Source organism: Pseudomonas sp. GW821-FHT01D09 (assembly GCF_059422465.1).
In genome coordinates this window covers 1-54,502 of sequence record NZ_JBWKWY010000033.1, presented here as the reverse complement: position 1 = coordinate 54,502, position 54,502 = coordinate 1, and the positions used below count along the sequence as shown (strand labels likewise).

General features: G+C 60.6%; 59 protein-coding genes and 1 pseudogene (1 of these 60 cut by a window edge). 23 read left to right on the top strand and 37 right to left on the bottom strand.

The features are described from left to right. A protein-coding gene (locus AC07W7_RS22750) for a uracil-xanthine permease family protein (protein WP_169900986.1) crosses the window boundary here: on the top strand, window positions 1–549 show its end. It extends 726 nt beyond the left edge of the window; the window shows 549 of its 1,275 coding nt (coding positions 727–1,275); its start codon lies off the left edge, out of view; it ends in the stop codon at window positions 547–549. Window positions 550–678: 129 nt separating this feature from the next. Here AC07W7_RS22750 and hisC read toward each other — a convergent pair whose 3' ends face one another. The 10 genes from hisC to AC07W7_RS22700 form a co-directional block, all read right to left on the bottom strand. Further along, window positions 679–1,731: a histidinol-phosphate transaminase gene (gene hisC, locus AC07W7_RS22745; RefSeq protein WP_236309035.1), complete on the bottom strand. Its 1,053-nt coding sequence runs from the start codon at window positions 1,729–1,731 to the stop codon at window positions 679–681. 3 nt (window positions 1,732–1,734) lie between these two features. Next, entirely contained in the window at window positions 1,735–3,051 is a 1,317-nt protein-coding gene (gene hisD / locus AC07W7_RS22740; RefSeq protein WP_099167601.1) for a histidinol dehydrogenase, read from the bottom strand. A 127-nt stretch (window positions 3,052–3,178) separates the two neighbouring features. Further along, window positions 3,179–3,814: an ATP phosphoribosyltransferase gene (gene hisG, locus AC07W7_RS22735; protein WP_003188599.1), complete on the bottom strand. Its 636-nt coding sequence runs from the start codon at window positions 3,812–3,814 to the stop codon at window positions 3,179–3,181. 156 nt (window positions 3,815–3,970) lie between these two features. Continuing rightward, window positions 3,971–5,236 (bottom strand): UDP-N-acetylglucosamine 1-carboxyvinyltransferase, encoded by a 1,266-nt coding sequence (murA, locus tag AC07W7_RS22730; protein WP_076963538.1) that lies wholly within the window; start codon window positions 5,234–5,236, stop codon window positions 3,971–3,973. 23 nt (window positions 5,237–5,259) lie between these two features. Continuing rightward, window positions 5,260–5,499: a BolA family protein gene (locus tag AC07W7_RS22725; protein WP_010567702.1), complete on the bottom strand. Its 240-nt coding sequence runs from the start codon at window positions 5,497–5,499 to the stop codon at window positions 5,260–5,262. A 114-nt stretch (window positions 5,500–5,613) separates the two neighbouring features. Next, window positions 5,614–5,919 carry an STAS domain-containing protein gene (locus AC07W7_RS22720; protein WP_076963539.1) on the bottom strand — a complete coding sequence of 102 codons (306 nt, stop codon included), beginning with the start codon at window positions 5,917–5,919 and terminating at the stop codon, window positions 5,614–5,616. Then, window positions 5,916–6,569: an MlaC/ttg2D family ABC transporter substrate-binding protein gene (locus tag AC07W7_RS22715; protein ID WP_099167599.1), complete on the bottom strand. Its 654-nt coding sequence runs from the start codon at window positions 6,567–6,569 to the stop codon at window positions 5,916–5,918. The genes AC07W7_RS22720 and AC07W7_RS22715 overlap by 4 nt, the downstream gene beginning before the upstream one ends. An 11-nt stretch (window positions 6,570–6,580) precedes the next feature. Beyond that, window positions 6,581–7,048 (bottom strand): outer membrane lipid asymmetry maintenance protein MlaD, encoded by a 468-nt coding sequence (gene mlaD / locus AC07W7_RS22710; protein WP_076963541.1) that lies wholly within the window; start codon window positions 7,046–7,048, stop codon window positions 6,581–6,583. After that, window positions 7,048–7,845: a lipid asymmetry maintenance ABC transporter permease subunit MlaE gene (gene mlaE, locus AC07W7_RS22705; protein ID WP_495040172.1), complete on the bottom strand. Its 798-nt coding sequence runs from the start codon at window positions 7,843–7,845 to the stop codon at window positions 7,048–7,050. The genes mlaD and mlaE overlap by 1 nt, the downstream gene beginning before the upstream one ends. Then, window positions 7,845–8,654: an ATP-binding cassette domain-containing protein gene (locus AC07W7_RS22700; RefSeq protein ID WP_038443322.1), complete on the bottom strand. Its 810-nt coding sequence runs from the start codon at window positions 8,652–8,654 to the stop codon at window positions 7,845–7,847. Before AC07W7_RS22700 ends, mlaE begins: the two co-directional genes overlap by 1 nt. A gap of 286 nt (window positions 8,655–8,940) precedes the next feature. Between AC07W7_RS22700 and AC07W7_RS22695 the strand changes: the two genes are divergently transcribed. The 10 genes from AC07W7_RS22695 to AC07W7_RS22650 all read left to right on the top strand — a co-directional run bounded on the left by AC07W7_RS22695 (window position 8,941) and on the right by AC07W7_RS22650 (window position 15,951). After that, window positions 8,941–9,915 carry a KpsF/GutQ family sugar-phosphate isomerase gene (locus AC07W7_RS22695; RefSeq protein WP_076963543.1) on the top strand — a complete coding sequence of 325 codons (975 nt, stop codon included), beginning with the start codon at window positions 8,941–8,943 and terminating at the stop codon, window positions 9,913–9,915. After that, window positions 9,916–10,440 carry a KdsC family phosphatase gene (locus AC07W7_RS22690; RefSeq protein WP_099167595.1) on the top strand — a complete coding sequence of 175 codons (525 nt, stop codon included), beginning with the start codon at window positions 9,916–9,918 and terminating at the stop codon, window positions 10,438–10,440. Between the two features lie 8 nt (window positions 10,441–10,448). Beyond that, window positions 10,449–11,021 (top strand): LPS export ABC transporter periplasmic protein LptC, encoded by a 573-nt coding sequence (gene lptC, locus AC07W7_RS22685; protein ID WP_099167593.1) that lies wholly within the window; start codon window positions 10,449–10,451, stop codon window positions 11,019–11,021. Then, entirely contained in the window at window positions 11,008–11,541 is a 534-nt protein-coding gene (gene lptA / locus AC07W7_RS22680) for a lipopolysaccharide transport periplasmic protein LptA (RefSeq protein ID WP_076963546.1), read from the top strand. Before lptC ends, lptA begins: the two co-directional genes overlap by 14 nt. Continuing rightward, entirely contained in the window at window positions 11,541–12,266 is a 726-nt protein-coding gene (gene lptB / locus AC07W7_RS22675; RefSeq protein WP_029291791.1) for an LPS export ABC transporter ATP-binding protein, read from the top strand. Before lptA ends, lptB begins: the two co-directional genes overlap by 1 nt. A gap of 184 nt (window positions 12,267–12,450) precedes the next feature. Continuing rightward, window positions 12,451–13,944, top strand: coding sequence for an RNA polymerase factor sigma-54 (locus AC07W7_RS22670; protein ID WP_076963547.1), 1,494 nt, complete (start codon window positions 12,451–12,453; stop codon window positions 13,942–13,944). Window positions 13,945–14,019: 75 nt separating this feature from the next. Continuing rightward, the gene (gene hpf, locus AC07W7_RS22665; RefSeq protein WP_032860085.1) at window positions 14,020–14,325 is read left to right on the top strand and encodes a ribosome hibernation-promoting factor, HPF/YfiA family; all 306 of its coding nucleotides are present in this window, start codon (window positions 14,020–14,022) and stop codon (window positions 14,323–14,325) included. A 12-nt stretch (window positions 14,326–14,337) separates the two neighbouring features. After that, window positions 14,338–14,802 (top strand): PTS IIA-like nitrogen regulatory protein PtsN, encoded by a 465-nt coding sequence (gene ptsN, locus AC07W7_RS22660; RefSeq protein ID WP_076963548.1) that lies wholly within the window; start codon window positions 14,338–14,340, stop codon window positions 14,800–14,802. A gap of 2 nt (window positions 14,803–14,804) precedes the next feature. Beyond that, window positions 14,805–15,662, top strand: a complete 858-nt coding sequence (rapZ, locus tag AC07W7_RS22655; protein WP_076963549.1) for an RNase adapter RapZ — start codon at window positions 14,805–14,807, stop codon at window positions 15,660–15,662. Between the two features lie 16 nt (window positions 15,663–15,678). Next, on the top strand, window positions 15,679–15,951 hold the full coding sequence (locus AC07W7_RS22650; RefSeq protein WP_495040171.1) for an HPr family phosphocarrier protein: 273 nt from the start codon (window positions 15,679–15,681) through the stop codon (window positions 15,949–15,951). Window positions 15,952–16,092: 141 nt separating this feature from the next. On the opposite strand, the gene AC07W7_RS22645 is transcribed toward AC07W7_RS22650, so the two are convergent. The 6 genes from AC07W7_RS22645 to pmbA all read right to left on the bottom strand — a co-directional run bounded on the left by AC07W7_RS22645 (window position 16,093) and on the right by pmbA (window position 21,365). After that, window positions 16,093–16,986, bottom strand: coding sequence for a ZIP family metal transporter (locus AC07W7_RS22645; protein ID WP_076963551.1), 894 nt, complete (start codon window positions 16,984–16,986; stop codon window positions 16,093–16,095). 31 nt (window positions 16,987–17,017) lie between these two features. Beyond that, window positions 17,018–17,629, bottom strand: coding sequence for a superoxide dismutase (locus AC07W7_RS22640; protein WP_076963552.1), 612 nt, complete (start codon window positions 17,627–17,629; stop codon window positions 17,018–17,020). 1 nt (window position 17,630) lies between these two features. Beyond that, a complete protein-coding gene (locus AC07W7_RS22635) occupies window positions 17,631–18,074 on the bottom strand; it encodes a DUF2753 family protein (RefSeq protein ID WP_099167587.1) in 444 nt (147 codons plus the stop codon). A 27-nt stretch (window positions 18,075–18,101) separates the two neighbouring features. Next, window positions 18,102–19,478, bottom strand: a complete 1,377-nt coding sequence (locus tag AC07W7_RS22630; RefSeq protein WP_169866082.1) for a class II fumarate hydratase — start codon at window positions 19,476–19,478, stop codon at window positions 18,102–18,104. Next, complete coding sequence (locus AC07W7_RS22625; RefSeq protein ID WP_076963555.1) at window positions 19,471–19,866, bottom strand: FagA protein; 396 nt, start codon at window positions 19,864–19,866, stop codon at window positions 19,471–19,473. The genes AC07W7_RS22630 and AC07W7_RS22625 overlap by 8 nt, the downstream gene beginning before the upstream one ends. Window positions 19,867–20,018: 152 nt before the next feature. Further along, window positions 20,019–21,365: a metalloprotease PmbA gene (gene pmbA / locus AC07W7_RS22620; RefSeq protein ID WP_197882036.1), complete on the bottom strand. Its 1,347-nt coding sequence runs from the start codon at window positions 21,363–21,365 to the stop codon at window positions 20,019–20,021. Between the two features lie 108 nt (window positions 21,366–21,473). On the opposite strand from pmbA, the gene yjgA reads away from it, so the two are divergent. After that, complete coding sequence (gene yjgA, locus AC07W7_RS22615) at window positions 21,474–21,995, top strand: ribosome biogenesis factor YjgA (protein ID WP_029291815.1); 522 nt, start codon at window positions 21,474–21,476, stop codon at window positions 21,993–21,995. A 45-nt stretch (window positions 21,996–22,040) separates the two neighbouring features. Here yjgA and tldD read toward each other — a convergent pair whose 3' ends face one another. The 8 genes from tldD to mreB all read right to left on the bottom strand — a co-directional run bounded on the left by tldD (window position 22,041) and on the right by mreB (window position 33,200). Then, entirely contained in the window at window positions 22,041–23,483 is a 1,443-nt protein-coding gene (tldD, locus tag AC07W7_RS22610; RefSeq protein ID WP_076964012.1) for a metalloprotease TldD, read from the bottom strand. A gap of 16 nt (window positions 23,484–23,499) precedes the next feature. After that, complete coding sequence (locus tag AC07W7_RS22605; protein ID WP_495040170.1) at window positions 23,500–24,348, bottom strand: carbon-nitrogen hydrolase family protein; 849 nt, start codon at window positions 24,346–24,348, stop codon at window positions 23,500–23,502. Between the two features lie 48 nt (window positions 24,349–24,396). Then, window positions 24,397–28,212, bottom strand: coding sequence for a YhdP family protein (locus AC07W7_RS22600; protein ID WP_495040169.1), 3,816 nt, complete (start codon window positions 28,210–28,212; stop codon window positions 24,397–24,399). Window positions 28,213–28,287: 75 nt separating this feature from the next. After that, window positions 28,288–29,745 carry a ribonuclease G gene (gene rng, locus AC07W7_RS22595; protein ID WP_076964015.1) on the bottom strand — a complete coding sequence of 486 codons (1,458 nt, stop codon included), beginning with the start codon at window positions 29,743–29,745 and terminating at the stop codon, window positions 28,288–28,290. A gap of 69 nt (window positions 29,746–29,814) precedes the next feature. Next, the gene (locus AC07W7_RS22590) at window positions 29,815–30,411 is read right to left on the bottom strand and encodes a Maf family protein (RefSeq protein ID WP_495040168.1); all 597 of its coding nucleotides are present in this window, start codon (window positions 30,409–30,411) and stop codon (window positions 29,815–29,817) included. Window positions 30,412–30,461: 50 nt separating this feature from the next. Beyond that, window positions 30,462–30,950 (bottom strand): rod shape-determining protein MreD, encoded by a 489-nt coding sequence (gene mreD / locus AC07W7_RS22585; RefSeq protein WP_029291827.1) that lies wholly within the window; start codon window positions 30,948–30,950, stop codon window positions 30,462–30,464. Beyond that, window positions 30,950–32,023, bottom strand: a complete 1,074-nt coding sequence (mreC, locus tag AC07W7_RS22580) for a rod shape-determining protein MreC (RefSeq protein WP_197882073.1) — start codon at window positions 32,021–32,023, stop codon at window positions 30,950–30,952. Before mreC ends, mreD begins: the two co-directional genes overlap by 1 nt. Before the next feature lie 139 nt (window positions 32,024–32,162). Further along, on the bottom strand, window positions 32,163–33,200 hold the full coding sequence (gene mreB, locus AC07W7_RS22575; RefSeq protein WP_002555108.1) for a rod shape-determining protein MreB: 1,038 nt from the start codon (window positions 33,198–33,200) through the stop codon (window positions 32,163–32,165). Between the two features lie 210 nt (window positions 33,201–33,410). Between mreB and gatC the strand changes: the two genes are divergently transcribed. The 6 genes from gatC (at window position 33,411) to AC07W7_RS22545 (ending at window position 38,643) form a co-directional block, all read left to right on the top strand. Beyond that, the gene (gatC, locus tag AC07W7_RS22570; RefSeq protein ID WP_003216077.1) at window positions 33,411–33,698 is read left to right on the top strand and encodes an Asp-tRNA(Asn)/Glu-tRNA(Gln) amidotransferase subunit GatC; all 288 of its coding nucleotides are present in this window, start codon (window positions 33,411–33,413) and stop codon (window positions 33,696–33,698) included. A gap of 16 nt (window positions 33,699–33,714) precedes the next feature. Beyond that, window positions 33,715–35,166, top strand: a complete 1,452-nt coding sequence (gene gatA, locus AC07W7_RS22565) for an Asp-tRNA(Asn)/Glu-tRNA(Gln) amidotransferase subunit GatA (protein ID WP_076964018.1) — start codon at window positions 33,715–33,717, stop codon at window positions 35,164–35,166. Between the two features lie 10 nt (window positions 35,167–35,176). Continuing rightward, entirely contained in the window at window positions 35,177–36,622 is a 1,446-nt protein-coding gene (gene gatB / locus AC07W7_RS22560) for an Asp-tRNA(Asn)/Glu-tRNA(Gln) amidotransferase subunit GatB (RefSeq protein WP_495040167.1), read from the top strand. 160 nt (window positions 36,623–36,782) lie between these two features. After that, the gene (locus tag AC07W7_RS22555; protein WP_076964020.1) at window positions 36,783–37,154 is read left to right on the top strand and encodes a septal ring lytic transglycosylase RlpA family protein; all 372 of its coding nucleotides are present in this window, start codon (window positions 36,783–36,785) and stop codon (window positions 37,152–37,154) included. 59 nt (window positions 37,155–37,213) lie between these two features. Next, complete coding sequence (locus AC07W7_RS22550) at window positions 37,214–38,263, top strand: calcium/sodium antiporter (protein WP_495040173.1); 1,050 nt, start codon at window positions 37,214–37,216, stop codon at window positions 38,261–38,263. After that, complete coding sequence (locus AC07W7_RS22545) at window positions 38,260–38,643, top strand: carboxymuconolactone decarboxylase family protein (protein ID WP_495040166.1); 384 nt, start codon at window positions 38,260–38,262, stop codon at window positions 38,641–38,643. Before AC07W7_RS22550 ends, AC07W7_RS22545 begins: the two co-directional genes overlap by 4 nt. Window positions 38,644–38,752: 109 nt before the next feature. On the opposite strand, the gene AC07W7_RS22540 is transcribed toward AC07W7_RS22545, so the two are convergent. Next, a complete protein-coding gene (locus AC07W7_RS22540) occupies window positions 38,753–39,694 on the bottom strand; it encodes an AEC family transporter (protein WP_076964023.1) in 942 nt (313 codons plus the stop codon). Between the two features lie 263 nt (window positions 39,695–39,957). Between AC07W7_RS22540 and AC07W7_RS22535 the strand changes: the two genes are divergently transcribed. Continuing rightward, window positions 39,958–41,115: a phospholipase gene (locus AC07W7_RS22535; RefSeq protein ID WP_495040165.1), complete on the top strand. Its 1,158-nt coding sequence runs from the start codon at window positions 39,958–39,960 to the stop codon at window positions 41,113–41,115. Between the two features lie 179 nt (window positions 41,116–41,294). Continuing rightward, window positions 41,295–41,483, top strand: coding sequence for a hypothetical protein (locus tag AC07W7_RS22530; protein ID WP_495040164.1), 189 nt, complete (start codon window positions 41,295–41,297; stop codon window positions 41,481–41,483). Here AC07W7_RS22530 and AC07W7_RS22525 read toward each other — a convergent pair. From AC07W7_RS22525 to rplM, 8 genes and pseudogenes are all read right to left on the bottom strand, one after another. Then, window positions 41,461–41,676: pseudogene (locus tag AC07W7_RS22525) on the bottom strand (hypothetical protein); the annotation flags it as partial. The gene AC07W7_RS22530 and the pseudogene AC07W7_RS22525 sit on opposite strands and share 23 nt — an antisense overlap. Before the next feature lie 105 nt (window positions 41,677–41,781). After that, a complete protein-coding gene (locus AC07W7_RS22520) occupies window positions 41,782–42,195 on the bottom strand; it encodes a ClpXP protease specificity-enhancing factor (RefSeq protein ID WP_057438071.1) in 414 nt (137 codons plus the stop codon). 17 nt (window positions 42,196–42,212) lie between these two features. Continuing rightward, a complete protein-coding gene (locus AC07W7_RS22515; RefSeq protein WP_027604841.1) occupies window positions 42,213–42,830 on the bottom strand; it encodes a glutathione S-transferase N-terminal domain-containing protein in 618 nt (205 codons plus the stop codon). Between the two features lie 150 nt (window positions 42,831–42,980). Then, entirely contained in the window at window positions 42,981–43,760 is a 780-nt protein-coding gene (locus tag AC07W7_RS22510) for a cytochrome c1 (RefSeq protein WP_076964027.1), read from the bottom strand. Continuing rightward, the gene (locus AC07W7_RS22505) at window positions 43,760–44,971 is read right to left on the bottom strand and encodes a cytochrome b (protein ID WP_076964028.1); all 1,212 of its coding nucleotides are present in this window, start codon (window positions 44,969–44,971) and stop codon (window positions 43,760–43,762) included. Before AC07W7_RS22505 ends, AC07W7_RS22510 begins: the two co-directional genes overlap by 1 nt. After that, window positions 44,971–45,564: a ubiquinol-cytochrome c reductase iron-sulfur subunit gene (gene petA / locus AC07W7_RS22500; RefSeq protein WP_076964029.1), complete on the bottom strand. Its 594-nt coding sequence runs from the start codon at window positions 45,562–45,564 to the stop codon at window positions 44,971–44,973. Before petA ends, AC07W7_RS22505 begins: the two co-directional genes overlap by 1 nt. Window positions 45,565–45,831: 267 nt before the next feature. Beyond that, on the bottom strand, window positions 45,832–46,224 hold the full coding sequence (rpsI, locus tag AC07W7_RS22495) for a 30S ribosomal protein S9 (protein ID WP_003171743.1): 393 nt from the start codon (window positions 46,222–46,224) through the stop codon (window positions 45,832–45,834). A gap of 14 nt (window positions 46,225–46,238) precedes the next feature. Beyond that, the gene (rplM, locus tag AC07W7_RS22490) at window positions 46,239–46,667 is read right to left on the bottom strand and encodes a 50S ribosomal protein L13 (protein ID WP_029291908.1); all 429 of its coding nucleotides are present in this window, start codon (window positions 46,665–46,667) and stop codon (window positions 46,239–46,241) included. 248 nt (window positions 46,668–46,915) lie between these two features. Here rplM and AC07W7_RS22485 point away from each other — a divergent pair, with 248 nt between their 5' ends. Further along, a complete protein-coding gene (locus tag AC07W7_RS22485; RefSeq protein WP_099167569.1) occupies window positions 46,916–47,956 on the top strand; it encodes an NADP(H)-dependent aldo-keto reductase in 1,041 nt (346 codons plus the stop codon). 112 nt (window positions 47,957–48,068) lie between these two features. Here AC07W7_RS22485 and AC07W7_RS22480 read toward each other — a convergent pair whose 3' ends face one another. After that, entirely contained in the window at window positions 48,069–49,205 is a 1,137-nt protein-coding gene (locus AC07W7_RS22480) for an acyl-CoA dehydrogenase family protein (protein WP_076964031.1), read from the bottom strand. Window positions 49,206–49,425: 220 nt separating this feature from the next. Here AC07W7_RS22480 and AC07W7_RS22475 point away from each other — a divergent pair, with 220 nt between their 5' ends. Beyond that, window positions 49,426–50,346, top strand: a complete 921-nt coding sequence (locus tag AC07W7_RS22475; RefSeq protein WP_169866093.1) for a GlxA family transcriptional regulator — start codon at window positions 49,426–49,428, stop codon at window positions 50,344–50,346. A gap of 172 nt (window positions 50,347–50,518) precedes the next feature. Here AC07W7_RS22475 and zapE read toward each other — a convergent pair whose 3' ends face one another. The 3 genes from zapE to AC07W7_RS22460 form a co-directional block, all read right to left on the bottom strand. After that, window positions 50,519–51,613 (bottom strand): cell division protein ZapE, encoded by a 1,095-nt coding sequence (gene zapE / locus AC07W7_RS22470; protein WP_495040163.1) that lies wholly within the window; start codon window positions 51,611–51,613, stop codon window positions 50,519–50,521. A 79-nt stretch (window positions 51,614–51,692) separates the two neighbouring features. Then, window positions 51,693–53,048 carry a tryptophan--tRNA ligase gene (locus AC07W7_RS22465; protein ID WP_099167565.1) on the bottom strand — a complete coding sequence of 452 codons (1,356 nt, stop codon included), beginning with the start codon at window positions 53,046–53,048 and terminating at the stop codon, window positions 51,693–51,695. 24 nt (window positions 53,049–53,072) lie between these two features. Then, a complete protein-coding gene (locus tag AC07W7_RS22460) occupies window positions 53,073–53,702 on the bottom strand; it encodes an alpha/beta hydrolase (protein ID WP_076964035.1) in 630 nt (209 codons plus the stop codon). 147 nt (window positions 53,703–53,849) lie between these two features. On the opposite strand from AC07W7_RS22460, the gene AC07W7_RS22455 reads away from it, so the two are divergent. Continuing rightward, window positions 53,850–54,287: a Z-ring associated ZapG family protein gene (locus tag AC07W7_RS22455; RefSeq protein ID WP_076964036.1), complete on the top strand. Its 438-nt coding sequence runs from the start codon at window positions 53,850–53,852 to the stop codon at window positions 54,285–54,287. The last annotated feature ends 215 nt before the right edge of the window (window positions 54,288–54,502 follow it).

Sequence of the window (54,502 nt, the reverse complement as noted above, 5' to 3'; positions counted from 1 at the left end):
GGCGTGATTGCGGTCGGCAGCGTGACCGGTCGCGACTACCTGAAAAAGCCCGGCCTACATCGCACGCTGCTGGGCGACGGGATTGCCACCACCACGGCGGGCCTGTTCGGTGGCCCGCCCAACACCACTTACGCCGAAGTGACCGGCGCGGTGATGCTGACCAAGAACTACAACCCGAAGATCATGACCTGGGCGGCGGTATTTGCCATCACCCTGGCCTTCGTGGGTAAGTTCGGCGCGCTGTTACAGAGCATTCCGGTGCCGGTGATGGGCGGGATTCTATGCCTGTTGTTCGGCTCGATTGCCGCAGTGGGGATGAATACCCTGATCCGTCACAAGATCGACCTCGGGGAGGCGCGCAATCTGGTGATTGTCTCGGTGACCCTGGTCTTCGGGATTGGCGGTGTGCTGATCGGCACCGGCACCGGTCCCGACGATTTCGGCCTGAAGGGCATCGCCCTGTGCGCCGTGGTCGCGATTGGCTTGAACCTGCTGCTGCCGGGCAATGATGGCTGGAAGCACAAGAAGCCGGACGAGCCGTTGCTCTAAGGCTACGGATTGTCGGTGCTGCTGATGGCCCCATCGCGGGCAAGCCCGGCTCCCACAGAGGAATGCATTCCAATGTGGGAGCCGGGCTTGCCCGCGATGAGGCCAATCCAGCCACTATGGATTTAAGCCTTAAAGATCGCCCAAGCCATCGATCAACGCCTGGTTCTGCTCTGGCGTACCGATGCTGATCCGCAGGAACTGGGCAATCCGCTCCTGCTTGAAGTGCCGCACGATCACCCCTTGCTCCCGCAGCTTGGCCGCCAGGCCCGCCGCGTCGTGCCGTGGGTGGCGGGCAAAGATGAAGTTGGCCGCTGACGGCAACACCTCAAAACCCTTCCCTCGCAACTGCACCACAACCTTCTCGCGGCTGTCGATCACCAACTGGCAGGTCTTCTCGAAGTATTCTCGGTCGTCGAAGGCCGCCGCCGCGCCAACAATTGCCAGGCGATCCAGCGGATACGAGTTGAAGCTGTTCTTGACCCGCTCCAGCGCCTCGATCAGGTCCGGGTGGCCCACCGCCAGGCCTACCCGCAAACCGGCCAGTGAGCGCGATTTGGAGAGGGTCTGGGTCACCAGCAGGTTGGGGTAGCGGTCCACCAGGCTGATGGCGGTTGCGCCGCCGAAGTCGATATAGGCTTCATCGACCACCACCACCGAATCCGGGCTGGCCTTGAGGAGCTGCTCCACCGCGTCCAGCGCCAGCACGCAGCCGGTCGGCGCGTTCGGGTTGGGGAAGATGATCCCGCCATTGGGCCTGGCGTAATCCGCCACGCGAATCTGGAACTGCTCGTCCAGCGGCACCGGGGCCGAAGTGATGCCATACAGGCCACAGTACACCGGGTAAAAGCTGTAGCTGATATCCGGGAACAGCAGCGGCAGGTCGTGCTGGAACAGGCCGTGGAAGATATGTGCCAGGACTTCGTCGGAACCGTTACCGAGGAAGACCTGACTCCCCTCCACCCCGTAATACCTGGCCACGGCCTGCTTGAGCAGGTCGCTGTTGGGGTCGGGGTACAAGCGCAGGTTGTCGTTCAACTCGGCCTGCATCGCCGCCAGGGCCTTGGGCGACGGGCCGTAGGGGTTTTCATTGGTGTTGAGCTTGACCAGCCTGGTCAGCTTCGGCTGCTCGCCGGGCACGTAAGGCACGAGGTCCTTGACGAAAGGGCTCCAGAATTTGCTCATGTCTTACTCTCCCTTGACGATGCGGTATTCGGCGCTGCGGGCGTGCGCGCTCAACGATTCACCACGGGCCAGCACCGAGGCGGTCTTGCCCAGCTCGGAAGCACCTTGCGGCGAGCAGAAAATGATCGACGAGCGCTTCTGGAAGTCGTACACCCCCAGCGGCGACGAGAAGCGCGCGGTGCCGGAGGTAGGCAACACGTGGTTGGGGCCGGCGCAGTAGTCGCCCAGGGCTTCGCTGGTGTGGCGGCCCATGAAGATCGCACCGGCGTGGCGAATCGATGGCAGCCAGGCCTGTGGGTCGGCCACGGACAGTTCCAGGTGCTCGGGGGCGATGCGGTTGGCCACTTCGATGGCCTGTTCCATGTCCCGCACCAGGATCAGCGCACCCCGGCCATTGATCGACTTTGCGATGATCTCGGCGCGATCCATGGTCGGCAACAACTTGTTGATGCTGGCCGCCACCTTGTCGAGAAACGCGGCGTCGGGGCTGACCAGGATCGCCTGGGCATCTTCATCGTGCTCGGCCTGGGAGAACAGGTCCATGGCGATCCAGTCGGGATCGGTCTGGCCGTCGCAGACCACGAGGATTTCCGAAGGGCCGGCGATCATGTCGATACCGACCTGGCCAAACACATGGCGCTTGGCGGTGGCGACGTAGATGTTGCCGGGACCGACCACCTTGTCCACCTTCGGTACGCTTTCGGTGCCATAGGCCAACGCCGCGACGGCCTGGGCGCCACCGATGGTGAACACGCGGTCAACGCCCGCAATGCAGGCAGCGGCCAGCACCAGTTCGTTGATTTCACCGCGCGGGGTCGGGACCACCATGACCACTTCGGTCACACCTGCCACTTTGGCGGGAATGGCATTCATCAGCACCGACGACGGGTACGAGGCCTTGCCGCCCGGCACATACAGGCCGGCGCGGTCCAGGGGCGTGACTTTCTGGCCGAGCACCGTACCGTCGGCTTCGGTGTAGCTCCAGGAGTCCTGTTTCTGTTTTTCGTGATAGCTGCGCACCCGCGCGGCCGCGACTTCCAGGGCTTCGCGCTGCGGCGCGGTGATGCGCGTCAGGGCCAGTTCCAGGCGTTCGCGAGGCAGGATCAGGTCGGACATGGACTTGACGTCCAGGCCGTCGAACTGGCGGGTAAAGTCCACCAGCGCCGCGTCGCCGCGCTCGCGCACGGCCTTGATGATGTCGAGCACCCGCTGGTTGACCGAGTCGTCGGACACGCTTTCCCAGCTCAGCAGATGATCCAGATGATGGGCGAAATCCGGGTCGGCAGCGTTGAGTCGGGCAATTGCAGTGGACGTAGTCATAGCGAGGGCCTCAATAGTATTGGCAAAAACTCAGGCGCCCTAAACTAGCAGTCGTTTCCGCTTGGGCACCTGAGAATTCTGGCTATGAGGCGGATAGACGGGCGCGACCTAGGGCCGCGCAGATGGGTCAACCGCGGTGTCGAGACTCCACTGCCTTGCGCAGGGTGTCGATCAACGCCTGGATACGGGCGTGCTGCATCTTCATCGAAGCTTTGTTGACGATCAGGCGCGAGCTGATGTCGGCAATAAAGTCCTGGGGTTCCAGGCCGTTGGCGCGCAGGGTGTTGCCGGTGTCGACCACGTCAATGATCTTGTCGGCCAGGCCGATCAGCGGCGCCAGCTCCATCGAGCCGTAGAGCTTGATGATATCGACCTGACGGCCTTGTTCGGCGTAGTAACGCTTGGCAACGTTGACGAACTTGGTGGCCACCCGCAGGCGGCCTTTTGGCTCGACATCACCGACACGGCCGGCGGTCATCAGCTTGCACAGCGCGATACGCAGGTCCAGCGGCTCGTACAGGCCCTGGCCGCCGTATTCCATCAGCACGTCTTTACCGGCGACACCCAGGTCGGCGGCGCCATGTTCAACGTAGGTCGGCACGTCGGTAGCCCGCACGATCAACAGGCGAACGTCGTCCTGGGTCGTGGGGATGATCAGCTTGCGGCTCTTGTCCGGATTCTCGGTCGGCACGATGCCCGCTTCAGCCAGAAGCGGCAAAGTATCGTCAAGGATGCGGCCCTTGGACAGTGCGATGGTCAACATGGGAAACGTCAATCCTTCATCAGGCTATTGCGGTCCGGTCGCAAATGGCGCCAGACACAGATCGAGGCCATTACAGCCTCGATTTGAAACCAATTCAGCCGAGGCATGCCTATGCACACCTCAGGCGGGCGCTTCCCTGCGCCCGAGCAGTGGGGACTAACCCGGTACGCGGCGGATTTTTGCGCCGAGCATCTGCAGTTTTTCTTCGATGCACTCGTAGCCACGGTCTATGTGGTAGATGCGATCGATCAGCGTGTCGCCTTCGGCGATCAGTGCCGAAATCACCAGGCTGGCCGAGGCCCGCAGGTCGGTCGCCATCACTGGCGCGCCCTTGAGGGTTTCGGTACCGGTAACGATGGCCGTGTTGCCTTCGACCTGGATCTTGGCGCCCATGCGGTGCAGTTCATACACGTGCATGAAGCGGTTTTCAAAGATGGTCTCGATCACCGCGCCGGTGCCTTCGGCAATCGCGTTCAGGGAGATGAACTGCGCCTGCATGTCGGTCGGGAACGCTGGGTATGGAGCAGTACGCACGTTGACGGCTTTTGGCCGCTTGCCGTGCATGTTCAGCTCGATCCAGTCTTCGCCGGTGGTGATTTCGGCACCCGCTTCGCGCAGTTTTTCCAAGACCGCTTCAAGGATGGTCGGATCGGTGTCCTTGACCTTGACGCGACCACCGGTGACGGCAGCGGCAACCAGGTAGGTGCCGGTCTCGATACGGTCCGGCATCACTTTGTAGGTCGCCGAGTGCAGGCGCTTCACACCGTCGATGGTGATGGTGTCGGTGCCGGCGCCTGTGATCTTGGCACCCATGGCGATCAGGAAGTTGGCCAGGTCGACCACTTCCGGCTCGCGCGCGGCGTTTTGCAGGACGCTGCGGCCATTGGCCAGGGCCGCGGCCATCATGATGTTCTCGGTACCGGTCACACTGACGGTATCAAAGAAGAAGTTCGCGCCACGCAGGCCGCCTTCCGGTGCCTTGGCCTTGATGTAGCCACCTTCGACATCGATGGTTGCGCCCATGGCTTCAAGGCCACGGATGTGCAGATCCACCGGACGCGAACCGATGGCGCAACCGCCAGGCAGTGCCACTTCGGCCTCGCCGAAACGGGCGACCATCGGGCCCAGAACCAGGATCGAGGCCCGCATGGTTTTCACCAGCTCGTACGGTGCGATCAGGGTCTTGATGGTGCGCGGGTCGATTTCGACCGAGAGTTTCTCGTCGATCACCGGCTCAATGCCCATGCGACCGAACAGCTCGATCATGGTGGTGATGTCGTGCAGGTGCGGCAGGTTGGCTACAGTAACCGGGCCATCGCACAGCAAGGTGGCCGCCAGGATCGGCAAGGCCGAGTTTTTAGCCCCGGAGATACGGATTTCGCCATCAAGACGGGCACCGCCGGTAATAATCAATTTATCCATAAGAATCTCGACGCCTTGGGGGCTCAGGTACGCTCGGCCCAGGCCGCGCGGCTGAAAAATTTCATAGTGACCGCATGGATGCTGCCATCGGTGATCCACGGGTTCAAATGGGCATAGATCTGCTGCTGACGCTTGACCGGGCTCAATGCCGCCAGTTCATCGCTAATCACGTTCAGCTGGAAATTGCAGCCTTCGCCTTCAACTGCAACCTCAGTATTCGGCAGCTTTCCTTCAAGGAAGCTTTTAACTTCTAGGGCCTGCATGCTCAACCTCTATCGGCGCCCAGTGCGCACGGGTCGCACATCATACAAAAAAGCCCCGCGCCTGCGAACCCCGCATAGCAGGACTCTGACGGGGGGCTTCTTCAATAAGGTGTATTAAGGATGCGTCAACAGCTCAGTCAAACCACAAACCTGGGCGATTTCACGCATATCCTCGGGTAATGCGCGAATACTGACAGGTTTCTTGACCGCTGCGGCGTCACGCAGGAAACACAGGAGCAATGACAGGCCAACACTGCTGGACTTCACCACCGCCGAGCAATCGAGGACCAATGCCTGCGCGGTGCTGGCATTGATCAGCGCCTGGCCCTGCTTGCGCAGGGCCGGCCCGGTGCTGTAGTCGAGCACGCCACTTAAGAGCAGCTCGCCGGCCTGGCCTTGACGAACAGCCGACTCGGTCATGGCGCCTGCTTCTCTGCAGCTTCTTCGGTCACTTCCTTGGCCTTGGCCACTTCACCGGCCCACCCATCGATGGTCTTGTCCAGGTCGTTGCCATTGCGCTGCATGGCATCGGCGAACTGGTCACGGAACAGCTTACCGATGTTGATGCCGTTGATGATCACGTTGCGCACTTTCCATTCACCGTTGATTTTCTCAAGGGTGTAGGAAACCGGATAGATCGCGCCATTGTTGCCCTTGACCTGCATATCCACGCTGGTACGGGTGCCGGACTCATCCTTGGCCGGGGACACGACGATCCCCTGGTTGTTGTACTCCAGCAGGGCATTGCCGTAGAACTGCATCAGGCTGCGCTTGAAGTTGTCCTGGAAACGCTGCATTTGCGCAGGCGTGGCCTTGCGCGAGTACTTGACCGTCATGATGCTGCGGGAGATGCCATCAGCGTCGACCACAGGGCCCACGATACCGTTGAGGGCATCGTAGAACGCGCTTGGGCTCTGCTTGTACTGTTCCTTGTTTGCGGCAAGGTCAGCCAGCAACTCTTTGGTGGTTCTCTCAATTATGTCGTGCGCCGAGGGCGCCGCCACGGCGTTAGCCATCAATGGCAAGGCTGCCAACAGCACCAACAGGCCACGTCGCAAGGTAGAGATCATGAACAAACTCCTCATTTGGCGTCTTTACTAACCGTATTAAGCAGGAATTTACCGATCAGGTCCTCCAATACCAACGACGACTGTGTGTCATGAATGGTCGAACCATCCTTGAGCAAGGCTTCTTCCCCGCCCACGCTGATACCGATGTACTTCTCGCCCAGCAGACCCGCCGTGAGGATAGACGCCGTGGAGTCAGTCGGCAGGTTATCTACCTTCTTGTCCAGTTGCAGGGTCACTCGGCCGGTGAAGCTGTCGCGGTCCAGATCGATTGCCGTGACCTTGCCGATAGTCACACCGGCCATGGTCACTTTGGATCTGACCGTCAAACCGGCGATATTGTCGAAGTAGGCGTAAAGTTTATAGGTATCGGCGCTCGAGCTGGCCGACAAGCCGCTGACTCGCAGGGCGAGCAACAGTAAAGCCAGGATGCCAGCCAGCAAGAAAAGGCCGACACCGATCTCCACAGTGCGGTTTTGCATCAGAAATCTCCAAACATCAAGGCGGTCAAAATGAAGTCAAGGCCCAGTACCGCCAGCGAGGCGTACACAACGGTCTTGGTGGTGGCACGACTGATCCCTTCTGAAGTGGGCTCACAGTCATAGCCTTGGAATACGGCGATCCAGGTCACGACGAAGGCAAAGACGATGCTCTTGATAATGCCATTGAGCACGTCACCGCTGAACGTCACGCTGTTTTGCATGTTGGCCCAGTAGGAGCCGTCATAGACCCCCAGCCAGTCCACCGCCACCCACGAACCGCCCCAGATCCCGACCACGCTGAAAATCATCGCCAGCAGTGGCAGGGAGATGAAGCCGGCCCACAGGCGTGGGGCAACAATGTACTTGAGCGGGTCCACGCCGATCATTTCCAGGCTGGACAACTGCTCGGTGGCCTTCATGTTGCCGATCTCGGCGGTCAACGCGGAGCCCGCGCGGCCGGCAAACAGCAAGGCCGTGACCACCGGCCCCAGCTCACGCAGCAGCGTCAGCGCAACCATCTGCCCCACCGCCTGCTCGGAACCGTAGCTGGACAGGATATTGAAGCCCTGCAACGCCAGCACCATGCCGATGAACACCCCGGAGACCACGATGATCACCAGGGACATCACGCCCACCGAGTGCAACTGCTTGAGCAGCAAGCCAAAACCGCCGCCGATAGCGCTGCGGCCCAGCAAGGCGTGAAACAGGAAAATCGTCGAACGCCCGAGCACTTCGACGATGTCGATGCCGGAACGACCGAAAAGGCGAACCTTCTCGATTAAAGATGTCTTGCGCATCAGCGCTTCCCCAGAAGATCTGCGCGGTAGTCCGCTGCCGGAAAATGAAAAGGCACCGGGCCATCAGGATCGCCGGTCATGAACTGGCGAATCCGCGGGTTATCGGCGTTCATCAGTTCTTCAGGCGTACCCTGCCCCAATACCTGGCCATCGCCGACCACATACAGGTAGTCGGCAATGCTCGCGGTTTCGGCCAGGTCGTGGGAAACCACGATACTGGTGATGCCCAGCGCATCGTTGAGCAGGCGGATCAGGCGCACCAGGACGCCCATGGCGATAGGGTCCTGGCCGACGAACGGTTCGTCATACATCAGGATCTGCGGGTCGAGGGCAATCGCCCGTGCCAGGGCCACACGCCGCTTCATACCGCCGGAGAGCTCATCTGGCATCAGATCGATGGCACCGCGAAGGCCGACGGCCTGCAGCTTCAACAATACAATGTCACGAATCATCTCTTCGGACAGCTGGGTGTGTACCCGCAGCGGGAACGCGACGTTTTCAAAAACATCGAGATCGGTGAACAGGGCACCGCTCTGGAACAGCACCCCCATGTGCTTGCGCGCATCGAACAGGTCGCTGCGCGACAGGGTCGGCAGGTTCTGGCCATTGACCCAGACTTCCCCGGCGGTGGGACGCAACTGCATGCCCATCAGGCGCAGCAGGGTCGTCTTGCCGCAACCGGACGGCCCCATGATGCCCGTCACCTTGCCGCGGGGAATGCGAATATCGACATTATTGAAGATGCTGCGCGTACCGCGCTTGAAGGAAAGGCCCTTCAGCTCGACCGCGTAGGCGTTATCGGCACTCATCTAAACTCCTTGGGATGCAGCTTCTCACTCAGACACCACGTTTGGGACAACTGCTTGCGACAGTTAGACACATGTGAGCTGTGCGGACCGAACTGGCGGCGAACTATATCACTGCTGAGATAAAGCGCCCAAGGCCGGAGCAGCGGTTGTTCAGAAACAGGACAGCTAAAGTGCATTTGAGAAGGTTCTCACATTCATGGTGAACAAACCCTGACGAACTTGCGTGAGGGAATTGATCATTACCGCTATAATCGCCGACTTTTCGTCAGGCTATCCGATTTCAGACATGAGCCAATCCAACGACCTTATTCAATCCGCACAACGCACCATCCGCCTCGAACTTGAAGCCGTAGAAGGCTTGCTGGCCCATATCGACGCAGATTTCGTACGCGCCTGCGAGATGATCCTGGCCAGTAAAGGCCGGGTTGTCGTGGTCGGCATGGGCAAGTCAGGCCATGTCGGCAACAAGATTGCCGCCACCCTGGCCAGTACCGGCACCACCGCGTTTTTCGTGCACCCGGCCGAAGCCAGCCATGGCGACATGGGCATGATCACCCGCGACGACGTGATCCTGGCCCTGTCCAACTCCGGCACCACCAACGAAATCGTGACCCTGCTGCCCCTGATCAAGCGCCTGGGCATCAAGCTGATCAGCGTGACCGGCAACCCGGACTCGACGCTGGCCAAGGCCGCCGAAGTGAACCTGAACGTGCATGTGGCCCACGAGGCCTGCCCGCTGAACCTGGCGCCGACCTCCTCCACCACTGCCGCCCTGGTCATGGGCGACGCCCTGGCCGTGGCCCTGCTGGAGGCCCGTGGTTTTACCGCCGAAGACTTCGCCTTTTCCCACCCCGGTGGCGCCCTCGGCCGTCGCCTGTTGCTGAAAGTGGAAAATGTGATGCACACCGGCGATGAACTGCCCCAGGTACAGCGTGGCACCCTGCTCAAGGACGCGCTGATGGAAATGACCCGCAAAGGCCTGGGCATGACCGTGATCCTTGAAGCCGACGGGCGCCTGGCCGGGGTGTTTACCGACGGCGACCTGCGTCGCACCCTGGACCGCACCATCGATATCCATACCGCGACCATCGACCAGGTCATGACCCCCCACGGCAAGACCGCCCGCGCCGAAATGCTCGCGGCCGAAGCCCTGAAGATCATGGAAGACCACAAAATCGGCGCGCTGGTGGTGGTCGATGAGACCGATCATCCGATTGGCGCCCTGAACATGCACGATTTGCTGCGCGCAGGAGTGATGTAAATGACCACCGACCTGTTGCAACGGGGCAAGGCCATCAAACTGGCGATTTTCGACGTGGACGGCGTGCTGACCGATGGCCGCCTGTACTTCCTCGAAGACGGCAGCGAATTCAAGACGTTCAATACCCTGGACGGCCAGGGCATCAAAATGCTGATGGCCTCTGGCGTGCAAACGGCGATTATCAGTGGTCGAAAGACTCCGGTCGTGGAGCGTCGCGCACAAAACCTGGGGATTCCTTACCTCTACCAGGGCCGTGAGGATAAACTGGTGGTTCTGGACGAGCTTCTTGGCCAACTCAACCTAAGCTATGAGCAGGTCGCCTATCTGGGCGATGACCTGCCCGACCTGCCGGTGATCCGCCGCGTCGGCCTGGGCATGGCAGTGGCCAATGCCGCGTCATTTGTGCGCGAACATGCCCATGGCATTACCCAGGCCCGTGGCGGCGAAGGTGCCGCCCGCGAGTTCTGCGAGTTGATCCTGCGTGCCCAGGGCAGCCTTGAAGCGGCCCACGCCGCCTACCTATAGAGCCTTCTATGCTGAGCAAAAAGATTCGCAACTTCCTGATATTCGGAGCCATCGCCGCGCTGTTTCTCGCGGTGGGCTACTGGAACATCAGCCCGGAGCGCTTCCTCGACCACCCGGTTGTGCAGGCCGACCAGGGCGCCATCGACTATTACGCCACCAACGCCTACAGCGTGCAGTTCCTGCCGGACGGCAAGGTGCAGTACGAAATGACGTCGGACAAGGTCGAACACCTGAAGGCTTCCGAGGTCACATTGCTGACCAACCCGGACCTGAACCTGTATCGCGGCACCGAATTCCCGTGGCATGTCACCAGCAAGCGTGGCGAGGTCAACCCGGACGGTACCGAAGTGGAGCTGATCGACTCGGTGCGCGTTGCGCGCACCGACGCCCAGAAGCGCGAGACCATCATTACCAGCAGTCGCATGACCGTATTCCCACAGAAGCAATATGCGCAGACCGAGCAAGACGTTAGAATCGACGGCGCTGGCGGTGTATCGACTGGCAAGGGAATGAAAGCGTATTTGAAAGAAAGCAGGATACACCTGCTATCGAACGTAAGAGGACAGTATGAGGCTCGTTAAAACCCTCCCTATTTTGCTCGGTCTGGGCGCAGCACTGGGAAGCGTGAGCGCCTGGGCTCTGCCGAACGATAGCCAGCAACCGATCCACATTCAGGCTGACGATGCGCAGCTGGATGACAAGCAAGGTATCGCGACCTACAAGGGCGACGTCATCATCACCCAGGGCTCGATGAAGATTACCGGCAATACCGTGACCCTGACCCGCACCCCGGCAGGTGAGATTGACGTCGTGACTTCGGTGGGCAACCTGGCCTACTTTGAACAGAAGCAAAATGCTGCCGACCCAGGCCCGATCAAAGGCTACGGCGTGACCATCCAGTACCACGCGCCGCAAAACCGCATCGTACTGACTGACCGCGCCAAAGTGATCAGCAGCGACGGCAACTCGACCGAAGGCGAGAAAATCGTCTATGACACCGTCAAGCAGGTCGCCACTGCCGGCCGCGCCAATGGCACCAAGGTCACTGCACCACGTCCGCGCATCGACATGGTTATCCAGCCGAAGAAGAAGGCCCAGTAATGGCAACCCTGAAAGCCCAGCATCTGGCCAAGGCCTATAAAAGCCGTCAGGTCGTGCGCGACGTCAGCCTGTCGATCGACAGCGGCCAGATCGTCGGCCTGCTTGGCCCCAACGGTGCCGGCAAGACCACCTGCTTCTACATGATCGTCGGCCTGGTCCAGGCGGACCAGGGCCGCGTATTGATCGACGACCTGGACGTCAGCCACCAGCCCATGCACGGTCGTGCACGGGCGGGTATCGGCTATCTCCCCCAGGAGGCATCGATCTTCCGCAAACTGTCAGTGTCCGACAACATCATGGCGATCCTTGAAACCCGCAAGGAACTGGATCGCGATGGACGCCGCCAGGAACTGGAAAGCCTGCTGCAGGAGTTCCACATCAACCACATCCGCGACAACCTCGGCATGAGCCTGTCCGGCGGCGAGCGTCGTCGTGTGGAAATCGCCCGCGCCCTGGCCACGGCACCGAAGTTCATCCTGCTGGACGAACCCTTCGCCGGTGTCGACCCGATTTCGGTAGGCGACATCAAGCAGATCATCCATCACCTCAAGGCCAAGGGGATCGGCGTGTTGATCACCGACCACAACGTGCGTGAGACCCTGGATATCTGCGAAACCGCGTATATCGTCAACGACGGCCAACTGATTGCCGAAGGCGACTCCGCCACCATCCTGGCCAACGAACTGGTCAAGGAAGTGTACCTGGGGCACGAGTTCCGCCTGTAAACACTGGGATGTCAGGACATTCGCCATCAGGCGCGGGAGTCAATAAAAACCTTATTATTTTTATTGTTACCGCGCTCTAGGCAAAGCCCCCGATATCAGGCATATAATTTGCTTATGTTTGGCGCTCACGCGCCCTGTCGTGGATGGCGCATTGCGCCGGCGAATAAGGTGTTAAGCCCCTGCCATGAAACCATCGCTAGTCCTGAGAATGGGCCAGCAGCTGACGATGACACCGCAGCTGCAACAGGCCATCCGCCTGCTCCAATTGTCGACCCTGGACCTGCAACAGGAAATCCAGGAGGCCCTGGAGTCCAACCCGATGCTCGAACGCCAGGAAGAAGGCGACGACTTCGACAATGCCGATCCACTGGCCGACAACATCGAGCAAAAACCCAACGCCGACGTCCAGGAACCGTCCTACCAGGAAACCGCACCCACGGTGGATAACCTGGAAGAAGGCGAGTGGAACGAGCGCATTCCCAATGAACTGCCGGTGGATACGGCCTGGGAAGATGTCTACCAGACCAGCGCCAGCAGCCTGCCCAGCAACGACGATGACGAGTGGGACTTCACCACCCGCACCTCCGTCGGTGAAAGCCTGCAGAGCCACTTGCTGTGGCAACTGAACCTTGCCCCGATGTCCGACACCGATCGCCTGATCGCCGTGACCCTGATCGACTGCATCAATAATCAGGGCTACCTGGACGAGACCCTTGAGGAAATCCTCGAGGCCTTTGACCCGGAACTGGATATCGAGCTGGACGAAATCGAAGCGGTCCTGCACCGCATCCAGCAGTTCGAGCCCGCCGGCATTGGTGCGCGCAACCTCAGCGAGTGCCTGTTGCTGCAACTGCGCCAGCTGCCCGCCAAGACCCCCTGGCTGGCCGAGGCCCAACGCCTGGTCACCGACTACATCGACCTGCTGGGCAGCCGCGACTACAGCCAGTTGATGCGCCGGATGAAGCTCAAGGAAGATGACCTGCGCCAGATCATCGAACTGGTCCAGAGCCTCAACCCGCGTCCCGGTTCGCAAATCGAGTCCAGCGAAGCCGAATACGTCGTCCCCGACGTAATCGTGCGCAAGGACAACGAGCGCTGGCTGGTGGAACTGAACCAGGAATCGGTGCCGCGCCTGCGGGTCAACCCGCAATACGCAGGTTTCGTGCGCCGGGCCGATACCAGTGCCGACAACACCTTCATGCGCAACCAGTTGCAGGAAGCGCGCTGGTTCATCAAGAGCCTGCAAAGCCGCAACGAGACCCTGATGAAAGTGGCCACCCAGATCGTCGAGCATCAGCGCGGCTTCCTGGAATACGGCGACGAGGCAATGAAGCCGCTGGTGCTGCATGACATTGCCGAAGCCGTCGGCATGCATGAATCGACCATTTCCCGGGTCACCACCCAGAAATTCATGCATACCCCGCGCGGTATCTATGAGCTGAAATACTTTTTCTCCAGCCACGTCAGCACCTCCGAAGGCGGCGAATGCTCGTCCACGGCGATCCGCGCGATCATCAAAAAACTGGTTGCCGCGGAAAATCAGAAAAAGCCGTTGAGTGACAGCAAGATCGCTGGTTTACTGGAGGCACAAGGCATTCAGGTCGCCCGTCGAACCGTCGCCAAGTACCGCGAGTCCCTTGGGATCGCGCCTTCCAGCGAGCGTAAGCGGTTGATGTGACGGGCAGGCCACAGCGTTCCAGTGGCGGGTATTCCTACCCGCCGCTTTATGCACTGGCAACGAAGGAGAAGCTGTATGCAAGTCAATATCAGTGGACACCAACTGGAAGTGACCGAACCGCTGCGCGCCTACATCAGCGAAAAACTCAAACGGATTGAGGGGCATTTCGACAAGATCACCAATGTGCAAGTCATCATGTCTGTCGAAAAGCTAAAGCAGAAAATCGAAGCCACCTTGCGTATACCCGGCGGGGAAGTAGTCGCCAATGCAGAGCATTCAGACATGTATGCCGCCATTGACGACCTGACCGACAAGCTGGATCGCCAAATCAAAAAGCATAAGGAAAAGCAGCAGAGCCTTCTTCAAGGCACAGGCCGCTAACACTCCCCACCCATGATTCGACTTGAAACCATCCTGACCCCCGGCCGTTCCCTTGTGAACGTGCCGGGCGGCAGTAAAAAGAAAGCCCTCGAACAAATTGCCAACCTGATCAGCCGCCAAGTGCCTGACCTGGAAATGCAAGATGTCTTCGATGCCCTGATAGCCCGTGAAAAACTCGGTTCGACCGGTTTTGGCAACGGCATCGCGATTCCTCACTGCCGCCTCAAAGGCTGCGACGCACCGATAAGCGCCCTGTTGCACCTGGAGGCGCCCATAGATTTCGACGCCATCGATGGCGCCCCGGTTGACCTGCTGTTTGTCTTGCTGGTCCCGGAAGCCGCCACCGATGCACACCTGGAGCTGCTCCGGCAGATCGCCAGCATGCTCGACCGTGAAGAAGTACGTAAGAAACTGCGCAGCGCCAGCAGTAATGAAGCGCTGTATCAGGTGGTTCTGGATGAGCAAAGCGGGCAGTAATCATGCGTCTGATCATCGTCAGCGGGCGTTCCGGCTCGGGTAAAAGTACGGCCCTCAATGTGCTTGAGGACAGTGGCTTCTATTGCATCGACAACTTGCCGGCCGGCCTGCTGCCCGAGCTGGCCGAACGTGCGTTGATCCATACCGAGCTCGCCCAACCGCTGGTGGCGGTGTCGATCGACGCGCGCAACCTGCCCAGCCACCTCACGCGATTCCCGGAACTGCTGGAAGAGGTACGCGCCAAGCACATCCATTGCGACGTGCTGTACCTGGATGCCGACGAAGAAACGCTGCTCAAGCGCTTCTCGGAAACCCGTCGCCGCCACCCGCTGAGCAGCCCGCACCGCTCGCTGGCCGAAGCCATCGAAGACGAGACCAAGCTGCTGGGGCCGATCATTGACTTGGCCGACCTCAAGATCAACACCACCAGCCTGAACCTTTACCAACTGCGCGACGCCATCAAGCTGCGCCTGCTGAACCAGCCGGAACCGGGCACGGCCTTCCTGGTCGAATCCTTTGGTTTCAAGCGGGGCATGCCGATAGACGCCGACCTGGTATTTGACGTGCGTTGCCTGCCCAATCCTTACTGGAAGCCGGAACTGCGCGACCAGTCTGGGCTGGACCAGCCCGTTGCCGAGTACCTGGCGGCACAACCGGATGTGGAGGAGATGTTCCAGGACATCTCCAGCTACCTGCTCAAGTGGCTACCGCGCTTTGCCGCCAGCAACCGGGCCTATGTCACCATCGCCATCGGTTGTACCGGCGGGCATCACCGCTCCGTCTACCTGACCGAGCGCCTGGGCCAGGTCTTGCAGCAAACCCTCAAGAATGTCCAGGTTCGCCACCGCGACCTCAGCTGAAAGGAACACCTTCGCGATGCCTGCTCTGGAAATTAAAATCATCAACAAACTGGGCTTGCATGCCCGCGCGTCGGCCAAATTTGTCGGGGTCGCGGGCCAGTTTCCTTGCCAGGTGCGCGCCGGGCGTACGCCAGAGTCCATGGTCGATGGCAAAAGCATCATGGCGATGATGATGCTGGCAGCCGGCAAGGGCACCACGATCCACCTGAAGACCGAAGGCGAGCAGGAGCGGGAAGCGTTGGACGCGCTGGTGCAGTTGATCAATAACTACTTCGACGAAGGCGAATAGCCCCTGCCCAACATAAATTCCATGTGTATGGGCTTGTGTGGGAGCTGGCTTGCCTGCGATAGCATCACCTCGGTCTAGACGAAAAGCCGAGGTGCCTGCATCGCAGGCAAGCCAGCTCCTACATTGGGTTTGCGCTAGGCATCAGCCCAGCGCTGTATCCATCGCCATCATCAGGCAAAACCCGATGCACAACCCCAGGCTCGCCAGCTTGTCATGCCCATTGCGGCGCGATTCGGGGATCACTTCGTGAGTCACCACCAATAGCATCGCCCCGGCCGCCAGCGCCAGGCCCAAAGGCAGCAGCATCTCGGCCAGGCTCACCAGCCAGGCACAGAGTACGGCAAACACCGGCTCTACCAGCCCGGAGGCCGCCCCAATCATGAAAGCCTTGGCTCGCGACATCCCTGCCCCTGCCAACACCAACGCAATCACCAGCCCTTCCGGCACATCCTGCAAGGCAATGCCCATGGCCAAGCTGTCGGCATCCGGCATGCCACCGCCGGCCGAGACGCCCACCGCCATGCCTTCGGGAATGTTATGGGCAATGATCGCGAACACGAACAGCCAGATGCGCGGCGGGATCACCGGTTTGTCGGGCGTACCGACCAACATGTCCGGGCTGGCCCCGGAGACCTTGCGGTCGACCAGAAACAAGCCAAAAGCGCCCAGCATGATGCCGAAGCTGATCAAGCCACTGGAGGCCCAGGGCGTCAGCCCCAGGTTTTCGGCGGCGGCAATCCCCGGCACGACCAGCGAAAACGCAGTCGCCGCCAGCATCACGCCGGCGCCAAACCCCAGCAATGTATCGCTGACCGCCAACGGCATCCGCCGGATCACCAGGACCGGCACCGCGCCCAACGCCGTGCCCAGGGCGCAGATTGCCCCCCCTTGCAGTGCGCGCAGGATCCGCGGCTCCAGGTTCAGCCAGGCCAGCCCGTGGGCCACCAGCAATGCCGTTCCCGCCAATAGCAGCAGCGAGCCAAATGCATAGCGGAACATTCGTCCGCTGCTGATCGCCAGTGTTTCAGTGCCCATAGTCGGCCTTAGGTCTGGTTATAAGAGGTCATTAAGCGAGGGCAGCCTGGTAGCGTTCAGCGACTTCCGGCCAGTTGATAACACTGTAGAAGGCGTTGATGTATTCAGGACGGCGGTTTTGATAAAGCAGGTAGTAGGCGTGCTCCCACACGTCCAGACCGAGGATCGGCGTATTGCCGCTCATCAACGGGCTGTCCTGGTTGCCACTGCTTTCGACCACCAGGGTCTTGTGCGGGGTCACGCTCAGCCAGGCCCAACCGCTGCCGAAACGGGTCAACGCGGCCTTGGTGAACGCCTCCTTGAAGGCATCAAAACCACCCAGCTGCGTATCAATCGCCTGGCCCAGGGCACCTTCGGGCTTGCCGCCGCCCTTGGGCGACATGACCGCCCAGAACAACGAGTGGTTGGCATGCCCGCCCCCCTGGTTGATCACCGCGGCGCGCAGTTTTTCCGGCAATTGCTGGACGCTGGAGACCAGCTTCTCGATGGGCCAGCCGGCGAACTCGGTGCCTTCGACGGCGGCATTGAGGTTATTGATGTAGGTCTGGTGGTGCTTGGTGTAGTGGATTTCCATGGTTTGCGCATCGATATGCGGTTCCAGGGCATCGTAGGCGTACGGCAAGGCAGGCAAGGTGTAGGACATATCAATGTGCTCCATAAAAAGGGCTGTTGCGGGTCGGCGCACCTGTCTGCGACGTATGGTTGCCCAGCAAGCGATGGGTACGGGGGTACTCGCCGTGATCGCTGATGAAATTCAACAGTTCGACGTAGGTCTTGCTGCTCTGGCGCAAGGCTGCCTCGCGCAAGGCCTGAGGCAGCCGGGTGTCCTGCAGGGTCTGCAGCAAACGCTGGTGAATGGCGCAGAGGTATTCGGCGCTTTCTTCAGGCTGGTTCAGGCGCAGGTGCAGGTCCGCCAGGTTGTGATGGGAAATGACGCAGGCCGCCACCGCCTCGTCGGCATCCCCCCAGCGCTCGAACAACACTTGGGCCAGGGCCAGGGCTTGCAGGTAATGCTCGCGGGCATCCACCAATTCGCCCTGCATAAAGCAGCGATTGGCCCGTTCGATCGTGCGTTTCCAGTGCTCCATGGTGAGCCTCCAAAGCAGGGTCGGTTATTACACGCCACCCGCCGTGAGCTTTTCCGGGTCCAGGAGGACTTCCAGTTGGCTGCGGGGCAGGTCGGTGTGTTCGAGCGCCACATCAATCACCGGCCGGCCTTGTTGATAGGCTTTCTTGGCGATTTCAGCGGCCTTTTGGTAACCAATGATCGGGTTGAGGGCAGTGACCAGGATCGGGTTGCGCGCCAAGGCTTCCTTGAGCTTGGGCTCGTTGACCTTGAAGCTGGCGATGGCCTTGTCCGCCAGCAGGCGGCTGGAGTTGGCCAACAGCTCCAGGCTGCTGAGCAGGTTCTGGGCGATGATCGGCAGCATCACGTTGAGCTCGAAATTGCCGGATTGACCGGCGACCGTGATCACACTGTCATTGCCGATCACCTGGGCCGCGACCATGGCCGTGGCCTCTGGAATCACCGGGTTGACCTTGCCTGGCATGATCGACGACCCCGGTTGCAGGCCTTCAAGCTCGATTTCACCGAGGCCGGCGAGTGGGCCGGAGTTCATCCAGCGCAGGTCGTTGGCGATTTTCATCAGCGATACGGCAATCGCTTTCAACTGGCCGGACACGGCGACCGCGGTGTCCTGGGAGCCAATCAGGGCGAACAGGTTCTTGCCCGGAGTGAACCGCACCTGGGTCAGGCTGCTCAACTGCTGGCTAAAACGTGTAGCAAACTCAGGGTGCGCATTGACCCCGGTCCCCACCGCAGTGCCGCCCTGGGCCAGGGCCTGCAGACTTGGCAGCAGGCCCTGCAAGTGAGCGATATTGGCCTTGAGTTGCTGCGCCCACCCCTCAAGCACCTGGCTCATGCGCACCGGCATGGCGTCCATCAGGTGGGTACGCCCGGTCTTGATGAACGGATGGACCTCTACCGCCTTGCGCTCGATCACCTCAACCAGGTGCAGCAACGCCGGCAACGTCTGCTCATGTAGCACCAATGCGGCGCTGACGTGAATGGTGGTCGGGATGATGTCGTTGCTGCTTTGCCCGCAATTGACGTGGTCGTTGGGGTTGACCGGCTCGCCCAGCAAGCGGCTGGCCAGGGTTGCAATCACTTCATTGGCGTTCATGTTGGAGCTGGTGCCGGAACCGGTCTGGAAGATATCCACCGGGAAATGCTGCATGAAATCGCCTTCTAGCAAGCCTTGGGCGGCGTCGACAATGGCTTTGCCCTGGCTTTCGCTGATCTGCTTGAGATCGACGTTGGCCTTGGCGGCGGCGGCCTTGGCCAGGATCAGGGCGCGGATGAACGGGGCCGGCATGCGCTGGTGGCTGATCGGGAAGTTGTTCACCGCACGCTGGGTTTGCGCGCCATACAACGCGTCGGCCGGTACCAGTAGTTCGCCCATGCTGTCGCGTTCGATACGGGTGTTACTCATCGGAAGATCCTTGCACCAAGTCGGAGTGAGAAATCGAAGGTTGCAGTTCGCAAGTCGCCAATTGCCAGGCAAAGGTCTGCCAGCGTTTGAGGCGGCAGGCGCAGTGCGAAAGGTTTTCCAGGTCGCGCAGCGGGCGCCAGGCCTGGTCCAGGCATGTGGAGCGCCAATGCCAGGGCAAGGCGATATCAGTGGCGGTGTCGATCAGCAGGCAAAACGAGGTCTCGGCGATGGTCCACGGGTGCGTGGCCGTGCAGCAGGCCAGGTAGCGACCTTCGTTCAGGTAATGCTCGATCAGCCGTGGCTCGTCAGGGTTGAGCCCGCAGCGAATCTGACGGCTCATCCAGCGCCAGCTTTCCAGGTAGGGATCCTCGTGCAGGACAGAACTCATGATCCACACTCGCTCGATAATGATATTTATTATTAAATGATATTAAGAATCAAAACAAGCTATCAACCCTATAGCTTTGTCTGCACGGCAATATTCCAGGCAAAAAAAACGCCACCCCAAGGGGTGGCGCTGTTGTGCAGGCGGCGGGGGGCTTAGCTGCCGGCGATGGTCATACGCTCGATCAGCACCGAGCCGGTGCGGATATTGCTGCGCAGTTCCAGATCGTTACCCACGGCGACGATCTGCTTGAACATATCGCGCATATTGCCGGCGATGGTCACTTCCTGGACAGCGAACTGGATTTCGCCATGCTCCACCCAGAAACCTGCGGCACCACGGGAGTAGTCGCCGGTGACCATGTTCAAGCCATGGCCCATCAACTCGGTCACCAGCAAGCCACGGCCCATACGGCGCAACAGCGCCGCCTGGTCTTCATCGCCATGGGTCACGAACAGGTTGTGGACGCCACCGGAGTTGGCGGTACTCGGCAAACCGAGCTTGCGCCCGGCGTAGGTGCCCAGTACGTAGGACACCAACTCGCCCTTCTCGACAAACGGCTTGGCGTAGGTCGCCAGGCCATCGCCATCAAAGGCCGAACTGCCCATGGCGCGCATCAGGTGCGGGCGCTCATCCAGGGTCAACCACTCGGGAAACAACTTCTGGCCCAGTGCACCTTCAAGGAACGACGATTTGCGGTACAGGTTGCCCCCGGAAATCGCCCCCAGGAAGCTGCCGAACAGACCACCTGCCAACTCCGCCGAAAACAGCACCGGCACTTCGCACGTCGGCACCGGGCGCGCGCCCAGGCGGCTCGCGGCCCGCTGCGCGGCGCGTTGGCCGATGCTGGCCGGATCCGCCAACAACTCGCCCTGGCGACTGACGTCATACCAGTAGTCACGCTGCATCTGGCCATCACCCTCGGCGATCATCACGCAGCTCAAGCTATGGCGCGTTGATGCATAGCCGCCGATAAACCCGTGGCTGTTGCCATACACACGGCAACCCTGGTGGGTACTCAAAGTGGTGCCATCGGCATTCTTGATCCGGCTGTCGGCATCAAACGCCGCAGCTTCGCAGGCCAGGGCTTTTTCGATGGCCTGCTCGGGGCTGATATCCCAGGCGTGAAACAGGTCGAAATCTTTCAGATCCCGCGCCATCAAGGCCGCATCTGCCAAACCCGAGGCCTCGTCTTCGGAGGTGTGCCTGGCAATCGCCAGGGCGGCGGCGACGGTTTCGCGAATGGCTTCCGGGCCGCTGGCCGAGGTACTGGCCGAGCCTTTGCGCTGCCCCACATATAAGGTGATGCCAAACCCCTGGTCGCGGTTGAACTCAACGGTTTCCACTTCCCGCTGGCGTACCGAAGTCGACAGCCCCTGCTCCAGCGACACCGCCACTTCACAGGCACTGGCGCCCTGGCGCTTGGCCTCATTGATGATCTGTTCAACTTGTTCCTGCAGTGCCGGTAACGCTTGTGGACCGACGCTTTGGGCTGCACTCATGGTGTTCTCCACTCAAATTCTGCTTTCGGTTAAGGCCATCGAGCGACCGGGCCGGACAAGCGGCCCCCGACTGGTTATCATGGCGGCGTTTCTTTGCGGACTGCCACCATGGTTGATTCTTACGACGACTCCCTCGATGGGGAGAAAAGCAAAACCCAGGTCAAACGCGAGCTGCATGCTCTGGTTGATCTCGGCGAGCGCCTTACAACACTCAAGCCGGACTTGATTGCCAAACTGCCACTGACCGACGAAATGCGCCGGGCCCTGGCAGATGCACCCAAGCACACCGCGAATATCGCGCGTAAACGGCACATCATGTTTATCGGCAAGCTGATGCGCGACCAGGACACTGACGCCATTCTGACCTTGCTCGACCAACTCGATGCTTCCACCCGCCAATACAACGAACGTTTCCATAACCTGGAACGTTGGCGCGACCGCCTGATCGGCGGTGACGACGCTGTATTGGAGAAGTTCGTCCTGGACTATCCAGATGCCGACCGCCAGCAACTGCGCTCCCTGATCCGTCAGGCCCAGCACGAACTGGCACAGAACAAGGCGCCGGCCACCAGCCGTAAAATCTTCAAGTACATCCGTGAGCTGGACGAGACTCAACGCGGCCTGCGTTGATCCTCTTCCCCGGGTGGCGGTCTTCGCCACCCGAAGCTCCACGCCTTACGACCCCGTGCCACCCACGGTGATCGCATCAATTTTCAGGGTTGGCTGGCCGACACCGACCGGCACCGACTGCCCATCCTTGCCACACATGCCCACACCGCTGTCCAGCGCCAGGTCGTTACCGACCATCGACACCTTGCTCATGGCTTCCGGGCCGTTGCCAATCAGGGTGGCGCCCTTGACCGGCGCAGTGATCTTGCCGTCTTCGATCAAATAGGCTTCGCTGGTGGAGAACACGAACTTGCCGCTGGTGATATCCACCTGGCCGCCCCCCAGGTTGGCGCAATAGATCCCACGTTTGACCGAGGCAATGATCTCTGCCGGATCGCTTTCGCCCGCGAGCATGTAGGTATTGGTCATGCGCGGCATCGGCAAATGCGCGTAGGACTCGCGACGACCGTTGCCGGTACGCGCCACACCCATCAGGCGCGCGTTGAGCTTGTCTTGCATATAGCCCTTGAGCACGCCGTTTTCGATCAGCGTGGTGCACTCGGTGGGCGTGCCTTCGTCGTCGACGCTCAGGGAGCCACGGCGACCGGCCAAGGTGCCGTCATCGACGATGGTGCAGAGTTTGGAGGCGACCATTTCGCCCATGCGCCCGCTGTAGGCGGAGCTGCCCTTGCGGTTGAAGTCGCCTTCCAGGCCATGCCCCACCGCTTCATGCAGCAAGACCCCGGACCAGCCCGAACCGAGCACCACCGGCAGCGTACCGGCCGGCGCCGGAATGGCTTCCAGGTTGACCAACGCCTGGCGCAACGCCTCGCGGGCATAGCCCATGGCGCGGTCTTCGGTGAGGAAATAGCGATAATCCGTACGCCCGCCGCCGCCATGGCCGCCGCGCTCGCGACGGCCGTTCTGCTCGACGATCACACTGACATTGAAGCGCACCAGCGGTCGCACATCCGCCGCCAGGCTGCCATCGGTGGAGGCCACCAGGATGCGCTCCCAGACACCGGCCATGCTCACGCTCACCTGCTGGATACGCGGGTCGAGGGCACGGGTTGCGGCATCCACGCGCTTGAGCAGCTCGACCTTTTCGGCACGGCTCATGACTTCCAGCGGGTTGTCCGGGCCGTACAACTGGGTCACGTCCTGGGTACTGAACGCCTGCACGGTGCCGTTCTGCCCGGCACGGGAAATCGAACGCGCCGCGCGGGCGGCCAGGCCCAGGGCTTCCAGGGTGATGGCATTGCTGTAGGCAAAGCCGGTCTTCTCACCGGACTGCGCACGCACGCCAACCCCTTGGTCAAGGTTGAAGCTGCCGTCCTTGACGATCCCGTCTTCCAGGGACCAGGACTCGGAAATCTGCCCCTGGAAATACAGGTCGGCGGCATCAATACCCGGCCCGGCCAGGTCGCCCAGCACGGTTTGCAGACTTTCGATGGTCACGCCACCGGGCGCCAGGAGGTGTTCACTGACTGAGGACAACAACTCGCTCATAGGTTCGGCCTTAAATTCATCGTTCTGAAGCAGGTCGCTGTGCGCCCTGCGAGAAAAAGCGCCGGTGGCCTGCCACCGGCATGCGCGCCCGTATCGACGCTTGTTCACTGCTATCGCGTTCGGCCAACAACACCGCTTCACCTTGATCCTGTTGCGCCAGTACGCGCCCCCATGGGTCGACAATCGCCCCATGACCATAGGTTTCCCGTGGCCCCGGGTGCACGCCACCCTGGGCGGCCGCCAGCAGGTAACACTGGGTTTCGATGGCCCGGGCCCGGATCAGCACATCCCAATGCGCCGCGCCGGTTACCGCCGTAAAGGCCGAGGGCGCGGTAATCAATTCAGCGCCCGCCACACGTAACTCGCTGTACAGCTCCGGGAAGCGCAGGTCATAACAGACCGTCAGCCCCAGGCGCCCCACCGGCGTATCGGCCACCACCACTTGGTTGCCATAAGCATAGTCGTCGGATTCGCGATAACGACCGCGTGCGTCCGCCACGTCCACATCGAACAAATGCAGCTTGTCGTAGCGGGCCACGATTTGCCCCTGCGCGTCGATCAACAACGAGCAGGCGTTGGACTTGGCGTCGGGTTGTTCCAACGCAGGCAACGGCAATGTGCCGGCCACTATCCATAAGTTGAGGTCACGGGCGGCCAGTTTCAACCAGGGCAGGATCGGCCCCTCGCCCACCGCTTCGGCGCGGCCAATAGCGGCCACGTCGCTGCGCCCCATGGCAGCGAAATTTTCCGGCAGGACCGCCAGTTGCGCGCCCCCTGCCGCCGCCTGTTCCAGCAAACGCCGGGCCTGGGCCAGGTTGGCCAGGATATCGCTCTGGCTGACCATCTGGATTACCGCAAAGGACATGGGCCCACACTCCATAAAAAGCATGGGGCCATGCTACTCCACAGGGGCTTATTGTGGTTTTTCAAATGGCTTGTCGAAGGTGATTTTTGGATCTTTCCATGGCCCTTGCACCTTGTACTGGACGCTGGCAAAACGCGAGACCCGATCGCCGATCAGCTTGTCGATCAGGAACAAGGCGCCACCAATGGCCGGCGCGCCTACGATCAACGCGGCAATCGGCAGGTTGTTGGTCACCGGCAGGGTCACCAGCAACTTGGCATCGACCCGGTCGGCCACCAGGTCCAGGGTGCCGTTAAGCTCCAGGTTGCTCGACGGCCCCGTGAGAACAATCGGCTCACGGGTCACAAACACACCATTGCTGGCGGCCAGCAGGCCCTTGACCCGGTCGTAGCTCAGGCCCTTGCCCAGCAGGTCCGAGAAATCCAGGCGCAAACGCCGGCCAATCGAGTTGAAGTTCAGCAGGCCAAACACCCGCAACGCCTGGGCACCGCCCTCCACCTCGACAAACTGCCCCTTGCGGAACGACGCATCCAGGCTGCCGGAAAAACGCTTGGGCCCAACCCACGCAGGCGAACCGGGCCAGCGCCCGTCAACATCCAGATGGAAATCCTGGCTGGTGACCGTGGGCGCAAACCCCCAGCCCTTGAGCACATCGGCGATGTTCTTGCCATCCAGGCGCCCCTTGTACCAACTGCTGCTGGCACCCGGCGCCCCTTCCCAGCCGCCGGCGCCCTTGAGCTGCATGCCCTTGAGGCCCAGGTCGAGGTTGTTGAAGGCCATGCCCTTGGCGGTCGGGCGCACCTTCAGGGACCAGGCGCCAATCAAGTCAGGCCCCTGAAACAACTGGTCAATGGCGATATCCAGCGCCGGAATGTCCTTGGGGTTGATATCTGCCAGGGGATCAGGCGCGTTCTCGTCGGCCTGGACCGTGGGATCGACCGCCGGCAGCTTCACGTATTGCAGATTGATGGCGATAGGCGCGCCCTTGGCATCCGGCAGGCCAATCCCCCCCTTGGCTTGCTGGCTGTCGAGCTGCAGGCCCCAGGCGGCGGGCTTGCGGTCCAGTTTCAGGGTGACCTGGTCGAGTTGGGTACCAAACCCTATCAGCTTGCCGATCTTGAAGTCGGCACTGCTCAACAGTTGTTTGGCATTGCCGCCTGGGTCATTGCCGGCATAGCGGTCGACCAACTTCTTCCAGGGATCGATATCCAGCTCCGACAACACCCCGCGAATCCGCAGGCCTTTGCCTGCGGGCAGCAAGGCATCGCCATCGCCGAGGAACAACTCGCCTCGGCCCTGGGCAAAGTTGTTCGCCGGGGCGGCGAAGGTAAAGTTCGCCAGCTCACCGTAATCAAACCAGTAGCGCCGCTCCGCGCCCTGCAAGGTCATGCGCAATACACTGTCGCGGCCCTGGCTGGCGGGCATGCCAAACGGCGCCGGCAAATCCACCGCCACGCCCTTGAGGTTGGAGCTGACCCGCAACTGGCTGTCGGCACCGTCCAGGTCAAGCTGCAGTTGATACGGGATATCCCCGGACACCGGCAGCGGCTGGCCGACTTTCAGCCAGTCGGTAAGGCGCTTGACCGTCACCTGGCCCTTGGCCGTAACCCGCGTACTGAGATTGCCCGGTTTGCCACCGGCGGCAATCTGCGCCGTGATCGGCCGGTCGAAGGCCTGGGCGCTGATGTTCTGGCCACTCAGGCCCTTGGCGCTGTCGAAGCGGAACTCGCCCTTGAGCTGGCTCAGGTCCAGGGTCGGCTCGGCCAGTTGCAGGCGGGCCTTGTCGGTCTTGAAGTCCACCACGATTTTCGGCTCGGCGCCCTTGGCCAGGGGAATGTCCAGGTCCAGGGAGCCTTGCAGGTCGCCCTCGCCTTTCCAGCCGGCAAACGTCGACGCCGTGCCGATGGGGGCTTCCTGGAGGATCTTCAGACCATCCCCCAGGCCGCCGGCAAACCCGCCCGTGAGCAACAGATGGCTGTCCTGGCCGGGTGGCGCATGGGGAATGTTGACGTAAATGTCCTTGACCCGGGTGTCGAGCAATTGCCCCTTGCTGGCCAGGATGCGCACGCCGGTTTCTTCGACAAACACTTCACCGGCCACCTTGCTCACATGGGGCCAGCCCGGCTGGAACGCCAACTCGGCGTCGTGCACCTTGAAGAACAGGCTGATATTGCGCGCCGCCGTCACGGCGTCGTGGTTCAGCGAACCCTGGTACTGGAAGACCCCTTCATCGACCGCGCCCTTGAGAATCGCCGTGCGCAGCCATTCATCCAGGGCCGGGCTCAACACCGCCGGCAGGTATTTGGCGGTAAAGCGTCCATCGCCGTCGACCATGCCGACCCGCAGATCCATGTAGTCTTCCTGGCTATGATCGAAATGCAGGCGAATCAGGAAGTCCGCCGCGACCTTGCCCTCTTCCCCCAGCACCTTGATATAGGGCGCAATCAGTGTGAAGCCTTGCTTATCCAGCTTCCACGTCAGGCGCGCGTTGGCCTGGATGTACTGCCAGGGCTTGGCGAAAATCGGGTCCAGGTGCAAGGCGAAGTCCTTGCTGTCCATGCGCAGCTCACCCTGGCCCAGGTCGCCGCTGATGCTGCCGGAGACATTGCGGGCCGCCGGCGCGCCGAAATAGGCATCAAAGCCCACGCGGTCGAGGTTGGCGGCAAAGCTGACGCGCTGGTCGCCCGTCTCCTGGGGACGATAATCCACCCGCACATTGCGCAGCACGCCCGTGGCCTTCAAGGCTTCGACAGCCTTGGCAAAACCTTCCGGCAATGGCGCCAGGGCATTGAGCAAGGGGGTGATCGGCGTCAGGTCCAGGCGGTCGGCCTGCAGGTTCCAGGTTTCCTGGCCCTTGTCGCTGGCCAGGGTCTGCTGCAACTGCAGGTGCGACTCCCAGCGGGTGTCGCCCAGGTTCATGGCCAGCGAGTCGAAGACCACCTTCAGGCCGCTGTCATTGCGCTGCAGGTAGGCCGTCAGGCCCAGGTTCTGGATGCTCACGGGTTTGCGCTGGGCATAACGGACCTTGGCTTGCGGTGCGTTGAGCCGCGCGGCGGCGCTTTGCAGCGTGCCATTGGCCCAGGTCAGCCAGAACTCGCCACCGGCTTTCAACTCGCTGAGTTTCCAGCCCTGGGTCAACTTCGCCGGAATCCATTGCGCCCAATTGCTCTGGGGCAGGCTCAGGTAAGCCTGGACTTCACCGTCGCGCCACTGGCTGGCACGGATCCGCGTGCGCAGGCTGAGGGCCAGCGGTTGCCCATCGGGCAGGGTCAGGCGCGCATCCAGGCGCTGGCGAGTGGCACCGGTTTGCAGGCTCAGGCCCACGTAGGTCAAGGTCAACGGCGCTTGCTCAAACGGCTGCAAGGTGACCTGGCTGTCCAGCAGCGAGACCTTCGCCACCGCCTGCATGCGCTGGAGCAGTTGCTCCGGGTCCAGGGGCTGGTCGTCCTGCACCGGCAGGCCTTGCAGTGCCCAACGACCGTCCTGGTCTTCCTTGACGCTGAGCTGCAACCCGCTGACTTCCAGGTGGGCGATGCGCACATCCCACGCCAACAGGCTGGCCCAGACGTCGGGCACCACTTGTACCTGGTCCAGGCGCAAGGCACTGCTGCCTTCGCCGACCATCACATCGTGGGCGAGCAATACCGGGGCAAAACCGCTCCAGCGCCCTTCCAGGCTGCCAATGCTCAGGGGCATATCGACCGCCGCCTGCGCCTTGGCCTCGACTTCGGCACGGTACTCCGCCACCAAGGGTGTCAATTCACGGCCCAGGCTGACGTAGACCGCCGCCAGCACCAGCAGCAATGCACACAGGCCAAGGCCCCAACGGGTCAGTGCGGCAAAAAAGCGTTGCAGACGCTCCATGTCAGGCGACCCTCAAGGTAATAGTCGGACGGCAGATCAAGGTCTGGCGGTCTCGTTGAACAGGACCGATGCGAATCAGAGCAGCACCACGTCGTATTGTTCCTGGGAATACATGGTTTCGACCTGGAAACGGATGGTGCGGCCAATAAAGCCTTCCAATTCCGCAACGTTGCCCGACTCTTCGTCGAGCAACCGGTCCACTACCTTCTGGTTGGCCAGGACTCTATAACCCTCGGCCTGGTAAGCGCGTGCCTCCCGTAGGATTTCCCGGAAAATCTCGTAGCAAACCGTTTCCGGGGTCTTCAACTTGCCGCGCCCCTGGCAACTGCTGCACGGTTCGCACAGCACTTGCTCAAGGCTCTCGCGGGTACGCTTGCGGGTCATCTGCACCAGGCCCAACTCGGTGATCCCGATAATGTTGGTCTTGGCGTGATCGCGCTCCAGTTGCTTTTCAAGGGTGCGCAACACCTGGCGCTGGTGCTCTTCATCTTCCATGTCGATAAAGTCGATGATGATGATCCCGCCCAGGTTGCGCAGGCGCAGCTGGCGGGCAATGGCAGTGGCAGCTTCGAGGTTGGTCTTGAAGATGGTTTCTTCAAGGTTGCGATGGCCGACGAAGGCGCCGGTGTTGACGTCAATGGTGCTCATGGCTTCCGCCGGGTCCACCACCAGGTAGCCACCGGACTTGAGCGGCACCTTGCGCTCCAGGGCCTTCTGGATTTCGTCCTCGACGCCGTACAAGTCGAAAATCGGCCGCTCGCCGGGGTAGTGTTCCAGGCGGTCGGCGATTTCCGGCATCAGTTCGGCGACAAATTGCGTGGTGCGCTGGAAGGTTTCCCGCGAATCGATGCGAATTTTCTCGATCTTCGGGCTGACCAGGTCGCGCAGGGTGCGCAGGGCCAGGCCCAGGTCTTCGTAGATGACACTCGGCGCGCCGACGGTCTTGATCTGGGCACCGATCTGGTCCCACAGGCGCCGCAGGTAGCGGATGTCCATAAGGATCTCATCGGCTCCGGCGCCCTCGGCGGCGGTACGCAGGATGAAGCCGCCCGCTTCCTTGATGCCCTCGGCCGCCACGCAATCGCTGACAACTTTTTTCAGGCGCTCACGCTCACCTTCGTCTTCGATCTTCAGGGAAATGCCAACGTGGGCGGTGCGCGGCATATACACCAGGTAACGCGAAGGAATCGACAACTGCGTGGTCAGGCGCGCGCCCTTGGAACCGATCGGGTCCTTGGTGACTTGCACCACCAGGCCCTGCCCTTCATGCACCAGGGCGCTGATGCTCTCGACCGCCGGGCCTTCGCGCAGGGAGATTTCCGAGGCGTGGATAAATGCGGCACGGTCCAGGCCGATATCGACAAAGGCCGCCTGCATGCCCGGTAGCACCCGCACGACCTTGCCTTTGTAGATATTGCCGACAATCCCGCGCTTCTGGGTGCGCTCGACGTGCACTTCCTGCAAAACACCGTTTTCTACCACCGCCACGCGCGATTCCATCGGCGTGATGTTGATCAGAATCTCTTCACTCATGGCTGGGTCTCGTTCAGGCGTTTTCACAATAGTGGCCGATCGCTTAAAGGTGGCGCTGGAATAAAGCGTTCAGCGCACGCAAAGGTGTTGCCAACAGGGTATGCCGAAATGGCCCAGCAGTTCTGCTGTTTCGCAGACTGGCAGGCCAACGACTGCGGAGTAGCTACCATTGAGCCCGGCGACAAATACTGCCGCCAACCCTTGGATAGCATAGCCGCCCGCCTTGTCCCGGGGTTCCCCGCTGTGCCAGTAAGTCGTTGCTTCGTGTGTGGAAACCTGGCGAAAACGCACGCGACTGCTGACCAGGCGCGTTTCGCAGCGCTGTCCATCGAGCAGGGCAATGGCGGTGAGGACTTCGTGTTCACGATCAGAAAGGGCCAACAGCATGGCCAGGGCATCGGCCTGGTCCACGGGTTTGCCCAGGATCCGGCCATCGAGGATAACGGCGGTATCGGCGCCCAACACGCAGGCATTGCGGGTATCGACCAATGTCGCCAGGCCTGCGGCGGCTTTGCCACGGGCCAGGCGCTCGACGTAGGACGCCGGCGACTCGTCGTCCAGGGGTGTTTCATCGATGGCCGCGTTGACCACGATGAACGGCACGCCGATCTGGGTCAGCAGTTCACGCCGCCGAGGAGAGCCAGAGGCCAGATAAAGCGCATGCATTGCAGACTCTCCCTGTGGGTTCGATAACCAGGTAGAGCCTCGCGCCCCACTCAATTGATTTTATAGCGGCGACGTAACCCACGCAGGCCAAAGCTGATCCATGGCCACAGCAGCGCGCTGACCAGGGCCGGCAAGACCAGCGCCAGGGTGGGTTGGCGGTTACCGGTCAAGGCACTGAGCCACAGTTGCACCAACTGGGCCAGGCCGAAGATCACCAGGATCACCAGGCACTGCTGCCACATCGGGAACATGCGCAGGCGTTGCTGCAACGACAGCACCAGGAAGGTAATCAGCGTGAGAATCAAGGCGTTCTGGCCAAGCAGCGTGCCATACATCACGTCTTCAGCCAGCCCCAGGCACATGGCCGTGACCATCCCGACCTTGTGCGGCAAGGCCAGGGCCCAGAAGGCCAGTAGCAGGGCCAGCCACAGCGGGCGCAGGATTTCCATGAACTGCGGCATCGGCGAAACGCTGAGCAGCATGCCGATGGCGAAGGTCAACCAGACCATCCAGCCATTGCGCGAATGAGTACCGGCCATTATTGCGCCCCCTGTCGAGTGGTTGCCGGCGCCGGAGCCGTCGCCGCTGGCTTGACTGGCCGAGCAGGTTGGGCCACCGGTCTGGCAGGTGTTGCCGTAGTGGGCGCGGCGGGTGCAACCGGGGCCGCCACTGGCGCTGCCGGGGCCGCCGGTTTGGGTACGGTTGCCGGGATAATCGGCGTGGTGGCGCCGTCTTGTTTTTCCTGCGCTTCCTGGGCCTGGGCGGCTTCGTTGGCACGTTCTTCCGGCGTGCGTGTGTCACTGAACACCAGCAACAGGTAGCGGCTACGGTTCAGCGCAGCCGTGGGCACGGCGCGGACAATCGCGAACGGCTGGCCGGAATCGTGGATCACTTCCTTGACCGTCGCCACCGGATAGCCCGCCGGGAACCGCTGGCCGAGGCCGGAGCTGACCAGCAGGTCGCCTTCCTTGATGTCGGCGGTGTCCGCCACATGCCGCAGCTCCAGGCGCTCCGGGTTGCCCGTGCCACTGGCAATCGCCCGCAGGCCATTGCGGTTGACCTGCACCGGAATGCTGTGGGTGGTGTCGGTCAGTAGCAGCACACGGGAGGTATAGGGCATCAACTCCACCACCTGGCCCATCAGGCCACGGGCATCGAGCACCGGCTGGCCCAGGACCACGCCATCACGCTCACCCTTGTTGATGATGATGCGGTGGGTGAAGGGGTTGGGGTCCATGCCGATCAACTCGGCCACTTCGACCTTTTCGTTGACCAACGCGGACGAGTTGAGCAACTCGCGCAGCCGCACGTTCTGCTCGGTCAGGGCCGCCAGCTTTTGCATGCGCCCCTGCAACAGCAGGTTTTCGGTCTTGAGTTTTTCGTTCTCAGCCACCAGTTCGGTACGGCTGCCAAACTGGCTGGCCACACCTTGCCATAGCCGTTGCGGCAGGTCGGTGATCCAGTAGGACTGCATCAAGACCAGCGACATCTGGCTACGCACTGGCTTGAGCAGTGTGAAACGGGCATCGACCACCATCAGCGCGACCGATAGCACGACCAGCACCAACAAACGCACGCCCAATGAGGGGCCTTTAGTGAAGAGCGGTTTAATAGGCCGCTCCTCCCGGGCAGATATTCTCTTTATTCATACGGCATCAAACCGGCCTGGATGCAGATTGAAGAAGATAAACGCCAACAGGCAGCACTGCAAAGTGCTGCCTGCCTGGCGAAACATGGCGCAACCAACGAGCTTATTCGCTGGAGAGCAGGTCCATGGTGTGTTTATCCATCATTTCCAGTGCACGACCACCACCGCGGGCAACGCAGGTCAGCGGGTCTTCGGCAACGATCACCGGCAGACCGGTTTCCTGGGCCAGCAGCTTGTCGAGGTCGCGCAGCAAGGCGCCACCACCGGTCAGCACCAGGCCACGCTCGGCGATATCGGAAGCCAGTTCCGGCGGCGACTGCTCCAGCGCGCTTTTGACCGCCTGAACGATGGTGGCCAGGGACTCTTGCAGAGCTTCCAGCACTTCATTGGAGTTCAGGGTAAAGGCACGTGGCACGCCTTCGGCCAGGTTGCGACCGCGAACATCGACTTCGCGCACTTCGCCGCCCGGGTAAGCGGTGCCGATTTCCTGCTTGATGCGTTCGGCGGTGGATTCGCCGATCAGGCTGCCGTAGTTACGACGCACATACGTGATGATCGCTTCGTCGAAGCGGTCGCCGCCCACACGCACGGACTCGGCATACACCACGCCATTGAGGGAAATCAGGGCGATCTCGGTAGTACCACCACCGATATCCACCACCATCGAACCGCGCGCCTCTTCAACCGGCAGGCCGGCGCCGATGGCAGCCGCCATTGGCTCTTCGATCAGGAACACTTCGCGGGCACCGGCGCCAAGGGCCGATTCACGGATGGCGCGACGCTCCACCTGGGTGGATTTGCACGGTACGCAGATCAGCACACGAGGGCTGGGCTGCAGGAAACTGTTTTCGTGAACTTTGTTGATGAAGTACTGCAGCATCTTCTCGCAGACGCTGAAGTCGGCGATCACGCCGTCTTTCATCGGACGAATGGCGGCAATGTTGCCAGGTGTACGGCCGAGCATGCGCTTGGCCTCGGTGCCCACGGCAACGACACTTTTCTGATTACCATGGGTCCGAATGGCCACAACCGATGGCTCATTCAGGACGATACCGCGCTCGCGCACGTAAATAAGGGTGTTGGCAGTGCCCAGGTCGATGGAAAGATCGCTGGAAAACATGCCACGCAGTTTCTTGAACATGGGAAAGGGACCCTAGGCAACGCGTGGGTAAAAAAGTGCGGCAAACTCTAACAACGACAGGGATTTTGGGCAAGGCGCCAATGTGCTAAATTGACCGACTTTCTGTGCACCTAACCCCACAATCGCGGCCTTATGACCGTAGAAATGCGGTAGTGTTCCGACAATCTAACACACGGATAGCTTCCGTTCTGTTTTCCACTGGAGAATCCCATGGCGCTTGAACGCTCCGACGTGGAAAAAATCGCTCATCTGGCCTGCCTGGGCCTCAATGAAGCCGATCTTCCACAGACCACCGCAGCCCTGAACAGCATTCTCGGGCTGGTCGACCAGATGCAAGCGGTGAATACCGACGGCATCGAACCCCTGGCCCACCCACTGGAAGCCAGCCAGCGCCTGCGCGCAGACGTCGTGACCGAACGCAATAACCGCGAGGCCTACCAGTCCATCGCACCTGCGGTCGAGAACGGCCTGTACCTGGTTCCGAAAGTCATCGACTAAAGGGAAAGAGCCTGCAATGCATCAATTGACTCTGGCCGAGATCGCCCGCGGTCTCGCCGACAAAAAGTTTTCTTCCGAAGAGCTGACCACGACCCTGCTGGCGCGTATCGCCGCGCTGGACCCGAAGGTCAACAGCTTCATCAGCCTCACCGAAGAGCTGGCCCTTAGCCAGGCCAAGGCCGCCGACGCCCGTCGCGCCAACGGTGAAAGCGGCGCGCTGCTGGGTGCGCCAATCGGTCACAAGGACCTGTTCTGCACCCAGGGCATCCGCACCAGCTGTGGCTCGAAGATGCTCGACAACTTCAAGGCACCCTACGACGCCACCGTGGTCGCCAAGCTGGCCGAAGCCGGGGCCGTGACCCTGGGCAAGACCAACATGGACGAATTCGCCATGGGCTCGGCCAACGAATCGAGCTACTACGGCGCGGTGAAAAACCCGTGGAACCTGGAACATGTACCCGGTGGTTCGTCCGGTGGCTCGGCTGCCGCCGTGGCCGCCCGCCTGCTGCCGGCCGCTACAGCCACCGATACCGGCGGTTCGATCCGCCAGCCCGCCGCCTTCACCAACCTCACCGGCCTGAAACCGACCTACGGGCGTGTTTCCCGCTGGGGCATGATTGCCTACGCGTCCAGCCTCGACCAAGGCGGCCCCCTGGCCCGCACCGCCGAAGACTGCGCAATATTGTTACAAGGCATGGCCGGCTTCGACGCCAAGGACTCCACCAGCATCGACGAACCGGTGCCGGACTACAGCGCCAGCCTCAACACCTCGCTTAAAGGCCTGCGCATCGGCGTGCCGAAAGAGTATTTCAGCGCCGGCCTCGACCCGCGTATCGCCGAGCTGGTGCATAACAGCGTCAAGGAACTGGAAAAGCTCGGCGCCGTGATCAAGGAAATCAGCCTGCCGAACAACCAGCACGCGATCCCTGCGTACTACGTGATCGCCCCGGCCGAAGCCTCGTCGAACCTATCGCGCTTCGACGGCGTGCGTTTCGGCTACCGCTGCGAAGACCCGAAAGACCTCACCGACCTGTACAAACGCTCCCGTGGCGAAGGTTTCGGCGTGGAAGTGCAGCGCCGCATCATGGTCGGCGCCTACGCCCTGTCGGCCGGTTACTACGATGCGTACTACCTCAAGGCGCAAAAGATCCGACGCCTGATCAAGAACGACTTCATGGCCGCCTTTAATGAAGTCGACGTGATCCTCGGCCCGACCACGCCGAACCCGGCCTGGAAGATCGGTGCCAAGACCGGCGACCCGATCGCCGAGTACCTGGAAGACCTCTACACCATCACCGCCAACCTCGCGGGCTTGCCGGGCTTGTCCATGCCTGCCGGTTTCGTCGACGGGCTGCCGGTGGGCGTGCAGTTGCTCGCCCCGTATTTCCAGGAAGGCCGCCTGCTCAATGTGGCGCACCAGTACCAGTTGAACACTGACTGGCACACTCGCACCCCTACCGGCTTCTGAGGAGAACACTATGCAATGGGAAGTTGTGATCGGGCTGGAGATTCACACCCAGCTCGCCACCCGATCGAAGATTTTCTCCGGTAGCGCCACCACGTTCGGCGCAGAACCCAACACCCAGGCCAGCCTGGTCGATCTGGGCATGCCTGGCGTCTTGCCAGTACTGAACCAGGAAGCGGTGCGCATGGCGGTGATGTTCGGCCTGGCGATTGACGCCCAGATCGGCCAGCACAACGTGTTTGCGCGCAAGAACTACTTCTACCCGGACCTGCCCAAGGGCTACCAGATCAGCCAGATGGAGTTGCCGATTGTCGGCAAGGGCTACCTGGATATCCCCCTGGAAGACGGCACGATCAAACGTGTCGGCGTGACCCGCGCGCACCTGGAAGAAGATGCCGGCAAGAGCCTGCATGAAGAATTCAACGGCGCCAGCGGCATCGACCTGAACCGCGCCGGCACGCCGCTGCTGGAGATCGTGTCCGAGCCGGATATGCGCAGCGCCAAGGAAGCCGTGGCCTACGTCAAGACCATCCACGCGCTGGTGCGCTACCTGGGCATCTGCGACGGCAACATGGCCGAAGGTTCCCTGCGTTGCGACTGCAACGTGTCGGTACGGCCAAAAGGCCAGGTCGAGTACGGCACCCGCTGCGAGATCAAGAACGTCAACTCGTTCCGCTTCATCGAAAAGGCGATCAACACCGAAGTGCGGCGCCAGATCGAATTGATCGAAGACGGCGGCAAGGTGATCCAGCAGACCCGCCTGTACGACCCGAACAAGGACGAAACCCGCGCCATGCGCAGCAAGGAGGAAGCCAACGACTACCGTTACTTCCCCGACCCGGACCTGCTGCCGGTGGTCATCGAGGATTCGTTCCTCAATGACGTGCGCGCCACCCTGCCGGAATTGCCACCGCAAAAACGCGAGCGCTTCCAGGCGCAGTTCGGTCTGTCGGTATATGACGCCAGCGTCCTGGCGTCGAGCCGTGAGCAAGCCGACTACTTTGAAAAAGTCGTGAGCATTGCAGGTGACGCCAAGTTGGCGGCCAACTGGGTCATGGTCGAACTGGGCAGCCTGTTGAACAAACAGGGCCTGGAAATCGACGAAGCCCCGGTCTCGGCCGAACAACTGGGCGGCATGTTGCTGCGCATCAAGGACAACACCATCTCCGGCAAAATCGCCAAGACCGTGTTTGAGGCCATGGCCAGCGGTGAAGGCAACGCCGACGAGATCATCGAAAAGCGCGGCCTCAAGCAAGTCACCGACAGCGGCGCGATCTCGGCCGTGCTCGATGAAATGCTGGCGGCCAACGCCGAGCAGGTCGAACAGTACCGCGCAGCCGATGAAGCCAAGCGCGGCAAGATGTTCGGCTTCTTTGTGGGCCAGGCGATGAAGGCCTCCAAAGGCAAGGCCAACCCGCAACAGGTCAACGAATTGCTCAAGAGCAAGCTCGAAGGCTGATAGCAATGAATGGTCCGAGCTGGATTTTACTTGCGACTCGGACCCCATGTGGGAGCGGGCTTGCTCGCGATGGCGGAGTGTCAGTCAATGTATTTGGCGACTGATTCACCGCTATCGCGAGCAAGCCCGCTCCCACATTTGTAATGGGGACACCTTGAAAATGAAGCGTCTACTCGGCCTCTGCGCCCTGTTCTCCCTGCTCACCGGCTGCGCCAGTGGCCTGGTCGACCCCAACGGCTACGACGAAACCGGCACCGCGTCCTACTACGGCGCCAAGCACCACGGCAAGAAAACCGCCAGCGGTGAACCCTTCAACCAACACGCCCTGACCGCCGCCCACCGGCGCCTGCCATTCGGTACGCGGGTGCAGGTCACCAACCTGGCCAATGACAAATCCGTGGTGGTGCGCATCAATGATCGCGGCCCGCATACCCGTGGCCGGCTGATCGATCTTTCACGCAAGGCTGCCGAGCAGTTGGGTATGCTGCGCAGCGGAACCGCGCGCGTGCGCGTGCAAGCCCTGAGCAACTGACTGACGGAGCCCTGACCATTTTCGGATTAAGCGCCCTTTCGCCCATCAGCCTGATTGAACTGATCGGCGGCCTGTTGCTGCTGATTGCCGGCGCCCAAGTGCTGGTACGCGCCGCCGTGCGCCTGGCCGCCAGCCTCAAGGTCAGGCCGCTGATCATTGGCTTGAGTATCGTGGCCTTTGGCAGCAGCGCGCCGCAAATCGCCGTCAGCCTGCAGGCCACCCTGGCGGGCAATACCGATATTGCCGTGGGCAGCGTGATCGGCAGCAGCATCTTCAATATCCTCGTGACCCTGGGCCTGTCGGCGCTGATCATTCCCCTGCGCGTGTCGCGGCAACTGGTGCGCCTGGATATCCCGGTGATGATCGGCGCCAGCCTGCTGCTGTTTACTCTCGCCAGCGATGAACAACTGACCCCCATTGACGGCCTGACCTTGCTCGCGGCCCTGCTCGCCTACCTCGGCCTGTTGCTGTACCAGACCCGCCATTCACGCCGCCCACGCACCCGGGCCACGGTCGTGCAGGCGCCCTGGCTGAGCAGTTTGCTATGGATGCTCGGCGGGCTCGTGCTGCTGGTGCTCGCCGGGCATCTGGTGCTGGGAGCCGCAGTGGACGTGGCCAGCGACCTGGGCCTGTCCGAGCGGGTGATCGGCCTGACCATCGTCGCCGTCAGCACCTCCCTGCCGTGCCTCGCCACCTCGCTGATTGCCGCCCTGCGCGGCGAGCGGGAAATTGCGGTGGGCAACGTGATCGGCAGCAATCTGTTCAACCTGTTGGGGGTGCTGGGTTTTACCGCACTGGTGGCGCCGTCGCCCTTGTCGGTGTCGCCCAACGCCCTGGATTTCGACCTGCCGGTAATGCTCGGTGTTGTCGCGTTGTGCCTGCCGGTGTTCTACACCGGCTACCGCATCACCCGCGCCGAAGGCTTGCTGCTGCTGGGCCTGTACCTGGCGTACGGGCTGCATGTGGTGTCCTTCACCACCGGCATGCCGCTGGCCAACAAGCTGGAACAACTGATGCTGTATTACGTCCTGCCAGCGCTGGTGGCTTTCCTGCTGCTCACCTCGCTGCGAGCCTGGCGCCGCCAACACCACAAGAGGGAATCGCAATGACCGATCAACCGAAATCCGGCGTGCAAATGCGTCGCCAGGTCATGGGTGATGAATTTGTCGACCGCGCGTTGGGCAATGCCACCGAGTTCACCCAGCCACTGCAGGACTTCGTCAACGAACATGCCTGGGGCGGGGTGTGGAACCGTGAAGGCCTGCCGCTGAAGACCCGCAGCCTGATCACCCTCGCGGCCTTGACCGCCTTGAAGTGCCCGCAGGAACTCAAGGGCCATGTGCGCGGCGCGCTGAACAATGGCTGTACGGTCGAAGAGATTCGCGAGGCGCTGCTGCACTGCGCGGTGTATGCCGGCGTGCCGGCGGCGATTGATGCGTTCCGGGCGGCGCAGGAAGTGATTGAGGCGTATCAGGCAGACCCGCAGTGACTGTTAGATTGCTATCGCGGGCAAGCCCGCTCCCACACTTGAAGGTGTTCACCGCTCAAAATGTGGGAGCGGGCTTGCCCGCGATTGGCCCTAAAGAACACGACTGATTTCAGATCCAGCCACCCGCCTGCAACACGAAAATCCCGATATTGGTGGTCAGCGCCGCCATCAGTGTGGTGATCACGATAATCGCCGCCGCCAACTCATGGTTGCCCTGGGCCGCACGGGCCATGACAAAACTGGCAGCGGCCGTCGGCGCGCCGAAATACAAAAACAGGATCCCCAATTCCGGCCCGCGGAACCCGTACAGCCACGCGCCGGCAGTCGCCAACAGGGGCAGCCAGATCATCTTCATCAGGCTGGCGCTCAGGGCAATGTCGCCGCTTTTACGCAGGGCAGCCATGGACAAGGTGCCGCCGATGCAGATCAACGCCAATGGCAATGTGGTATCTGCCAGGTATTGCCCGGACTTTTCCAGCCAGCCGGGCAAGCCAATCTGGAAATACGCGAAGGGCGTGGCCGCAATCACGCTGATGATCAATGGGTTGGCCAGCACGCTTTTGCAGATACTCCACGGATCGGACTTGATCACCGGGCTGTAGACCGCCAGCACGATGGTCGACAAGGTGTTGTAGAACAGGATCACCAGGGCGGCGAGGATCGCGCCAAGGGAAATCCCGTAGTCGCCGTACATACTGGCCGCCAGTGCCAGGCCAATCACCCCGTTGTTACCGCGAAACGCACCCTGGGCATAAATGCCCCGGTCCTCACGCGGGCAACGGAAAATCGCCCAGCCCCAGGCCAGGGCAAAGCCGACCAACGTCGCAACAGAGAAATAGATCAGCAGGGCAGGCTTGAGCGCCGAGTGCAGGTCGGCGTGCAGAATCCCCAGAAACAGCAACGCCGGCATGGTGACGTTGAACACCAGGGCCGATGCAGTGTGGATAAAGTTGTCGTTGATCCAGTTGATGCGCTTGAGCAAGGCCCCCAGGAACAGCATGGCAAACACCGGGGCGGTGATGGTCAGGGTTTGCAGGAAGATTGCCAGCATGCCGGGGAGAACCTTGGGTGAGCGTCGGTAGGTGGCTAATGATAAGCCATACAGCCAAGCGCCGCCTGAGAGAGCGCTTTCGCGAGCAAGCCCGCTCCCACATTTTGACCGTATTCCTACAGGGTAGACGCGGTCGAATGCAGGCATCTCGAAGTCATTTTTAGCAAGCGCCTTGACGTAGGAAATTATTCCTCTACTCTCTCAATAACTGTATATACATACAGTTATCAAGGAAGATTCCTACGACATAGCAAGGAGCTAACATGTCAGAACTTGAATCGGTCATTACCCGCAAAACCCTCCCCTCCCTGCGCTTTGAAGGCGGCGAGCACACCGCCATTGGCGATGACACCCAGCTGCGTTTCGTGCAGGGCGCGCCCTCTATTCCGGGCGCGCAAGTCCAGCTTCACCTGCCCAACGGCCTGGCCCTGACCTATGGCCAGATCATCTCCCTGGGCGGTGACTTCTACGGGATTCCCGGCCAACCCATCAGTGACGGTGCATCACCCGCCGAGCGCGTGCAGCGTTTCACCGCCGCCTTCAACTCGCTGGCGACCTTGCCTGCGTCGCGGGAGGAAGCGGGCAAAATCCTCGCGGTGATGCAAAAGGAGATCAACGCGGTGAAGCAGGCCATCCAGGAGGGCAAACAGCCTCATGAGGCCTATGACGCCCTAGGAGATACGTTGTCCGAAGAGTGGAACCGCATCACCGGCGGCGGTAGCGTCGTTTCCGCGATGGTTCCGTTGGGGCGCTACCTGAAGCTGGCGGCCGACAATGCCGACCATTTTGGCGAATGGGCACTGTCTGCCTATCTGGCCGGGCATACCGCCGCCCTGCAACAAGCGGTGGTAGCTCACCAAAGCGGCAGTGGCCAGCAACTGGAGCTGGCTTATGCCATGAACAGCTTTGCTGATCACTTCTTGACCGACCTGTTTTCCGCCGGGCATCTGCGCGTGCCGCGCAAGCAACTGGCGGCCGTGGTCACGCCTGGTGAACTGGGTTCGTTGATCAGCCGCTTTATGCACGATGAAGACAGCAAATTCGGGCTCAATGTACGCAATGCCCTGGGCGACCAATGGCATGCCTATGGCGACAAGCGCTATTTAGATAGCAACGACGCCGCCAACCGCACCCAGGTCAAACGTGCGGTGCAGGCTTCGGCCGATGAGATTTTCGAGGCGTATACCAGCGGTATCGCGCCCTCCCCGGCCACGTTCAAGGCACCGCTGCATGTGCCGGACCTGAATGCAGCGAACAATCCGGCGAATAACTTTTCGCCGCTGTTCAAGGCCGAGGGCGACAAGGTGTTGCGGCGCAAGGACGTCAACAACCTGAATGACAAGCAGTGGACCAATGATTGGTGGGGGTGGAGTACGTATTTGTTGCTTAAGGATTACACGCCCAATACCCCGGCCTTATAAGGACGAAAGCCCCATGCGCGCAGACGAGCGCGTGGGGTACCGCCTATCGGAACTGTGAGTTTTGACAGTATCGCCTCATTTCCACCCGCCCTAACGTGTTTCTGTCTTCACGAGGCTTGTCTACGCAGCGTGTCGACCAAACACATCACGATCTCTTACTGGCTTAACGAGGTTCAATCATGGCGACTAAAATTCAGGTCAAATTCAAAGGTCAAAAATACAATAAGACGTCAAACATCAGTGTTGAAGATCTGCCTAACGTAGGCGACTTTCTTAATATGGATGGTGAAGAGTTTGAAGTTATAAAAAAGACATTCTTTTACGATGACGATCTCGCCGTTCTGTTCATTGCATTTGACCTAGCCTAATAAAATCAGCCTCCCCCCGCTGCGCCTGCGCCTCTTCATGAGCCTGGCGCCAGCGCTCGCGACTATTGGTCAAATACAGCTGCATCGCCGCCCGCGCCACCTCCGAATCCTGGCAGGCAATCGCCTTATCAATCTCTTCGTGCTCGCGGCTCAGGCGGCTTATGTAATGCTGCAGGTCAGCATGGGCCAGTTGTACAACCATCGTTCTGCCGGCCTTTCCCGTGCTTTAAATCGCGTAAAAAAATACCCCGGCCAAGGCCGAGGCATTTTCAACACTCACCCGTAGGCTTGTGTTCCGTTACTTCACCACTTTCAAGCTCGGCCGGCCGCTAGGGCGCGGTGGCTCGGAATCAGGTGGCGGCAGATCATCTTCAATTTCAATCGCTTCGTCGTCTTCAAGGGACGACTCCAGATCAAACACCATGCCCTGGCCATTCTCCCGGGCATAAATGCCCAGGATCGCGCCGATGGGCACATAGAGCGTATGGGGTACCCCACCAAAACGCCCTTCAAAGCTGACCGCTTCATTGTCCATGTGCAGTTGGCGTACGGCACTGGGCGAAACGTTCAGGACAATCTGCCCGTCACTGGCAAAACCTTGTGGCACCTGTACCGCAGGGAACTCGGAATTGACCAGCATGTGCGGGGTGCAATCGTTGTCCACAATCCACTCGTAGAGCGCGCGGACCAGGTAAGGTCGACTGGAGTTCATCAACGGCTCCTTAAGCCTTAGCGCATATCGCGTTCGACGCCAGACAGACTTGCCTGGAAAGCCTCACGCGCAAACTGGCGCTCCATGTAATCAAGCAGCGGCTTGGCAGGCCGCGGCAGTTCAATGCCCAGAATCGGCAAACGCCAGAGTATGGGTAATAGGCAGCAATCCACCAGGCTTTGTTCCTCGCTGAGGAAAAAAGGTTTATCGGCGAACAATGGAGAAACGCCGGTCAGGCTCTCGCGCAATTCCTTACGCGCCTGCACACGGGCAGCTTCTTTGCTGCGGGTATCCAGAATCAGATCCACCAGCCCACACCAGTCGCGCTGGATCCGATGGATCAGCAGGCGGCTGTTGGCACGCGCCACCGGATACACCGGCAGTAAAGGTGGATGGGGGTAACGCTCATCCAGGTATTCCATCACCACGGTTGACTCCCACAACGCCAGGTCACGATCGACCAGGGTGGGCAAGCTGCCGTAAGGGTTCACTTCGATCAGTTTCGGTGGATGACGTCCCACCTCCACACTGATGATCTCGGCGCTGACACCCTTCTCTGCGAGCACGATGCGTACTCGGTGGGAATAGTGGTCGGCGGGGTCGGAGTAACAGGCCAACCGGTTGGTCACGCCCATGGCGGTCCTCCTCGCTTGTTGAAATTATCGAAAGCTCAAAAACGAGCGCGCCCAGAGGGCATCTCTCGTAACACCTGGATCAACCAGAGCGTTACCCGTTCAGAGACGTCGCTGGGCGCGCAAGATTAACAGCAATTGCCTAAGGTTGGATCAATGCACATCCTTCCAGTATTCACGCTTGAGCAAATAAGCGAATACGAAGAAGAAAGCCAGGTACAACAACACATAGGTGCCGATGCGCTGGTGTTCCAGTTTGACCGGGTTGGCGGAGTACGCCAGGAAGGTCACCAGGTTCTTGACCTTCTCGTCGAACTGCTCCTCGTTCAGCGCGCCGCTCTTGGGCACGATGGTCAGTTGATCACAGGCCTCATGGGTCAACGGCGTGCCGGTCAGTGGGTCGTATTGCTTCTTGCCGTTTTCAACGACTTGAACCTGTTTGCAGCCTACCACCTGGCGCCCTTGCAGGCCGACCAGCACGTTAGGCATACCCACGTTAGGGAAGACCTTGTTGTTCACGCCCCAGGGGCGCGTAGGGTCTTCGTAGAACGACTTCAGGTAGCCATACAGCCAGTCGGTGCCACGGACGCGCGCCACCAGGGTCAGGTCAGGCGGTGCCGCCCCGAACCAGGCCTTGGCGTCGGCCGGTTGCATGCCGATGTTCATGTGGTCGCCAATCTTGGCACCGGTGAACACCAGGTTGCTGAGCATCAGGTCGTGAGGGATGCCCAGGTCATCGGCAACGCGCTCGTAACGCTGGAACTTGGCGCTGTGGCAGCCCATGCAGTAGTTGGCGAACGTACGGGCGCCGTCTTGCATGGCAGCCTTGTCAGAAACGTCAATGTCGACTTTTTCCAGCTCGGCGCCTGCACCGGACGCCAGGGACAGGGCCGGCAGGGCAGCAAGAATCAATGCAGCGAATAATTTTTTCATCAGCCAGTCACCCTTTCCGGAACCGGTTTTGTCTTCTCGAGCCGGGTGTAGAACGGCATCAGAATGAAGTAGGCGAAGTACAGGAAGGTGCAGACCTGCGACAGCAACGTACGGCCAGGGGTCGGCGCCAGTACGCCCAGCACGCCCAGGATCACGAACGAAATGCAGAACACCCACAGCCAGATCTTGCTCAGCCAGCCCTTGTAGCGCATGGACTTGACCGGGCTACGATCGAGCCACGGCAGCACGAACAGCACGGCAATGGCTGCCCCCATGGCAATGACGCCCATGAGCTTGTCGGGGATCGCCCGCAAAATGGCGTAGAACGGCGTGAAGTACCAGACCGGGGCAATGTGTTCCGGGGTCTTGAACGCGTTGGCCTGCTCGAAGTTAGGTTTTTCGAGGAAATAGCCACCCATTTCCGGGAAGAAGAACACGATCGAGCAGAAGACGAACAGGAACACCACCACGCCGACGATATCTTTCACGGTGTAGTAAGGATGGAATGGAATGCCGTCCAGCGGAATGCCGTTCTCGTCCTTGTGCTTCTTGATGTCCACGCCGTCCGGGTTGTTTGAACCCACTTCGTGCAGCGCCAGGATGTGCAGTACCACCAAGCCGAGAATCACGATCGGCAAGGCCACCACATGCAAGGCAAAGAAGCGGTTCAGGGTGATGCCCGAAATCAGGTAGTCACCACGGATCCACTGGGTCAGGTCGTTGCCGATGACCGGGATCGCGCCAAACAGCGAGATGATCACCTGGGCCCCCCAGTACGACATCTGGCCCCACGGCAGCAGGTAGCCCATGAAGGCCTCTGCCATCAGCGCCAGGTAGATCAGCATGCCGAACACCCACACCAGCTCACGCGGCTTCTGGTACGAGCCGTAGAGCAAGCCACGGAACATGTGCAGATAGACCACGATGAAGAACGCCGAAGCGCCAGTGGAGTGCAGCAGGCGCAGGATCGAGCCGTACTCGACGTCGCGCATGATGTATTCGACGGAGGCAAACGCTTCTTCCGCCGACGGGGTGTAGCTCATGGTCAGCCAGACACCGGTAACAATCTGGTTGACCAGAACCAGCAATGCGAGGGAGCCAAAGAAATAGAAGAAGTTGAAGTTCTTCGGCGCGTAATACTTGCTGAGATGGTCTTCCCACATTTTGGTGGCGGGGAAGCGCGCATCCACCCAATCCATGAACTTGCTCATTACGCGCTCTCCTTATCGACACCAATGACAATAACGTCGTCAGATTCGTAGTTGTGCGGCGGAACCGGCAGGTTCAACGGGGCAGGCTGGGACTTGTAGACGCGACCGGCCAGGTCGTAGTGGGAACCGTGGCAAGGGCAGAAATAGCCGCCAACCCAGTCCTTGCCCAAGTCCACAGGCGCGACTTCCGGGCGGAAGGTCGGCGAGCAGCCCAGGTGGGTGCAAAGACCGACCAGCAGCAGAATCTCTGGCTTGATCGAACGCGCTTCGTTTTGGGCGTAGGCGGGCTGGTCGGAATTCTTGGACTCGGGGTCAGACAACTGGCCCTCGATCTTCTTCAGATTCCCCAGGATTTCCTCGGTACGACGAACGATGAATACTGGCTGGCCGCGCCACTCAGCAATCATCTGCTGGCCTGGCTCGATCTTGCTGACATTCACCTTCACCGGTGCACCTGCGGCTTTCGCCTTGGCACTGGGAAACCATGACCCCACGAACGGGACCGCAGCCCCCACCGCTCCTGCAGCACCCACCACGGATGTGGCTGCTACCAAGAAGCGACGCCGGCCTGCATTCACGCCGTCATTGCTCATTCAGTCCTCTCCCATCAGCTTTTTGGCCTGTTAAATCAGGCGTCTACTAAGTATTAAATCTGAACTTATAAAAATTTTGCCGAATGGTAATGAAAAGCCCCACCTCTGACAAGGTAATTACCCGCAGCCTAGCCTCCAAGCCTTGTAGTATAGGGGGTCTACGGATGTGGCAAGTTGTCACACAGAAAAAACCTACATAAAACACGGACCATAAAAAACGCCCAGCTCCGTGAGGAGGCTGGGCGTTTTTGTGGAACGTAAAGCGAATTAACGCTTCGAGTACTGCGGACGCTTACGCGCTTTACGCAGACCGACTTTCTTACGTTCAACTTCACGGGCATCACGAGTCACGAAGCCAGCTTTGCGCAGAGCGCCGCGCAGGGTTTCGTCGTACTGCATCAGAGCGCGAGTGATACCGTGGCGGATTGCGCCAGCCTGACCACTTACACCGCCACCGATAACGGTGACGTAGATGTCGAACTTTTCAACGGTCTCGGTCAGTTCCAGCGGCTGACGAACTACCATGCGGGCAGTTTCGCGGCCGAAGAAATTGTCCAGAGTGCGGTTGTTGATCGAGATGTTACCAGTGCCCGGACGCAGGAAAACGCGTGCGGTTGCGGTTTTGCGACGGCCAGTGCCGTAATTTTGAGTCGCCGACATAATGAACTATTCCGTTAAAACTTCAGTTCTTGGGGCTGCTGAGCAGCATGAGGGTGAGCAGCGCCCGCATAGACTTTCAGCTTGCGATACATGTCGCGACCCAGTGGGCCCTTCGGCAGCATACCTTTAACCGCGATCTCGATCGGGGCTTCAGGCTTCTTGGCAATCAGGCCTTCAAAGTTCGAAGACTTGATACCGCCTGGGAAACCGGAGTGACGGTAGTACATTTTGTCGCTTGCTTTGTTGCCGGTTACACGAACCTGCTCGGCGTTGATGATTACGATGTAGTCACCGGTATCAACGTGAGGGGTGTACTCAGGCTTGTGCTTGCCACGCAGACGGCTGGCGACTTCAGTGGCCAGACGACCCAGGGTCTGACCAGCGGCGTCGACGACAAACCAGTCGCGCTGAACTGTTTCCGGTTTTGCAGTAAAAGTTGTCATTCTTTAATAGCCTCAGGGGCCGCCCTGTAAATTAGACGGCGGATCTTACTGAATAGTGCGTACTTTGACAAGTCAAAGGCAGCCGGATACAGACGCTATCGGGGGCTCGGGTCAGCGCGTCCGTTCAACGGCAAGATTCTTCGGCAGGCGGCGCATCACTTCCACTGCAGAAAGAGGTGGGCAATTATGCAGATTGCGAAAAAAAATTCAACCTGCTTTTATGATTGTTTTCCCCAAAGGAGTACCCGATGGATTATCGAAAGCTGGGCCGGACCGATCTGAACGTGAGCGCGATCTGCCTCGGGACCATGACCTGGGGCGAGCAAAACACCGAGGCAGAGGCCTTCGCCCAGATTGAGCGGGCCAAAGGCGCAGGGATCAACTTCCTCGATACCGCAGAAATGTACCCGGTGCCGCCCAAGGCCGACACCTACGCCACCACCGAGCGCTACATCGGCAATTACTTCAAGAGCCGTGGCGACCGCGCCGACTGGATCCTCGCCAGCAAGGTCGCAGGGCCCGGCAACACCATCGACTATATCCGCGACGGCCAGCTCAAGCACAACCGCAAGCACATCGTCGACGCGCTGGACGCCAGCCTCAAGCGCCTGCAGACCGACTGGATCGACCTGTACCAGTTGCACTGGCCGGAGCGCAGCACCAACTTCTTCGGGCAACTGAGCTACAAGCACCAGGAAGAGCCCGACCTGACGCCACTTGAAGAAACCCTCGAAGCCCTCGACGAGCAGGTCAGGGCCGGCAAGATCCGCCATATCGGCCTGTCCAATGAAACGCCGTGGGGCACCATGAAGTTCCTGGCGCTGGCCGAGGCCCGTGGCTGGACCCGCGCGGTGTCGATCCAGAACCCCTACAACCTGCTCAACCGCAGCTTTGAAGTGGGCCTGGCAGAGATCGCCATCCGTGAGCAGTGTGGCTTGCTGGCCTATTCACCCCTGGCGTTCGGCATGCTCAGCGGCAAGTACGAAGGCGGCGCACGGCCGGCCAAGGGGCGCCTGAGCCTGTACAGCCGCTTCAGTCGCTACTTCAACCCGCAATCGGAAGCCGCGTGCAGCCGCTATGTGGCCCTGGCCCGCGAGCACAACCTGGACCCGGCGCAGATGGCCCTGGCGTTTGTGACGCAACAGCCGTTCGTAACCAGCAATATCATCGGGGCGACGACGCTTGCGCAGCTGGACAGCAATATCGCCAGTGCCGGGCTGAAGCTGTCGAAAGAGGTGTTGGAGGGGATTGAGGCGATTCAGAAGGATCATCCGAACCCTGCGCCTTGATTGACCTTTAGGCCGCCATCGCGGGCAAGCCCGCTCCCACATTTGAATGTATTCACAGATCAAAGGTGGGAGCGGGCTTGCCCGCGATGGGGCCCTCAAAAGCACCAGAGATTCAAAGCGCCCGCGCAATGATCTCCTTCATGATCTCATTGGTCCCCGCATAAATGCGCTGCACCCGCGCATCCGCCCAGGCCCGGGCGATTGGGTATTCCCACATATAGCCGTAGCCGCCGTGCAACTGCACACACTCGTCGAGCACCTTGCATTGCAGGTCAGTGGTCCAGTATTTAGCCATCGCCGCCGTGGGCACATCCAGCTTGCCTTGCAGGTGCTGCTCCAGGCACTTGTCGACAAAGACCCGGCCGATCTGCACCTCGGTGGCAATCTCCGCCAGCTTGAAGCGGGTGTTCTGGAAGTCGGCAATCGCCTTGCCAAACGCTTTGCGCTCGCGGGTGTAGTCCAGGGTCCATTGCAACGCCGCTTCGGCCGAGGCCAGGGCGCCAATCGCCACGGTCAGGCGCTCCTGGGGCAGCTCCTGCATCAGGTAGGCAAAGCCCATCCCGGCCTGGCCCAGCAGATTCTCCTTGGGCACCCGCACGTCCTGGAAGAACAGCTCGGAGGTGTCCTGGGCCTTCATCCCCACCTTCTCCAGGCGCTTGCCCTTATCAAAGCCCGGCGTATCGGCCTCGACCAGGAACAGGCTGGTGCCCTTGGCGCCGGCCTTGGGGTCGGTCTTGGCGACCACGATCACCAGGTCCGCCAGGAAACCATTAGTAATAAAAGTCTTGGAGCCGTTGATCACGTACTCATCGCCATCCAGCACGGCGGTGGTCTTGACCCCTTGCAGGTCCGACCCGGCCCCCGGCTCGGTCATGGCAATGGCCGTGACCATCTCCCCGGAAACGAGCTTGGGCAGGTACTTGTGCTTCAGCGTCTCGCTGCCGTAATGCAGGATATACGGCGCAACAATGTCCGAATGCAGGGAGAAGCCGATCCCGGTCAGGCCCAGGCGGCCGATCTCTTCGATCACCACGGTGCTGTAGAGAAAGTCCGCACCCAGGCCACCGTATTCTTCCGGCAGGTGCGAGCACAGCATCCCCGCCTCCCCCGCCTTGCTCCACAGGGCACGATCAATATGGCCCTGCTTTTCCCATTGCGCATGGAACGGCACCGCGTCTTTTTCGAGGAAGGTGCGCACACTCTGGCGGAAGAGTTCGTGCTCGGAGCTGAACAAGGTTCTGGGAATCATGGGTCACCTGCGTCGATTGTCAGACAAAAACAAGATCACAGAGCCTAAGCTGCACGGCTGTCACAGGACACTGGACACATGCGACAAAAAATAAGACGATCCAGCCGTTAGTTGACCACTTTCCCCTATAAGAATAATCGAAATTATGTCTAGCCTTGTCTCCACGCCCCTGCGGCGCGTCAGCATTTTGGCCATTGATCGGGTGTTTGCCTCCACCCTCATGCAAGCCAAGGATTTTTTCCACCTCGCCAGCCTGCGTTACGGCAAACAGCAAGGCCTGGGCCTCACGCCGGCCTTTGAAACCCGCCTGGTGAGCCCCGACGGGCAATCGGTCTGCAGCTTCAGCGATGTGATCATGCCGGTGGACGGCGGCCTGGAAAACGCCGACATCATCGTGTTGCCGGCCTTCTGGGATGACTTCGACGCCCTGAGCAAGCGCTACCCGCAGATACTGCCGTGGCTGCGCGAGCAACATGCGCGCGGCGCGGTGCTATGCGGCGAGGCCACTGGTGTCTTTTGGCTCGCCGAAGCCGGCCTGCTCGATGGCAAGGAGGCGACCACGTACTGGCGCTTCTTCAATGCGTTCAGCGAGCGCTTCCCCAAGGTCCAGCTCAACCAGGACAAGCACCTGACCGACGCCGACAACCTGTACTGCGCCGGCGGCACCACGTCGGCCTGCGACCTCTATATCTATCTGATCGAGCGTTTCTGCGGCGCCAATATCGCCCAGGCCGTGGCCCGCGACATTCTCTACGAAGTGCAGCGTAGCTACGCGCCGGGGCGCATCGGTTTTGGCGGGCAGAAGCTGCACCAGGACGTGATCATCCTGCAGATCCAGCATTGGCTTGAGGAGCACTTCGCCGACAAATTCCGCTTTGAAGACGTGGCCCGCGAACACGGGATGAGCATCCGCAACTTTATGCGGCGCTTCCAGACGGCGACCGGCGACAAGCCGCTGCATTACCTGCAACGGCTGCGGATCGAGACGGCCAAGGGCTTGCTGTCGGGCAGCCGCAAGAGCATCAAGACCATCAGCTATGAGGTGGGGTACGACGATGCGAGTTTCTTTGCGCGGCTGTTCAGGCAGCACACGGAGTTGTCGCCGAACCAGTATCGCCAGCAATTCCAGCAGGCGGCCTAACTAAAACCACACACAATCAACTGTGGGAGCTGGCTTGCCTGCGATGGCGGCAAGTCAGTCACTGATGAGCTGGCTGACACACCGCTATCGCAGGCAAGCCAGCTCCCACAATTGATCTTCATTGCTGCCCGGAGCGCATACAAAAAGGCCTGCATCACAGCAGGCCTTTTTGTTAGGGCTTGTGCGCCCGCGCCAGGAACTCGTGGGACTGCATCTCCAGCAAGCGGCTCAGGGTCCGTTGGAACTCGAAGTTCAAGCGCCCCCCGGTGTAGAGGTCCTTGAGTTCGACTTCGGCCGAGATAATCAGCTTGACGTTACGGTCATAGAACTCATCGACCATGTTGATAAAGCGCCGGGCGATGTCGTCGGTGGTGACACTCATCTGCTCGACACCGCTGAGGATCACGGCATGGAAGATCTTGCCCAGTTCGATGTAGTCGTTCTGGCTGCGCGGGCCGTCGCACAGTTCGCGGAAGTCGAACCAGGCCACGTCGTCACAGGTACGCAGGGCCATGATCTGGCGATTTTCGATCATCAACTTATCGTTTTCCACGGCCTGGGTGCATTCCGGCGTCAGCGCGCGGAAGCTCTTGCGCAGGCTTTCGTGGGCCGCTTCATCAAGGGGAAAGTGGAACAGCTCCGCCTGCTCAAGGTGGCGCAGGCGGTAATCGACGCCGCTGTCGACGTTGACGATATCGGTGTGCTGCTTGATCAGGGCAATGGCCGGCAGGAAACGCGCACGCTGCAGGCCGTCCTTGTACAGACCGTCGGGCACGATGTTCGAGGTGGCGACCAGGGTCACGCCGTTCTTGAACAACTCTTCCATCAGGGTGCCGAGAATCATCGCGTCGGTGATATCGGATACGAAAAACTCATCGAAACAGATCACCCGCGCCTCTTGGGAAAAGCGCTTGGCGATGAGGGTCAGCGGGTTCTTCTCGCCGTGCAGGGTCTTCATCTCTTCGTGCACGCGCTTCATGAAGCGGTGGAAGTGCGTGCGCGACTTTTCCTTGAACGGCAGCGCTTCAAAGAAGGTATCGACCAGGTAGGTCTTGCCGCGACCCACGCCGCCCCAGAAGTACAGGCCCTTGACCGGCACCTGGTCTTTCTTGCCAAACAGCTTGCTGAGCATCCCTGGCTTGCTCTGGGAGGCGGCGACCAGGTCTTCGTACAGGCGCTGCAAGTGACGCACCGCCGTTTCCTGGGCAGCATCATGAAAGAAGTCGGGGCGTTTCAGATCAGCTTGATATCGTTCTAGGGGCGTCATAATTTCGTTAGCAAGGCAACAAAAACGGGCCGTCACTGTAACGACGGCCCCGGATAATGGCAATCAACCCTTGGTCGGGTCAGTCTTCGATGGGCGTCAATGCCACGCGCACAGCGTCGATGGCCGCATCCCGCGCAGCACTGTCGGCAAAGGCCGGGCTGTCGGCGACACAGGCGCCTTCAAGCCACACGCTGAAGCCCAGGGCTTCACTGCGCACATCCAGCGCCTGGCCGGACTGCAACTGCTTGGTGACAGCACCCGCTGCCTTGCCGTCGGCAAAGTTGCGCGACAGCAACAGTTGCTCGCCATCGGCCGCCAGCAGGCGGAAGCGGAAGCTGCCATCGTCTTCACGGAAGCTGACAAAGCGCGCGGCCTTGACGGCCTTCTTCTTGGTGCTGGCCACCTCGGTGGACGGGTTGACGAACGAGCGCAGGCCCACGGCTTCGCGCAGCTCTTGCAGGAATGGCGCGGCGACGGCACGGGCTTTATTGGCACCGACCAGCAGCAGGTCTTCCATGTCCGAAGGGCGCGCCATCAATTGATGGTAACGCTCGCGGGCTTCGCCCAACTGGCCATCCAGCAGTTGGAACAGACGGTTCTTCGCCTCGCCCCAGCCCAGGCCATCGAGCAGTTCGCTGCGCAGCTGTTGTTCCTGCTCAGGGGTGGCGAACGCCTGGTACAGGGTGAACAGGTGCGAGTTGTCTGGGTCCTTGGCCTCACCCGGCGCGCGGGAGTCGGTGACGATTCGCGAGATCGCGTCCTTCATGTCCTTGGCGGTGGTGAACAACGGGATGGTGTTGTCGTAGCTTTTCGACATCTTGCGCCCATCCAGGCCCGGCAAGGTGGCAACGCTTTCTTCGATCAACGCCTCGGGCATGGTGAAGAACTCTTTGCCCTTGCCGAACAGGTGGTTGAAACGCTGGCCGATATCCCGGGCCATTTCCACGTGCTGGATCTGGTCGCGACCGACCGGCACCTTGTGGGCGTTGAACATCAGGATGTCCGCCGCCATCAGCACCGGGTAGCTGTACAGGCCCATGCTGATTCCGGCATCCGGGTCTTCGCCGTTTTCCAGGTTCTTGTCCACCGAGGCCTTGTAGGCGTGGGCGCGGTTGAGAAGGCCCTTGGCGGCAACGCAGGTCAGCAGCCAGGTCAGCTCGGGAATTTGCGGGATGTCGGACTGGCGGTAGAAAGTCACCCGGTCGACATCCAGGCCACCGGCCAGCCAGGTCGCGGCGATTTCCATGCGCGAGCGCTGGATGCGCTGCGGGTCATCGCACTTGATCAGGGAATGGTAGTCGGCCAGGAAGTAGAACGAATCGGCATTGGCATCCTGGCTGGCGAGGATCGCCGGGCGAATGGCCCCCGCGTAGTTGCCCAGGTGCGGGGTGCCGGTGGTGGTGATGCCGGTGAGGATACGGGTACGAGTCGTCATGGGTAATCGCTTATCAGACTGCTATCAATTTGAAAGGCGCGGCAGCACCAGATCCTTGAGATCGGTGAGCTTGCCATGAAAAAAGTGTCCACATTCTGCCACTTTCAGCAGTTCATGGGGGCGTTTGAGGGCCGCGGACCAGTCGTAGACGGTCTGCGGGTCGACCACTTCGTCGGTTTCCGGCTGGATAAGGGTCAACGGGCAGTCCTGCGGCAGCACGTCCTCATCCCGCAAACGCATGACCGCCGCCGCCACCATGAACAGGTGCGCGAGTTTTTCGCCCTTGGCCTCCAGGCGCCCGCCCAGGCTTGCGGCCACAAATCCACCGAACGAGAAACCCAGCAACGTGATGGGCAGGCCCGGGTGTTTTTCACGCAGCCAACTGGCGGCGGCTTCGGCATCGTCCACTTCACCGGTGGCCATATCGTGGGTACCCGCGCTGGCACCGACGCCACGGTAATTGAAACGCAAAGTAATCAAACCGGCATCACGGGCGGTGCGTTGCAGGGTCGAGACGACTTTATTGAGCATGGTCCCACCCTGCACCGGGTTGGGGTGGCAGATCAGCGCCAGGCCACGTGGCTCGGGGTGATCCAGGTACAAGGCTTCCAATTGGCCTACCGGGCCATCGATCAAAACAGGGGTTTCACGCATGAGCAAGGAATGAACTCCGTGACCTCTCAAGGGGTCGACTCGTCTAGCTAAAAGTCTGTGCATGGCATCATTGCGAGCTTAATCGCGGTATACAGCGCAGGTCCGAGCCGTTAACGTAAAGCAAAGCCGTTTATAGAGGAAGGACTCGTGGAACACTCGCTCTTAGTTTGGTTGTTGCCGACTCTTGCCCTGGTTGCCGGTGTCGCCATTGGATTCCTGGTTGCTCGCCTGCTGCCGAATGCCGCGCCTAACCGCACGCAGCGTCAGTTGGATGACATCCAGGAACGTTTTGACAGTTATCAGAACGAGGTTGTTACCCACTTCAACAGCACCGCGTCCCTGGTCAAGAAACTCACCCAAAGCTACCAGGAAGTACAGGATCACCTCGCCGATGGCGCCAACCGCCTGGCCCTGGATGACATCACCCGCCAGCGTCTGCTGGCCGCGCTGCATTCCGATGCCACGCAAGCCCCACGGGAACGCCTGACCCCGCCCCGGGAAAACCAGGAGCCACCCCGGGACTACGCGCCAAAGACGCCGAACGCCCCCGGCATGCTGGATGAGCATTACGGCTTGAAGAAGTAAGTCGTTTTCAAGCCCTACAAAAAGCCCGGCTGATTGATGATCAGCCGGGCTTTTTTATTGGATGTGCACAGACCAATTGTAGGAGCTGGCTTGCCTGCGATAACGGTGGGTCAGTTGATAGCTACTTGACTGACACTGCGCTATCGCGGGCAAGCCCTAATGCCAGTCAGTTAAGCGGATTCTGCTTTCTGTAGGAGCGAGCTTGCTCGCGAAGG

Bases quoted from the DNA above. Each gene is read 5' to 3' on its own strand.
- hisC (WP_236309035.1), bottom strand. From the start codon at position 1,731: ATGAGCAAATTCTGGAGCCCTTTCGTCAAGGACCTCGTGCCTTACGTG.
- hisD (WP_099167601.1), bottom strand. From the start codon at position 3,051: ATGACTACGTCCACTGCAATTGCCCGACTCAACGCTGCCGACCCGGAT.
- hisG (WP_003188599.1), bottom strand. From the start codon at position 3,814: ATGTTGACCATCGCACTGTCCAAGGGCCGCATCCTTGACGATACTTTG.
- murA (WP_076963538.1), bottom strand. From the start codon at position 5,236: ATGGATAAATTGATTATTACCGGCGGTGCCCGTCTTGATGGCGAAATC.
- AC07W7_RS22725 (WP_010567702.1), bottom strand. From the start codon at position 5,499: ATGCAGGCCCTAGAAGTTAAAAGCTTCCTTGAAGGAAAGCTGCCGAAT.
- AC07W7_RS22720 (WP_076963539.1), bottom strand. From the start codon at position 5,919: ATGACCGAGTCGGCTGTTCGTCAAGGCCAGGCCGGCGAGCTGCTCTTA.
- AC07W7_RS22715 (WP_099167599.1), bottom strand. From the start codon at position 6,569: ATGATCTCTACCTTGCGACGTGGCCTGTTGGTGCTGTTGGCAGCCTTG.
- mlaD (WP_076963541.1), bottom strand. From the start codon at position 7,048: ATGCAAAACCGCACTGTGGAGATCGGTGTCGGCCTTTTCTTGCTGGCT.
- mlaE (WP_495040172.1), bottom strand. From the start codon at position 7,845: ATGCGCAAGACATCTTTAATCGAGAAGGTTCGCCTTTTCGGTCGTTCC.
- AC07W7_RS22700 (WP_038443322.1), bottom strand. From the start codon at position 8,654: ATGAGTGCCGATAACGCCTACGCGGTCGAGCTGAAGGGCCTTTCCTTC.
- AC07W7_RS22695 (WP_076963543.1), top strand. From the start codon at position 8,941: ATGAGCCAATCCAACGACCTTATTCAATCCGCACAACGCACCATCCGC.
- AC07W7_RS22690 (WP_099167595.1), top strand. From the start codon at position 9,916: ATGACCACCGACCTGTTGCAACGGGGCAAGGCCATCAAACTGGCGATT.
- lptC (WP_099167593.1), top strand. From the start codon at position 10,449: ATGCTGAGCAAAAAGATTCGCAACTTCCTGATATTCGGAGCCATCGCC.
- lptA (WP_076963546.1), top strand. From the start codon at position 11,008: ATGAGGCTCGTTAAAACCCTCCCTATTTTGCTCGGTCTGGGCGCAGCA.
- lptB (WP_029291791.1), top strand. From the start codon at position 11,541: ATGGCAACCCTGAAAGCCCAGCATCTGGCCAAGGCCTATAAAAGCCGT.
- AC07W7_RS22670 (WP_076963547.1), top strand. From the start codon at position 12,451: ATGAAACCATCGCTAGTCCTGAGAATGGGCCAGCAGCTGACGATGACA.
- hpf (WP_032860085.1), top strand. From the start codon at position 14,020: ATGCAAGTCAATATCAGTGGACACCAACTGGAAGTGACCGAACCGCTG.
- ptsN (WP_076963548.1), top strand. From the start codon at position 14,338: ATGATTCGACTTGAAACCATCCTGACCCCCGGCCGTTCCCTTGTGAAC.
- rapZ (WP_076963549.1), top strand. From the start codon at position 14,805: ATGCGTCTGATCATCGTCAGCGGGCGTTCCGGCTCGGGTAAAAGTACG.
- AC07W7_RS22650 (WP_495040171.1), top strand. From the start codon at position 15,679: ATGCCTGCTCTGGAAATTAAAATCATCAACAAACTGGGCTTGCATGCC.
- AC07W7_RS22645 (WP_076963551.1), bottom strand. From the start codon at position 16,986: ATGGGCACTGAAACACTGGCGATCAGCAGCGGACGAATGTTCCGCTAT.
- AC07W7_RS22640 (WP_076963552.1), bottom strand. From the start codon at position 17,629: ATGTCCTACACCTTGCCTGCCTTGCCGTACGCCTACGATGCCCTGGAA.
- AC07W7_RS22635 (WP_099167587.1), bottom strand. From the start codon at position 18,074: ATGGAGCACTGGAAACGCACGATCGAACGGGCCAATCGCTGCTTTATG.
- AC07W7_RS22630 (WP_169866082.1), bottom strand. From the start codon at position 19,478: ATGAGTAACACCCGTATCGAACGCGACAGCATGGGCGAACTACTGGTA.
- AC07W7_RS22625 (WP_076963555.1), bottom strand. From the start codon at position 19,866: ATGAGTTCTGTCCTGCACGAGGATCCCTACCTGGAAAGCTGGCGCTGG.
- pmbA (WP_197882036.1), bottom strand. From the start codon at position 21,365: ATGAGTGCAGCCCAAAGCGTCGGTCCACAAGCGTTACCGGCACTGCAG.
- yjgA (WP_029291815.1), top strand. From the start codon at position 21,474: ATGGTTGATTCTTACGACGACTCCCTCGATGGGGAGAAAAGCAAAACC.
- tldD (WP_076964012.1), bottom strand. From the start codon at position 23,483: ATGAGCGAGTTGTTGTCCTCAGTCAGTGAACACCTCCTGGCGCCCGGT.
- AC07W7_RS22605 (WP_495040170.1), bottom strand. From the start codon at position 24,348: ATGTCCTTTGCGGTAATCCAGATGGTCAGCCAGAGCGATATCCTGGCC.
- AC07W7_RS22600 (WP_495040169.1), bottom strand. From the start codon at position 28,212: ATGGAGCGTCTGCAACGCTTTTTTGCCGCACTGACCCGTTGGGGCCTT.
- rng (WP_076964015.1), bottom strand. From the start codon at position 29,745: ATGAGTGAAGAGATTCTGATCAACATCACGCCGATGGAATCGCGCGTG.
- AC07W7_RS22590 (WP_495040168.1), bottom strand. From the start codon at position 30,411: ATGCATGCGCTTTATCTGGCCTCTGGCTCTCCTCGGCGGCGTGAACTG.
- mreD (WP_029291827.1), bottom strand. From the start codon at position 30,950: ATGGCCGGTACTCATTCGCGCAATGGCTGGATGGTCTGGTTGACCTTC.
- mreB (WP_002555108.1), bottom strand. From the start codon at position 33,200: ATGTTCAAGAAACTGCGTGGCATGTTTTCCAGCGATCTTTCCATCGAC.
- gatC (WP_003216077.1), top strand. From the start codon at position 33,411: ATGGCGCTTGAACGCTCCGACGTGGAAAAAATCGCTCATCTGGCCTGC.
- gatA (WP_076964018.1), top strand. From the start codon at position 33,715: ATGCATCAATTGACTCTGGCCGAGATCGCCCGCGGTCTCGCCGACAAA.
- gatB (WP_495040167.1), top strand. From the start codon at position 35,177: ATGCAATGGGAAGTTGTGATCGGGCTGGAGATTCACACCCAGCTCGCC.
- AC07W7_RS22555 (WP_076964020.1), top strand. From the start codon at position 36,783: ATGAAGCGTCTACTCGGCCTCTGCGCCCTGTTCTCCCTGCTCACCGGC.
- AC07W7_RS22545 (WP_495040166.1), top strand. From the start codon at position 38,260: ATGACCGATCAACCGAAATCCGGCGTGCAAATGCGTCGCCAGGTCATG.
- AC07W7_RS22540 (WP_076964023.1), bottom strand. From the start codon at position 39,694: ATGCTGGCAATCTTCCTGCAAACCCTGACCATCACCGCCCCGGTGTTT.
- AC07W7_RS22535 (WP_495040165.1), top strand. From the start codon at position 39,958: ATGTCAGAACTTGAATCGGTCATTACCCGCAAAACCCTCCCCTCCCTG.
- AC07W7_RS22530 (WP_495040164.1), top strand. From the start codon at position 41,295: ATGGCGACTAAAATTCAGGTCAAATTCAAAGGTCAAAAATACAATAAG.
- AC07W7_RS22520 (WP_057438071.1), bottom strand. From the start codon at position 42,195: ATGAACTCCAGTCGACCTTACCTGGTCCGCGCGCTCTACGAGTGGATT.
- AC07W7_RS22515 (WP_027604841.1), bottom strand. From the start codon at position 42,830: ATGGGCGTGACCAACCGGTTGGCCTGTTACTCCGACCCCGCCGACCAC.
- AC07W7_RS22510 (WP_076964027.1), bottom strand. From the start codon at position 43,760: ATGAAAAAATTATTCGCTGCATTGATTCTTGCTGCCCTGCCGGCCCTG.
- AC07W7_RS22505 (WP_076964028.1), bottom strand. From the start codon at position 44,971: ATGAGCAAGTTCATGGATTGGGTGGATGCGCGCTTCCCCGCCACCAAA.
- petA (WP_076964029.1), bottom strand. From the start codon at position 45,564: ATGAGCAATGACGGCGTGAATGCAGGCCGGCGTCGCTTCTTGGTAGCA.
- rpsI (WP_003171743.1), bottom strand. From the start codon at position 46,224: ATGTCGGCGACTCAAAATTACGGCACTGGCCGTCGCAAAACCGCAACC.
- rplM (WP_029291908.1), bottom strand. From the start codon at position 46,667: ATGACAACTTTTACTGCAAAACCGGAAACAGTTCAGCGCGACTGGTTT.
- AC07W7_RS22485 (WP_099167569.1), top strand. From the start codon at position 46,916: ATGGATTATCGAAAGCTGGGCCGGACCGATCTGAACGTGAGCGCGATC.
- AC07W7_RS22480 (WP_076964031.1), bottom strand. From the start codon at position 49,205: ATGATTCCCAGAACCTTGTTCAGCTCCGAGCACGAACTCTTCCGCCAG.
- AC07W7_RS22475 (WP_169866093.1), top strand. From the start codon at position 49,426: ATGCAAGCCAAGGATTTTTTCCACCTCGCCAGCCTGCGTTACGGCAAA.
- zapE (WP_495040163.1), bottom strand. From the start codon at position 51,613: ATGACGCCCCTAGAACGATATCAAGCTGATCTGAAACGCCCCGACTTC.
- AC07W7_RS22465 (WP_099167565.1), bottom strand. From the start codon at position 53,048: ATGACGACTCGTACCCGTATCCTCACCGGCATCACCACCACCGGCACC.
- AC07W7_RS22460 (WP_076964035.1), bottom strand. From the start codon at position 53,702: ATGCGTGAAACCCCTGTTTTGATCGATGGCCCGGTAGGCCAATTGGAA.